The organism is Streptomyces sp. NPDC126499, assembly GCF_040302485.1.
Taxonomy (GTDB): Bacteria; Actinomycetota; Actinomycetes; order Streptomycetales; family Streptomycetaceae; genus Streptomyces.
This window is the reverse complement of sequence record NZ_JBEOUO010000025.1, coordinates 56,790-104,828: the sequence shown is the minus strand read 5'-3', so window position 1 is coordinate 104,828 and position 48,039 is coordinate 56,790. Positions and strand designations below refer to the sequence as shown.

Sequence of the window (48,039 nt, the reverse complement as noted above, 5' to 3'; positions counted from 1 at the left end):
GGGGGGGGCGGGGGGGGGCGGCGCGGGCGGGGCCGCCCCGGGGCCGGGGGGGCGCGGCGCGGCCGGCGCCTCCCGCCCTGCCCGTCGTACCGGCCCCGTCCGTCGCGCCTGCCGTACCCGCCGGGCCGGCGGTGCCTGCCCTGCCTGCTGTACCGGCCGTGCCGGGCGCTCCCGGGACCTTCGGCGGTGCCGGTGCGCGCCGCGTGTGTCCCTCGGCCCCGCTCACTGTCCGCCGGCTCGGATGCTTCTGTGCCATCACGCACCACTTCCCTTCGGCTTGAGGAGGTGCCCTCGGCGGTGCCGCCCGGACACCGAGCGGGCCCGGTCGGGTTCGGTACCGGTCCGGGACCCGGCCGCCGTCAGCTCCTCGAACAGGGGCCGTACGTGAAGCAGGGCCGCCCGCAGCTCCTCGGTGGAGGCGGACGGGGACTGCGCCATGCGGCGGAGGGTGCGCAGGCTCTCCACATGGTGCGGGTGGTGCACCGACAGCGCGGCGAGCTGCTCCTCGCGACCGTCGGGCTCCGGGAAGCCCCGGGTCGCGGCGATCCGGGCGAGGAGCTCGTCGGCGTCGGCGACGGCCTGCCGCGGCGCGTCGACGAAGCGCTCCTGGAGCATGGTCCACTGAGCGGCGTAGTGCTCGCGGACGGCGTGCTCCAGCGGCAGCGGGCGGACTCCGCCGTACCGTTCGAGCCGCTCGCGCAGGTCATGGTGGGCGGACTCGGTGTGGCCGCCGTGCCGTTCGAGGGCCCGGTCGTACTCGGGGCCGAAGCGTCGCTTGAGGGAGCGGGTGCCGCTGCCCGTGCCCGCGCGGGCGCGGAGCAGGACACCGGCCGCCACGAGCGCGACGACGATCGCCCCAAGGATGAGAACTGCGGTCAGGGTCGACATGACTGCCTTCCTGGAGGGTGTCTCCGGCTGGCTGTTCGTCAGAGTGTGCGAGGCGCCTCTCGGTTCGGCTTGCCGCTTCTCGTACGGTCAAACCCCGGCCGCCGGGCGTCGTAGCCTTGGGGGCGTGGTGGTCGGTCGTCGTCGGCGACCGGCTCGGCCGGTCGTCGTCGCGGGGCAGGAGAGCAGCATGGACAACACCCCTACCCTCTGGGTCGTCGTGGCCGCGGTTCTCCTGCTCGCGGTGGCGGCCTGCGCGGCCGTGCTGCTCGTACGGGTCTTCCGGGCTCGCAGGCTGCTGCTGGACGCCGGTGTCCCGCTGCGGTCCAAGGCCCTGTTCTGGGCGGCGGTGGCGTACACGGTCTCGCCGGTCGACCTGATCCCGGACCCGGTCTATCTGGACGACGTCGGCGTGCTCCTGATCGCCCTGCGGGCGCTGCACGCCGCTGCCGCCCGGAGCGGGGCGGCCACCAAGACCTCGCGCACGGGATCCGAAGCCTCGGCCGGCGGTCCGGCCGGGGTGTCACCGCCGCGGTGACGGTAGGGCCCGGTGACGGCGGGCCCGGTGACGGCCGGCGCGCGGGCGTGGGTCAGCCGCGCAGCCGTACGGCGAGCGCGGCGAGCCAGGCGCCGGCGGTGTAGGGCGCCGGGGGTTCGACCTCCGCGCCGAGGGTCACCAGGGCGAGGGCCAGGCCGTCGTCGTCGAGGCCGAGGGCGAGGAGGTCGTGGAGCTCCCCCGTCAGCTGGGCGACCAGGCCGGGGTCGGTGCCCCGCAGATAGTCGGCGAGCGCGGACTCGTGATCGCCGAACTCCTCCGGCATGTCCTGCGTGAACCAGCCGCCGAGCAGTTGCGCCAGCTCGGGGAAGCGGGCCCGCCACTCCCAGGGTGTCACCGGCGGGCCGGGGGGCGGCGCCTGGCCGTTCGCCAGGCTCGCGTCGAGCCGGTCGGCGAGGCCGGTGAGCCAGTCCCGGATCTCCTCGGGCGGCAGCCCCACGTCGGGCAGCCGGTAGTACTCCCCCAGCCGGAGCCGGAGCCGCCCGGGCGGGTTGTCCGCGAACGTACGCAGCTGCTCGGCGGCGACGGCGATCGCCCAGGGCCGGGTGCGCCAGGTCTGCCGCAGATAGCCGTCGACCGCCTCGGGAGCGTGCGGACCGAGGCCCAGGTGGGCGCGGACGACCTGGTCGAGCTCGCCGTACTTGCGGTCGTGCTCGGCGGGGTTCAGGGACACGGGGGCGCCTCTACAGCTCGACGGGCAGGGAGGAGTGCACGGTGAAGGGGTACGCGCCGGGCTCGCCCGGTCCGTTGCGGCGGAGCACGACCCGGACGGCGCGCACCGGGATCGGGTCCTGGTCGGCCAGTGCCATCCCGGTGGTCATCAGCGTCCCCACGGGATCGGGCCGTGAGGGCCAGGCGGCCTCGATGACGAGCCGCTCCCGGGTGGACTGGGCGAGCCAGCGGTGGATGACCTGCTCGTTCAGGGCGATCACCTGCTGGGTGGCCCACTGGGCGGTCGCCCGGTCGGGAAAGGTCGAGGCGCGGTCGGCCCGCGCGGCGACGGGAGAGGCGGGTGAAGAAGGAGGGGTGGGAGTGGTCGTCATGTCAGGCACCGCCCCAGCCGCGCAGGGTGGCCCTGTGGGCGGCGGAGTAGTTGGCGTGGCCGGTGGTGACGATGGCGTGCAGCCACTTCTGCGCGGCCTGGAGGTCCTCCACCTGCCGGTCCCAGCGGTCGAGTTCGTCGACGAAGGCCTCTCGGGCCTCGCCTTGCCAGGCGAGGACGACCGGCACCGTACGGTCGTACAGCGCGGCCAGGCGCTCGTTGAGCTTGGCCAGGATGTCCTCCAGGTCGCCGGCGATCTCGCGCAGAGCGACCAGGTCGACGGAGATCGAGCCGTCGTCGTTCACGTTTCCCCCTGCCTTACGGACGTGCGGATGTGCGTTCCCACCGTACGTTCAGATGTCGTTGATCCTGCTGGTCGGCGCCGGACCGCCGCTCGGGCCGGCGCCGGCCGGTCGCTCGCCGGACAGTTCGCGTACCTCCGCGTCGATGTCGACCTTCTTCATCTCGGCCCGGAACTGCCGCAGGATGTCCAGCTCCTGGCGTGTGAACCCGTCCCGGCTCATCCTGACCGCCTTGGCCAGAACCCCCAGGATCTCGCGTATGCGTACGGCGTCCGCGCCGACCTCCCGGTGCAGCTTCCGGTACGCCGTCGCCGCCTCGCTGCGCCACCGCGCCTCGGCCCGGTCGACGATCGCGTCCATCCGGCGCACCTGGCCGTCGATGTGGGCCCGCATGGCGTCCAGGTCGTCCGCGAGGCGCTTCAGGTCCTCGTCCGTCACGTCGAGGTTCGGTTCTGTGGACACGGCGGCGGCTCCTTCCGGTGTGACGGGGTGGGGTGTCAGTGCTGCTCGGCGAAGTGGGCGTGGACGGCGTCGAGCAGGAGACGGACCCGGGCGTGGGTGACGTAGGGCGCGGCCTCGGCGAAGGCCGCGTCGAGTTCGGCGGGCGTGCGGAACAGGTAAAGGAGCCGCTGCAACTCGCCGGCGAGGTTCCCGAGTCTCTCGTGGCAATCGGGATGCTCGCTGGTCAGGATCTCGTCCAGGGCCTCGTCCACGCTGTCGTACTCGCCCGAGATCATCGAGGAGATGAAGGCCGAGGTCAGCGAGAAGCGTCTCGTCGCCTCCCAGTCGGAGAGCGGCAGCTCCGTCATGTCCGGATAGGAACGGAAGTGGCGATCCCGGATGAGCGCGGCCAGGGCGCGCAGGAAGTCCGCCGGCGGATCGTCGCCGGCCGCCCGGGCGAGTGCCCGGCGGTACTCGGCTGGCCTGGATTCGAACGCCGCCGTGCCGATCTCGTCGGCCAGGAGGTCGATCAGCGAAGCGAGCGCCACATGCGGCATCACCCCGGATGTCGTCCTGGAATCGTGCAGAACGCGCGACAACCGCTGGAGTTCGTCCTCCAGCGGTGCGGCCCCTGGGTTGCGGGACGCGACGGCGACACTCAGGAGGAGTCCCACCGCGCCTTGGGTGACGAATTCATGGTGTTTCGTGGTCACGTGGCGCATGTTACGGCGGTGTCGGGAAGGCAGTGCGGACATAGAACGTCCCGGACTCCGGCGAGTAGCCGAGGACGAGCTTCACGCTGTGGACCTGTTGCGGCTGTGCGCCGAAGCCTTGGGCGGCGAAGTCGGACTGCGTGACGGAGGAGCCGGTCGCGACCCGGTTGCCGTTCGCGTCTCTCACGGTGACGATCTGCAGGTCCGGAGAAGAGCCGGGCTTGAACGTACCGTTGGCCACTTTCTGCTTCTGCTTGTCCATCCAGTCCTCGATCGTCCGGATGTTGTCAGGGTCGTTCAGCGCGGCCTGGACGGACTTCTGCGCGACGGGCAAGTCCGGGAAGGCCGACGCGTCCACGCCCTGGTCCCGGACGCGCATCCGCAGTTGGTCCGCGGTGAGCCCGACGTGCCGGTCGATCGTGTGCGCGTCCTTGCCGGGCCTCAGCGGCTCGGGGGGCGGCGGCTGGAACGGGTTGGTCTCCCACTCCATCGAGGCGAGGTCGATGCCGAACCGGTTGTTCGGGTCCCGCGACTGCTCGTTGAGCGGGACGATCGACCGGTCGAACTCGAAGAGCGAGCGCGCGCCGAACGCCTCGGCCCTCGCCGACTGCGCCTGGAAGGTCGGGACCGCGCGCGAGGCCTCCCGCAGGGGCTCCAGGAGCTTCTTCACCAGCTCCGTCTGCTCGCGCAGCGCGGTCTCGTAGGTGGCGACGGCCTTGTTGACGGCCTCCGTGTCGATGCTGAGGAGCACCGCGGCGCCCAGCCCCTTCCACAGCTTCTTCAGGCGCTCGGCGAAGTTCCCCAGGAAGTCCTTCAAGTCGGTGGCCTCCAGGAGCGCCAAGGCGTCCTTGATGGCCTTGTAGAGGATCCCGCGCAGCTCAGTGCGGACCTTCTCGGCGGCCTCCGCGTACGAGCGGAGGGCCTGGGCCAGCATCTGGGCCGTCGTGCTGAGGACGGCGAAGACCGGAAGGCTGGTACCCGCTCCGGTCGACGGCTTGTGCGCCCACTCGTAGCCGGCCGTGTTCTTGCCCCACGCCTTGGTGCCCCACAGTGACGACACGAACTCCAGCATCGCCCCGTGCCAGTCGCCGTTGGCGTTGTCCGTGACGGCGTCGACGGTACCGGTGAGCTGTCCCTGGATGGTGCCGATGCCGGTCTGGTACGGCAGCCACGCCTGGGAGAGTTCGTTGACCCTGAGGTAGTTCGGGAGCGGCAGGATCTCCAGCGCGCGGCCGGCGCCCAGGGCTTCTTCGACGACCGTGCGCATGACGGAGCCGGGGACGTCGCCGTCGAAGACGTCGAGGAAGTCGTCGACGGCGTTGGCGTCGCGGACACCGAACGCCGGCGGCGGCGCGTAGGCCGGCGGGGCGGTGATGACCTGCGGCGGCGGCTGTGGCGCGAAGGGCGGGTTGAGCGGGTGGGTGGCCGCGTCCGCCTGCCGGAAGTTGTTGGCCGTGGTGGTGAAACCGACCGCCGCGCCGCCGATGGCGACCACGGCCTTGCCGTGCACCTCCAGGAGCAGGGCGATGACCGCGGCGTACTGGGTGGCGAACTCGGCCGTGGCGGTGCCGGCGCCGCCGACCCGCGAGTAGTAGCCGTGGACGTCGAGGAACTGCGTGAGCGCCTTGTGGAACGACTGCTGCTCGACGGCGAGGGCGGCCGACACCTGGTACAGGTGGAGCGGCTGGATGTCGAAGCCGCCCGGGCCCGTCCAGGGGTTGGACACCGCGGGCGGGGTGGCGGGGGGAAGCTGGGGCGGCGGCCCGGAAGGCTTCGGCGGCGCGTTGGGGCTCGGCGACGGTGTCGGCTCAGCGCTGGGTGTGCCGGACGGCTGTCCCTGGGACGGCGGTTGGGTGGTGCCGGGCGTCGGCGTCGGGCCGGGCTGCGGAGTCGAACTCTGGCTGGGGCTCGGGCTCGGGCCGGCACTCGGGCCGGAGCTCGGGGACGGGGACGCCGTGCTGGTGGGGCCGGGTGTGGGCGTGGTCACCGGCTCGGCCCGTTCGTCGCGCGACGGTGCGGGCACGTGGCTGTGCGTCGTCCCATTGAGATCCCCCCGGCTCCTTCGGACTGCTGGCGACGCTAGCAGGAGAACCCGTCATATTCCGGCCTTGATCGCACAGTTGGCCGAAAGTGCTCTGTTGCGGGCCGAGGGGCACCGGGACGCCGGTGTCCGGAAGCCGTGGCCGCGCCCCTCGGATCGCGAGGGGCCGGCGGCACGGCTCGGCAGCGGCTGGCTCGGCTCGGCGGTGGCACGGCTCGGCAGCCGCTCGAGGTGATCAGGCCGGAGGGTGCGCCCGGGGTGGTTTCTTGGCCGGGGGCTGCGGGGGCGGCCCGGGTGGGGCCAGGTGGGGCCGGACCGGGTCGAAGCGGCCGAGGAGGGCGGTGAGGAGGACCGCCGTCAGGGTGCCGGCGACGACGCCGCTGCCCAGGACCGTACGGGCCCAGGCGGGGAAGCCCGCGTACAGGCCGGGACTGAGCAGCGGCAGCAGTCCCGCGGTGAGGGCGAGCGCGGCCGTCAGGGTGCCGGTGCCCGTGCCGGACAGGTCGGCCCGGCGGAGCATCCCGACGCCCATCACGGCGATGACGGCGTAGACGACGAGGGAGGAACCGCCCACGACGGCCTCGGGTATCCGGGCCAGCGCCCGGGGCACGGGCGTGGCCAGGCCGAGGGCGACGAGGAGCGCTCCGGCGCCGGCGGTCACGAAGCGGCTGCGGACACCGGTGAGCCGGCCGATGCCGATGTTCTCGGCGCTGGTGACCATGAGGGACGTGCCGAACAGTCCGCCGGCCAGGGACACGAGGGCGTCGGCGCGGGCGACGCGCGGAACGTCCCTCGCGGGCGCGGGAGTCCGGCCGACGGTCTCGCTGTTGAGCACGGTCTGTCCGGTGATCTCGGCCAGTGTCGTGAGGCTGAACAGCAGCAGCGGCAGGGCGGCCACAAGGTCGAACCGTGGCGCCCCGAAGGGCAGCGGCGCGGGCAGCGCGAATCCGTCGCCGGTGACCGGGGTCAGGGAACCCAGGCCGGTCGCCATCGCGATGACCGTGCCCGCCGCCATCCCGATGAGGACGGCGCTCTGGCGCCAGACTCCGCGCAGGAGCACGTACGCGGCGACGGTCACCGCGACCGTGAGCGCCGCGAGGACGACCGCCCGCGGTTCGCCGGTGCCGTCCGGCCCGGTGACGAGCCGGGCGGCGACCCGGATCATCGCGACCCCGATGAGCAGCACGGTCACGCCCATGACCAGGGGCGGGAAGAGCCGTACGACACGGGCGTACAGCGGCAGCACGGAGAGCAGCAGCAGCGCTGCCATGAGCACGGCACCGGTGGCGGTCGGTGCCCCGTGGTCCTGGGCGATCTGGAGGAACAGCGCGGTCGCCGCACCGCCCGGCAGCATGACGAACGGCAGCCGCCCGCCGATCCGCCACACGCCCAGGGACTGGAGCAGGGCGCCCGCGCCGCACAGCAGCAGCACGGCGCTGAGCAGCGAGGCGGCCGCGTCGGGCGGCATCCTCAGGGTGCCGGCGACGAGGAAGACGGTGGAGACGGGGGCCGCGATCATGGCCAGCACGTGCTGGACCGCCAGCGGTATCAGCCGGCGGACCGGCACCGGGGCGTCCACGGGTTCGGGCGGGCGACCGACGGTGAAGACAGCGGAGGCGGACGCGGAAGCTGCGGGGACCCCGGCGGGGGCGGCGGGGACGTCGGCGGAGGCGGCGGATTCGTGCCCGCCGCCGTCGTTCTCGCCGGGGACGCGGGGCGGTGGAGAGGCCGGCCGGGGGCCCGGGGTGGTCGTCATGACGTCGCCGCCCGGAGCCAGGGGATGTCGGCCGCGGCGTAGCGGTAGGCGCGGAAGACGGCGTTGGGTTCGGACGGGAACAGGCCCCGGACCTCGCTCTCGCCGTATCCGGCGAAGTACGGGACGACGTACTCCCAGCAGAGGTAGCCGTCCTTCGTCACCTCGAAGAGCCGCCCGGACGGGGAGTCGGTGACGAGGGTGTTGCCGTTCGGCAGGCGCTGTGCGGAGCCCATGAAGGGGGCGAAGAAGAACTCGCGGGCCGGGTCGTGGTACTCCCACACGATGTCACCGCCGGCCCGGTCGATCTCGATGACGCGGGAGTAGGGGACGTCGTGGCCGGGCCGGAAGACGCCGTTGTCGAAGACGAGCAGGCGGCCGTCGTCGAGTTCGGTGGGCGCGTGCTGCTGGCTGACCGTGCCGGGGCGGCTGCGCCAGAGGATCTCGCCGGTGTCGCGGCTGATGACGACGACCGCCGAGACACTGCGCAGGCTGGCGAGGACGTTGCCGTCGCGCAGGGGCGTGACGCTGTTGATCAGGGGCCAGTGTTCGCGGGCGTACGCCTCGTGCAGGGCGAAGGTCTCGCGGTCGAGGTGCTCGGCGGCGCGCCAGGACCACAGGAGTTCACCGTCCGGGCCGACCTCCCTGATGGTGTCGGCCCAGACGACGCCGCCCGAGGCTTCGGAGCCGGGTACTCCGCCCCGGACGCCTGCGGCTTCCGCCCCCGTCAGGGGTTCGAGGGCGGTGTAGAGGATGCGGCCGTCGTCGAGGTGGTGGGCGTCGTGGTGCTGGAGCGGGTCGCGGTGCTCCCGGAGCACGGTCCCGTCGGGGGCGGCGTGGAGCATGACGCCGCCGCGGTACTTGTGCCACATCGGGAAGAGCGCCTTCTCCCCCGGCAGTACGCCGTTGTAGGCGAGGGTTCCGTCGGCGAGCAGCCGGGCGTGGCGGCCGGGGCGGTAGGGGAGGTTCCACTGGTGGACGGTGCGGCCGTGGAGATCGACGAGATAGACCTCCCCGGTGCCGGTGAGCGGTGCGTAGAGGGTGTGGCCGTCGAACGCGGCGGTCTCGTCGACGGCGATGAGGCCGGTGGGGCGTCGACGGCGTGAGTTCTGATCGATCGCGGGCATGCCGGTACTCCTCGCTTCAAACTTTCTTTGATGAGAACAACCGACTTTGACGGTAGGGGCGTGGTGTGACGGGCGTGTGTCGGCCGTACGAAACCGTCTCCGGGGCCTGGCCACGGGCCGCGTAAGGTGCCGTCAGGTGCCGTCAGGTGCGGGTGAGCCGCGGGTGAGCGCGCGGACCGTAAGGCGGGGCAGGGCAGGGCAGCGCAGGGGAAGGGCGGGGACTCATGGAGGATGCGGACACACCGCGGGTGGGCGCTGCCGTACGCCGCCGACGCCGGGCGCTCGGCCTGACGCTCGCCGAGGTGGCCCGGCGCAGCGGGCTCTCCTCTCCGTTCCTCAGCCAGATCGAGAACGACCGGGCGCGCCCCAGCATGCGTTCCCTCCAGCGGATCGCGGACGCCCTCGGCACGACGGCGGTGCAGTTGCTCGCGGCCTCCGCCGAGGCCCGCACGATCGACGTGGTGCGCGCCGACGACGACGGGGGTCTCGACCGTGCGGCCCGCGTGCGCCCGGTGGTGCGCGGCCGCCACCAGTTGCACGCGCTGGAGTTCACCGGCGCACACGAGGCGGACCGCGAGTTCCGGCACCGTCACGACGAGCTGATGTACGTGGCGGACGGCTCGGTGGAGGTGGAGGCCGACGGCCGGGTCCACCGGCTGGGTCGCGGCGACACCCTCCTCCTGTCCGGCGGAGTCCGCCACCGCTGGCGCACGACGGAAGTGGGATCGCGGGTGCTGGTGGTCGCGATCGGGGACCACGTGGAGGTTCTGGAGACGTGACGGGGCGGCCGGCCGGGCGGTCACCGCCGATGCGCCGCCTGCCGGGGACGCCGCCTGCCGGGGGCGCCTGCCGAGGGCGCCGCCTCCCGTGGCCGAAGACCGCCGCTACCCGTGCCGGGCGGTGCGGCCGACGGTCACCCGCGGTGACGGCGCCGACCGGATCCGTACCGGCCCCTCCCCCACGTCCGCCGCAAGCGGGCGCTGACCCCGGCCCGGTGCCGGACGCCCGGCCCGTACACGGGCCGCGCCGTCCGCTCCCTCGGGCGAGAAGATCCTTGAGGGCAGGAGGCGCGGCAGCCGTTTCCAGTGCACACTGGGCACCAAGTGGCGTCGAGTCCTGTTGGGGGCCGGAAGAGTGAACGGCGACAGCGGCAGGCGGCGCCTGCACAGCCGGGGCTCGGCCGGCCAGAACCCCGCGCTGCGCCGCTCGGCCGGGGGGAACGTGCGGTTCCGCCGCAGCAGGGGTCTGCTGCCGCCGGACCGGTTCACCACCCGCAGCCGGCTCGCCTGGCTGAATTCCGCCACCTCCAGGATCGGCACGACCCTGGACCTGCAGCGGACCGCGCAGGAGCTCGCCGAGTTCACCGTGCCGCGGTTCGCCGACGGGGCGGCCGTGGACATCCTGGAGAGCGTCCTGCGCGGTGACGAGGGCGCCCGATGGACGGAGCCGGGGATTCCGCCCATGCGGGCCACGGCGCTGTGTGCCATCGAGGAGCTCTCCTCCCTGGAGCCGACCCCGGTGGGCGAGACCTTCGTCCACGCCGAGCAGCCGCACGAGACCCTGCTCCACCGGTACTGCCTGCGGCAGGGCAAACCGGTTCTGCTGAGCCGCATGCGGGACGACGACTTCATCCGGGTGGCGCCCACCGCGAGCGCGGCGGAGAAGATGCGGGCCGCCGGCGTGCACAGCTATCTCGCGGTGCCCCTGATCGCCCGGGGGCTGCTCCTCGGCAGCGCCGACTTCGTCCGCGGCCCCGGGACGCCGCCGTTCTCCTCCACCGACCTGGCCCTGGCCGAACAGCTCGCCTCCAAGGCGGCCGTCTTCATCGACAACGCCCGCCTGTACGGACGCGAGCGCGAGCATGTCGTCTCGTTGCAGCGCAGCCTGCTGCCGCGGGTGACCCCGGCGACGCCGGGCCTGCTGGTGCACTCCGAGTACGCGCCCTCGGTGGCCCGTCACGGGGTGGGCGGAGACTGGTACGACGTGATGGGCCTGCCCGGCGGGCGGACGGCCCTGATGGTGGGCGACGTGATGGGGCACGGGCTGCCCGCCGCCGCGACCATGGGCCGCCTGCGCACCGTCGCCCGCACCCTGATGACGCTGGACATGGCTCCCGAGCGGATCCTGGCGCGGCTCGACCTGGCCACCCGCGACCTGGAGGACGAGCAGGTCGCCACCGCCCTCTGCGCGGTCTACGACCCCGCCGACTCCACCTACACGCTGGCGAGCGCCGGGCACCTGCCGCCCCTGCTCGTCGATGGGCAGGGCGGCGCCGAGTTCGTGCCCGTGCCGACCGGCGCGCCGCTGGGGGCCGGGGTCATCCCGTACGACCCGCTGCGGGTCCACGTGCCGGACGGCGCCCATCTGGTCATGTACACCGATGGCCTGGTCAAGACCCGGGACGAGGACGTGGACGCCCAGTTGGCCCGGCTGCGGTCGGCGGCGCTGGACCTCGCTCCCGGGGCGCTGGAGCAGGGCGGTCTGGTGGACTGCGCTCCGGCGGCCGCCGCCCGTTTCGACGAGGCCGTGCTCCTCGTCACCACGAGCGCCTCGCTCCCGGCCGGAGACCTGCGGGTGTGGGAGCTGCCGCAGGACGGACGGGCCGCCTCCGTCGCCCGGGGCCTCGTCACCGAGCAGCTCGCCGCCTGGGGCCTCGCGGACCTCGCCGACGTCTGCGAACTCGTCGTCTCCGAGCTGGTCGGCAACGCGCTGCGCTACGGCAACGGCCCCGGCGGGCTGCGGCTGCTGCGCGGGGAACGCCTCGTCGTGGAGGTGTCGGACACGGGCCCCGACCTGCCCCAGATCCAGCACGCGGACCTCAGCGACGAGGGCGGCCGCGGGCTTCAGCTCATCAACATGCTGTGCCGGCGGTGGGGTTCGTGCCGGACGGTCACCGGCAAGGTGGTGTGGGCGGAACAGAACATGCCGTCCTGAGGCGGACGGGACGGGGGACGGAGCGGGAGGCTCCCGTGCGTCCCCCTCCGCCAGGGCGGCGGCGCCCGAAGCGGGCGCGGGGAACCACGCCGCGGGCCGCCCGGGCGGAACCGGGCGGCCGGCCGGCGTGTGTCAGGGAGCCATCTCGTACGTGCCGGAGAGGGCCTCGACCCGCTGCCAGACGCGCTGCGAGCGGGCCTCGTCGACGACGGGGCGCCGGACCGCGCCGAGTGCCCAGAGCTGCTGCTGCTCGGTCGCGGAGTCCTTGCCGTGCAGTTCGACGGCGTGCGCGGAGAAGTCGCGGACGAGCACGGCGAACAGCTCGTCGAGGACGTCCTCGTCGAGTCCGGTCAGCGCCGCCTGCTCCAGGACCAGCTGCCCGTGGACGACGAGCGCGAAGAGCTGGCCGACGGCGAGGAGGAGGTCGAGGTCACGACTCTGCTCCTCGTCCGGGGCCGCCTTGAGCACGAACTCGCAGAGCGCGTCCGCCTGCTCGCGGAAACGGGCGACGTTCGCCACGTGGCCGTACGCGTCGTAGGCCGCCCGCCAGTCGTGGAAGCGCACCGAGCCGAGGCCGCGGGCGGGACCCTGGCGGAAGAGGAAGGTGTCGTCGGCCGCGTCGAGGCGGGTCGGGACGGGCTCGTACGCGACCGGGTCGAGGAGGTGGTTGCGCATGAACTTGAGGATCAGCGCCAGGTTGACGTGGACCGTGCCCTCCAGCTTCGGCAGACCGCGGATCTCGACGGCCGCCTGCGCGAAGTAGTTGTCCTTCTCGAAGCCCTTGGCGGCGATGACGTCCCACATCAGGTCGATGACCTTCTCGCCCTCCGTGGTCACCTTCATCTTCGTCATCGGGTTGAAGAGAAGGTACCGGCGGTCGTCGGGGCCGGCGGTGCGGAAGTAGTCGACGGCGCGGTCGCTGAACAGCTTCATGCCGACGAGCCGGACGTAGGCGTCGGTCAGTTCGCGCCGCACGTGCGGGAAGGCGGTGACGGGCCGGCCGTAGAGGATGCGGTTCTGCGCGTGGGTGACGGCCTCGTACATCGCGTGCTCGCAGATGCCGATCGAGGCGGTGCAGAGGTTGAACTTGCCGACGTTGACGGTGTTGAGGGCGGCGTCGAAGGCGGCGCGGCCGGTGTGCAGGACGTCCTCGGCGGCGACGGGGTAGTCCTCCAGCCGGAACTCGCTGACGTACTTGGAGGAGTCGACGACGTTCTTGACCAGGTGGTAGGCCGGGTGGCGGCTGTCGGCGGCGAAGAAGACGTAGCCGTCGGGACCCTCGACGTCGGTGCGGCGGCCGAAGACGGAGACGAGCCCGGCCGCGTTGCCGTTGCCGATGTAGTACTTGGAGCCGGTGGCGCGGAAGCCGCCCTCGCCGTCCGGCTCCAGGAGCATGTCGGTGGAGTAGATGTCGGCACCGTGCGACTTCTCGGACAGGCCGAAGGCGAACACCTCGCCCCGCGCGAGGAGTTCGGCGGCGCGGGCACGGGCGGCGGCGTTGTCGCTCTGCCAGACCGGGCCGAGGCCGAGGATGGTGACCTGCCAGGCGTACCAGTAGTCGAGGCCGTAGAAGCCGAGTATCTCGTTGAGGGCGGCGATGCGCGCGGTGTCCCAGCGCTTGTCGCCCTCGTGCTCGCCGGCGGCGGAGGACGGCGTCAGGAAGGTGGCGAAGAGTCCTTCCTCGGCGGCGAAGGCGAGGAAGTCGCCGAGCCAGGCACGGGTCCGGTAGTCCTCGATGATCCGGCGCTTTCCGCGCGCCTCGAACCAGTCGACGGTGGCGCGCAGCAGCCGGCGCGTCTCCGGGTCGAAGTGCGCCGGGTCGTAGGTGTGCGGGTTGAACAGCAGCGGGTCGGCCATGAGGTCCGCCTTTCCGGCTCGGGATGAGGGGTGGTGGTGCGCGGGAGTGATGCGCGAGAAGTGGTACGAGGTGGGGTGCCGCGGCGGGTGTCAGTGCCCGGTGTCGAAGCGGGCCAGCGTGGCGAGGACGTCGTCGAGCCAGGCGATCATCATCCGCTCGTACGCGATGCCGCCGCGCAGCACGACGTGCTGGAGCTCCCGTTCGGCGTCGAGCGGGGCGGCGGCGGGGGGCGGAGCGGCGGCCTGGGCCTCCACGGGCGGGGCGGCGACGGGCGGGGCGTCCACACACGAGGCGTCGGCGGCCTGGGCCTCCACGGGCGGCGGCGGGCCGAAGTCGCGCGCCTCGCCCGCGAGGTAGTGGGCCAGCCGGTCGGTGTGGGCCTGCCGGTGGCGTTCGACCTCGCCGATCAGGGCGGCGGGATCGTCGAAGGCGGCGCCCCGGATCTTGACGGCGAGGTCGTGCCGTACGCTCTCGGGCTCGATCGGCGCGGCCAGCCAGGCGGAGAGCGCGGCCCGTCCGGCGGCGGCGACGGAGTACTCCTTCTTGTCCGGGCGCCCGTGCTGCGGCACCTCGCGGACGTCGACCCAGCCGTCGCCCTCCATGCGCTTGAGCACCCGGTAGATCTGCTGGTGGGTGGCGGTCCAGAAGTATCCGATGGACCGCTCGAAGCGCCGGGCCAGCTCGTATCCGGACCCGGGCTTCTCGAGCAGGGAGACGAGGATCGCGTGGTCGAGCGCCATGCGCCCGATCTTGCTATGCAACGAAGTGCATAGCAAGGCCGACCGAATGAGACGCCGCTCACCTCATGCGGAAAGACCGGTCCCGCGCCCGCAGGGGGGGCGCCGGACCGGTCTTCCCGCGTTCAGCTCCGGTCGACGGGGGTGAGCAGCACGAAGTCCGCCTTCGACGGGTCGAGGCAGACGGCCAGCCGGCCGACGTCCTGCGCGTCCTCGGGGCCCATCAGGACACTGCCGCCGTTCCGGGTGACCCTGGCGACGGCGGCGTCGCAGTCGTCGACGCCGAAAACCGGATGCCAGTACGGCCGCCCGTTCGCCAGGGCGAGGACGTCCTCGCCGACCTGCATGATGCCGCCGTGCATCCGCTCCTCGGGGAGCCCGGCGGGCGTGATGAGGGAGTACGTGCCGCCGCCGCCCGGCAGCTCCATGTCGCTGAACCGCCAGCCGAGGACGCCGCCGTAGAACTCCTTCGCGGCCGCGGCGTCGCTCGTGTACAGCTCCGTCCACGACAGGGAACCGGGCTGGTCCACGAGGTCGACGCCCTTGTTGCTTCCGGGCTGCCAGACGGCGAACTGGCCGCCGAGCGGGTCGCTGTACTGGGCCATCCGGCCCCAGTCGTCGAGGTCCCGCGGTGCCACCCGCACCGTTCCGCCCGCGCGCTCCACGGCCCGGGTCGTCTCGTCCGCGTCCGTGACGGTGTAGTAGATCATCCAGGCCGAGCGGGCCCCCTGTTCGGTGAGCTTGCCGAGTCCGGCGACGGTCTTGCCGTCCTTCCGGAACATCCCGCCCTCCATGTCCTCCCCCGCGTCCCCCATGGACTCGTACTCCCATCCGAGGACGGCACCGTAGAAGGCCGCGGCGGCCGGGACGTCGGGGGCTCCGAGGTCCAGCCAGCAGGGGGAGCCGGCGACGAAGTCAGTGGTGATCACGGCGATGCCCTTTCTCAGGTCACAGGTCATCCCAGAGTGACACCGGGCACCGGCACGCGCCCGCCGGCACGTGCGTCGGTGGAGGTCCGCGCGATCAGGCAGCGAGCCGGCGGTGCCGGTGGACGGGACGCTGCCCCCGGGGGACAGCCGGCTCAGCGGGGCGTGAGGCTGGAGCGGCGGACGACCAGTTCCGGCTGGAGGACGAGGTGCTCGTGGCGGTGGTGTGCCGCCTGGTCGCCGGTCTCCTCCAGGAGCAGTTCGGCGGCGCGGGCGCCGAGGGTGACGGCCGGCTGGCGCACGGAGGTCAGGGGCACGGTGGCCGCCGCCGCGAACTCGATGTCGTCGTAGCCGACGATCGCCATGTCCTCCGGCACGCGCACTCCGGCCGCGTAGAGGGCCTGGAGCACACCGAGGGCGAGCAGGTCGTTGGCGCAGAAGACGGCGGTCGGCCGGGTGGGCAGCCCGAGGAGCCGGGCGCCCGCGTCGCGCCCGGAGGCGACGTCGAGGCGTTCCACGGACACCTCCTGGAGGGCGGTGGCCGGCAGGCCGGCCCCGGCGAGGGCCAGCAGGGCGCCTTCGCGCCGGTCGCGGACCTGCTGGAGGTGGGAGGGGCCGCTGACGTACGCGAAGGTGCGGTGGCCGGTGGCGGTGAGGTGACGGATCGCCAGGGAGCCGCCGACGACGTCGTCCACGGAGACCGAGCAGCCCGAGCCCGAGCCGGGGTCCGGGCCCCTGACGTCTCCGCGGGCCTCGCCGCGGGCCTCGGCGTGACCCGAGCCCTGGTCCTCGCCGTGACCCGAGCCCTGGTCCTCGCCGGGGCGCTCCTCGGGAGCGCCGTCCTCGCCGTCCCCGGCGACGCGGTCCACGAGGACGTACGGGATGCCGTGGCGCCGGAACTCGCGCAGGTTGGCCCCGCTCGGGTCGGCGGGGGTGACCAGGACGCCGCGGACCCGCTGCTCGGCGAAGAGCGCGAGGTAGTCGGCCTCGTCGGCGGCGTTCTGGTCGCTGTTGCAGACCATGACGCCCAGGCCGGCCGCCCGCGCGGTGCGCTCGGCTCCGCGGGCGATGTCCACGAAGAAGGGGTTGCCCATGTCGAGGACGAGCAGGGCCATGATCCGGCTGCGGCCCGCCCGGAGCTGGCGGGCGGATTCGCTGCGCACATAGCCGAGGCGCGCGATGACGCCCCGCACGTGCTGGAGGGTCGCGGGAGAGACCCGGTCCGGCTGGTTGATCACGTTGGAGACGGTGCCGACGGAGACGCCCGCCTCGCGTGCCACGTCCTTGATGCCGACCGTCCGCGCGGTGCCCGCCATCCGTCCCACCTGGTCCGCTCTGCCCGTCCGGCCCGTCCGTACGGGGTCTCCCGCCTCGTGCTTCATCCTATGCGGCCCGCCCGGGGCGCCCGTTCGCCGCCGTCAGGGGAGGTGGAAGACCTCGGTCAGCGGGCGCATGGCGGCGTCCGGGGCCCGGCCGTCCAGTTCCTCGAAGAACCCGGCCATCTCGGCCTGCCAGCGTGCGTTGACCTCGGTGGCCTCCATGGCGGCGCGTGCCCGGTCGAAGTCGTCGGTCTCCAGGTAGCCGACGAGGAGGCCGTCCTCCCGCAGGAAGAGGGAGTAGTTGCGCCAGCCGGCCCGCGCGAGGGCGGTCAGCATGTCGGCCCAGACGTCCCGGTGGCGTTCCCGGTACTCCTCGATCCGTTCGGCCCGCACCTTCAGCAGGAAGCACACCCGCCGCACGTTCTCCATCGCACCCCTTTGGCTGAAATGTTTCACGTCCTCGGTCACCCGAGGCTCTGGACGCTAGGTCTTGGCCGTTTCCATGGTCAAGAGCCTTGACGCACTTCGGGCTCCTGACTAGCTTTCGACCTCGGAAGTGAATCGATTCATTACGAGTGCCGAGGTGGACATGCCCGATATCGCCGCGGTGAAGACCGCGCTCGCCGCCCAGCGGATCGAAACGCCCTCCTGGGGCTACGGCAACTCCGGCACGCGTTTCAAGGTGTTCGCCCAGCCGGGCGTGCCGCGCGATCCGTACGAGAAGCTGGACGACGCGGCGGAGGTCCACGCGTACACGGGCGTCGCGCCCCGGGTGGCGCTGCACATCCCGTGGGACCGGGTCGACGACTACGCCGCCCTCGCCGCGTACGCGAAGGACCGCGGCCTGGAGCTCGGCGCGATCAACTCCAACACCTTCCAGGACGACGCCTACAAACTGGGCAGCGTCTGCCATCCCGACCCGGCCGTGCGGCGCCGGGCCGTGGACCATCTCCTCGACTGCGTCGACATCATGGACGCCACCGGCTCGACGGATCTGAAGCTGTGGTTCGCCGACGGCACCAACTACCCCGGGCAGGACGACGTCGTGGCCCGCCAGGAGCGGCTCGCCGCGTGCCTGGCCGAGGTGTACGGCCGGCTCGGCGAGGGGCAGCGGATGCTGCTCGAGTACAAGCTGTTCGAGCCGTCCTTCTACACCACCGACGTGCCGGACTGGGGCACCGCGTACGCGCACTGCCTCGCGCTCGGGCCGAAGGCGCGGGTCGTCGTGGACACGGGCCACCACGCGCCGGGCACCAACATCGAGTTCATCGTCGCCCTGCTGCTGCGGGAGCGGCGGCTCGGCGGATTCGACTTCAACTCGCGCTTCTACGCGGACGACGACCTGATGGCGGGCGCCGCCGACCCGTTCCAGCTCTTCCGGATCATGTACGAGGTCGTCCGGGGCGGCGGTCTCGCGCCCGAGGCCGGTGTCGCCTTCATGCTCGACCAGTGCCACAACATCGAGGCGAAGGTCCCGGCCGTCATCCGCTCGGTGATGAACGTGCAGGAGGCGACCGCCAAGGCGCTGCTCGTCGACCGTGCCGCGCTCGCCGCCGCCCAGCGCGAGGAGGACGTGCTCGCCGCCCACGCCGTGCTGATGGACGCCTTCGCCACCGACGTACGGCCGCTGTTGGGCGAACTGCGGGAGGAGCAGGGCCTCGACCCCGACCCGGTCGCCGCCTACCTCCGCTCCGGACGGCAGGAGCGGATCGCCGCCGAGCGGGCCGTCGGCGCGCAGGCCGGCTGGGGCGCGTAGCCCCGCCGCCTCGCCGCCCCTCCCCCGTCTCCGTCCTCCCTTTTCTTTCCTCTCCGTAAGGAACACCATGGCCTCCTCCGCCACCCCTCCCGAGGTCGCCGCGCTCCTGGAGCGCGCCCACCGCCTCGGCTCCGATCCGCGCACCACCAACTACGCGGGCGGCAACGCCTCCGCCAAGGGCTGTGTCACCGACCCCGTCACCGGCCGCGAGACGCCCCTGATGTGGGTGAAGGGCTCCGGCGGTGATCTCGGCACGCTCACCGAGGAAGGGCTCGCGGTGCTGCGCCTCGACCGGCTGCGCGCGCTCGCCGAGGCCTATCCGGGGGTGGAGCGCGAGGACGAGATGGTCGCCGCCTTCGACCACTGCCTGTACGGCAAGGGCGGCGCCGCCCCCTCCATCGACACCGCCATGCACGGCCTGGTCGACGCGGCGCACGTCGACCACCTCCACCCGGACGCGGGGATCGCGCTCGCCTGCGCGGCCGACGGGGAGAAGCTGACCGCCGACTGCTTCGGCGGCAGCGTCGTGTGGGTGCCGTGGCGCCGTCCGGGCTTCCAGCTCGGCCTCGACATCGCCGCCGTGCGAACCGCGCACCCGGAGGCGATCGGCTGTGTCCTCGGCGGCCACGGCATCACCGCCTGGGGCGAGACCTCCGAGGACTGCGAGCGCAACGCGCTGCGCATCATCCGCACCGCCGAGACCTTCCTCGCCGAGCGCGGCCGGCCCGAGCCCTTCGGGCCGGTCGTCGAGGGGTACGAGCCGCTGCCCCCGGCCGCGCGCCGGGAGCGGGCCGCCGCCCTCGTCCCGTACCTGCGCGCCCTCGCCTCCCAGGACCATCCGCAGGTCGGCCACTTCACCGACGGCGACGTCGTCCTCGACTTCCTCTCCCGCGCCGGACACCCGAGGCTCGCCGCGCTCGGCACCTCCTGCCCCGACCACTTCCTGCGCACCAAGGTGCGTCCCCTGCTCCTCGACCTGCCCGCCGACGCGCCCCTGGACGCGGCCGTCGCCCGGCTCCGGGAGCTGCACGCCGCCTACCGCGAGGAGTACGCGGCCTACTACGCGCGCCACGCGACGCCCGGCTGCCCCGCGATGCGGGGCGCGGATCCGGCGATCGTGCTGGTCCCGGGTGTGGGCATGTTCTCCTTCGGCCGGGACAAGCAGACCGCCCGGGTCGCCGGCGAGTTCTACGTCAACGCGATCAACGTCATGCGCGGCGCGGAGGCGGTCTCCTCGTACACGCCGATCGAGGAGTCGGAGAAGTTCCGGATCGAGTACTGGGACCTGGAGGAGGCCAAGCTGCGGCGGATGCCGAAGCCGAAGCCCCTCGCGACCCGCGTCGCGCTGGTGACGGGCGCGGGCGGCGGCATCGGCCGGGCGATCGCGCACCGGCTGGCCACCGAGGGCGCCTGCGTGGTCGTCGCGGACCTGGACGGCGGGAAGGCGGCGGCGGTCGCCGAGGAACTGGGCGGGCCGGACCGGGCGGTGGCGGTGGCCGTGGACGTCACCTCGGAGGAGGGGATCGCCGCCGCGTTCCGGGAGGCGCTGCTCGCCTTCGGCGGCGTGGACCTGGTCGTCAACAACGCGGGGCTCTCACTCTCCAGGCCACTGCTCGACACCACCGCCGAGGACTGGGACCTCCAGCACGCCGTGATGGCCCGCGGCTCCTTCCTCGTCTCGCGGGAGGCGGCCCGCGTGATGACCGAGCAGGGGCTCGGCGGTGACATCGTGTACGTGGTGTCGAAGAACGCGGTCTTCGCCGGCCCGGCCAACATCGCCTACTCCGCGGCCAAGGCCGACCAGGCGCACCAGGTCCGGTTGCTCGCGGCCGAGCTGGGCGAGCACGGGATCCGGGTCAACGGGGTCAACCCGGACGGTGTGGTGCGCGGCTCGGGCATCTTCGCGGGCGGCTGGGGCGCCCAGCGGGCCGCGACGTACGGGGTCGCGGAGGAGGACCTGGGCGCGTTCTACGCGCAGCGGACCCTGCTCAAGCGGGAGGTGCTGCCGGAGCACGTGGCCAACGCGGTCTTCGCGCTGACCGGCGGGGACCTCTCGCACACCACCGGTCTGCTCGTTCCGGTGGACGCGGGCGTCGCCGCGGCGTTCCTGCGATGACCGGGCCGGCGGTTGGGCGGGGCGGTGAGCCGGTGAGCGGACCGACGGGCGGGCCGGTGGGCGGACTGCCGGACGGGCCGGTGGGCGGGCCGGTGAGTCGACCGACGGACGGGCCGGTGGGTGGACCGGTGGGCGGGCCGGTGAGTGGACCGGCGGACGAGCCGGTGGGCACCTTCGTCGCCGTCGATCTCGGCGCCACCAGTGGGCGGGTGATGCGGGGCCGGGTGGGGGCCGACCTGCTCGACCTCGTCGAGGTGCACCGCTTCCCCAACACCCCGGTCCGGCTGCCGGACGGGCTGCGCTGGGACGTCCTCGCCCTCTTCCAGGGCATCCTCGACGGGCTGCGGGCGGCGGCCCGCCTGGGGCCGGTGGACTCGGTCGGCGTGGACGGCTGGGCGGTGGACTACGGGCTCCTGGACCGGGACGGGGCGCTGCTCGGCGCCCCGTACCACTACCGCGACGCGCGGACCGACGGCGTGGCGCCGGGGGTGTGGGAGCGGGTCGGCGGTCCGGCGGAGCTGTACCGGACCACGGGCCTGCAGTACCTGCCCTTCAACACCGTCTTCCAGCTCGCCTCCGCCGCAGGTTCCGTCCAACTCGCCACGGCATCACGACTGTTGCTGATCCCGGATCTGATGGTGCACTGGCTGACCGGAGCGCTCGGCGCAGAGGAGACCAACGCCTCGACGACCGGTCTCTTCGACGCCCGGACGGGAGCGTGGTCGGCCACACTCCTCCGGCGGCTCGGGATGGACCCGGGGCTGCTGCCCCCGCTGCGCGCACCCGGTGACCCGGCGGGCCGGCTCCTGCCGCACGTGTCCGCGTCCACCGGTCTCGCCCCGGCGACCCGGGTGACGACGGTCGCCTCGCACGACACGGCGTCGGCCGTGGTGGCCGTGCCCGCGACGGCGCCCGACTTCGCGTACATCTCCTGCGGCACCTGGTCCCTGGCCGGCCTGGAACTGTCCGCCCCGGTCCTCGGCGAGGAGGCCAGGGCCGCGAACTTCACCAACGAGCGGGGGATCGACGGCACCGTCCGCTTCCTGCGGAACACCATGGGGCTGTGGCTGTGGGAGGAGTGCCGCAGGACGTGGGCGGCCGAGGGCGGGCCGGCCGGGCACGAGGAGCTGGTCGCGGAGGCCGAGCGGGCCGAGCCGTTCGTCTCGGTCGTGGACCCGGACGCGCCGGAGTTCCTGGCGCCCGGGGACATGCCGGAGCGGATCCGGGAGTACTGCCGGCGCACGGGGCAGCCGGTGCCCGCCGAGCGGGGGGCGGTGCTCCGCTGCGTCCTGGAGAGCCTGGCGCTCGCGCACCGGCGCACGCTGCGCCGGGCGGCCGAGCTGGCGGGCCGGCGCGTCGGCACGGTCCATCTGGTCGGCGGCGGGGCGCGCAACGCTCTGCTGTGCCGGCTGACGGCGGACGCGACCGGTCTGCCCGTCGTCGCGGGGCCCGTCGAGGCCACCGCCCTCGGTAATGTCCTCGTCCAGGCCCGGGCGGCGGGTCTGGTCGGCGGGCTGCCGTCGATGCGGGCTCTCGCCGCACGGACGCAGCCGTTGCGCCACTACGCCCCGCGGGGCGACGACTCGGCCTGGGACCGGGCGGCCGCCCGGCTCGAACCGTCTGCGAGGATCCGTTGATGCGTGTCGCGCTCTTCGTCACCTGTCTGAACGACGCCCTCTACCCGGCGACGGGAGTGGCCACCGTCCGGCTGCTCGAACGCCTGGGGGTGACCGTCGACTTCCCCTCGGCGCAGACCTGTTGCGGGCAGCCGCAGTTCAACACGGGCTACCGGCGCGAGACGGAGCCGCTGGTACGGCGGACGGTGCGCGCCTTCGAGGGGTACGAGTACGTCGTCACCCCGTCCGGCTCGTGCGCGGCCATGGTGCGGCACCACTACGGGCGGTTCGGCACGGAGGCGGCGGAGCTCGGCCCGCGGACGTACGAGCTGTCGGAGTTCCTGGTGGACGTGCTGGGGGTGACGGACGTCGGCGCCTCCTTCCCGCACCGGGTCACCTACCACCCCTCGTGCCACGGTCTGCGGCTGCTGGGTCTCGGGGAGCGGCCGCGGCGGCTGCTGGAGGCGGTGAGGGGCCTGGAGCTGGTGGAGCTGCCCGGGGCGGAGGAGTGCTGCGGCTTCGGCGGCACCTTCGCGGTGAAGAACCCGGACGTGTCGGCGGCGATGGGCGCCGACAAGGTGCGCCACGCGGTGTCGACGGGCGCCGGAGTGCTGTGCGGGGGCGACAACTCCTGCCTGATGCACCTGGGCGGGATGCTGAGCAGACAGGAGGAGCCGCTGCGGGCCCTGCATCTGGCGGAGATCCTGGCGAGCACGGAAGAAGAGCCCTGGCGAGAGGAGTCGGGACGATGAGCGGGGTCTTCGTCGGGATGCCGGCCTTTCCCGAGGCGGCACGGTCGGCCGTGGGCGACCCGACGCTGCGGGCGAACCTGCGGCACGCCACCCGCACCATCCGCGACAAGCGGGCCCGGGCGGTGGCGGAGCTGGCCGACTGGGCGGAGCTGCGGGAGGCGGGCAAGCGGATCAAGGACCACACGCTCCGTCATCTGGACCGGTATCTGGTGCGGTTGGAGGAGGCGGTGACGGCGGCGGGCGGCACGGTCCACTGGGCGGCGGACGCCGACGAGGCCAACCGGATCGTCGCCGGCCTGGTGAGGGCGACCGGCGAGAGCGAGGTCGTCAAGGTCAAGTCGATGGCCACCCAGGAGATCGGGCTCAACGAGCACCTGGAGGCCGAGGGCATCCGTGCCTACGAGACGGACCTCGCCGAGCTGATCGTCCAGTTGGGCGAGGACCGGCCCTCGCACATCCTGGTGCCGGCCATCCACCGCAACCGGGGCGAGATCCGCGACATCTTCCGCTCGGAGATGAACAAATGGGGCCGCCCGGCGCCCGACGACCTCACCGACACCCCGGCCGAACTCGCCGAGGCGGCCCGGCTGCACCTGCGGGAGAAGTTCCTGCGCGCCAAGGTGGGCATCTCCGGCGCCAATTTCATGGTCGCCGAGACCGGCACCCTGGTGGTCGTCGAGTCCGAGGGCAACGGGCGGATGTGCCTCACCCTGCCCGAGACGCTGATCTCCGTCGTCGGCATCGAGAAGGTCGTGCCGACCTGGCGGGACCTGGAGGTCTTCCTCCAGACCCTGCCGCGTTCCTCGACGGCCGAGCGGATGAACCCGTACACCAGCATGTGGACCGGCACCACCGACGGCGACGGGCCGCGAACCTTCCATCTGGTGCTCCTCGACAACGGCCGCACCGACGTCCTCGCCGACGAGGTCGGCCGGCAGGCGCTGCGCTGCATCCGCTGCTCGGCCTGCCTCAACGTCTGCCCCGTCTACGAGCGGGCCGGCGGCCACGCCTACGGCTCCGTCTACCCGGGGCCCATCGGCGCCATCCTCACCCCGCAGCTCCGCGGCACGGGCAGCGCGGTCGACGCCTCCCTGCCCTACGCGTCCTCCCTGTGCGGCGCCTGCTACGAGGTCTGCCCGGTCGCCATCGACATCCCCGAGGTCCTCGTCCACCTGCGGGAGAAGGTCACGGAGCGGGGCGGTCCCGGACACCGCCTGGAGAAGGCCGCCGTCAAGGCGGCCGGCTGGGTCCTCGACCACCCCGGTGTGCTCGCCGCCGGTGAACGCCTCGCCGCCCGCACCCGCGCCCTGCACCCGAGGAACCCGCCGGGCGCCGGGGCCTGGACCGCGAGCCGCGACCTGCCCGAGGTGCCCGCGGAGTCCTTCCGCGACTGGTGGAAGAAGAACCGCACATGACGAAGACCTCGCCCAGCTCCCGGGACCGCATCCTCGCCCGCGTCCGCGCCGCCGTCGCCGACGCCCCCGAAGCACCCGCGCCGCAACCGGACCGCCGCCACCTCGAACAGCACGTCGACGGCGACCCGGCCGCCCTGACCGACCTCCTCCACGAGAACCTCGCCGACTACCGCGCCCAGGTGCACCGCACCGGGCCCGACGGCCTTGCCGGGCTCATCGCCGGACTGCTCGACCGCCACGGCGCCCGCAGCGTCGCCGTACCGCCCGGACTGCCCGACGCGTGGCTGGCCGCCACCCCGTGCGAGCGGCGCACCGACGAGCCCCGGCTCACCCCGTACGAGCTGGACGCCACCGACGCCGTCGTCACCGGCTGCGCCCTGGCGATCGCCGAGACCGGCACGATCGTCCTGGACGGCGGCCCGGGGCAGGGGCGCCGCGCCCTCACCCTCGTACCGGATCTGCACGTGTGCGTCGTCCGCGTCCCCGACCAGGTCGTCGCCTCCGTGCCCCTCGCCCTGCCCCGCCTCGACCCGGCCCGCCCGCTCACCTGGATCTCCGGCCCCTCCGCCACCAGCGACATCGAACTCGACCGCGTGGAGGGCGTCCACGGGCCGCGCACCCTCGACGTGGTCCTCGTGACCTCGTGATCTCGGACCTCGTCACCTCGTGATCTGGGACCTCGTGACCGTGGGACCTCGTGACCTCGTCACCTCAGGACCTCGTCACCTCAGGGCCCCCTGACCTGCCGACCTCCTGACGAGCGGCTGACGACAACGGAAGGAAGGGATGCGCCCCATGCGTCCGATACGTGCGCCGGAACCGCTGCCCGTGGTCCTCGCCGGCGCCCGCGGCCACGGCCGCAGCCACCTGCTCAACGTCCACCGGCTCGAAGAGCGCGGGCTCGTCCGGCTCGCCGGAATCTGCGAGCTGCGTCCGCTGGACGCCGCCGAGCTGGAGGGTCTGGGAAACCCCCGGCAGTCCGACGACTTCGAGGCGCTGCTCGCCGCCACGGGCGCCCGGATCGCGGTCCTCAGCACCCCGATCCAGACCCATGCCGACATGACGCTGGCCGCCGCCCGGCACGGCGCCCATGTCCTCCTGGAGAAGCCGCCCGCCCCGTCGTACGCCGAGTTCCGCCGGATGACCGCCGGTGTGGCGACCGCCGGTGTCGCCTGTCAGATCGGCTTCCAGTCGCTCGGCTCGCACGCCGTGCCCGCGATCCGCCGGCTGGTCGAGGACGGCGCGGTCGGCGAGCTCGTCGGGGTCGGCGCCGCCGGGGCCTGGGTCCGCGACGAGGCGTACTTCCGGCGCGCCCCCTGGGCGGGGCACCGCCGCCTCGACGGCGCCGACGTCGTCGACGGCGTGCTCACCAACCCCCTCGCCCACGCGGTGGCGACCGCGCTCGCCCTCGCCGGCGCCCCCCGCGGCGAGGACGTCGTCCGCGTCGAGACGGAACTGCTGCGCGCGCACGCCGTCGAGTGCGACGACACCTCCGCCGTACGGGTCACGACCGCCGCCGGGTGCCCGGTCACGGTGGCGGCGACGCTCTGCGCCGAGAAACCGGCGGAACCCTACGTCGTCGTCCACGGCACCCGTGGCCGGATCACCTTCCCCTACCTCACGGACCGGGTCGTGGTCCACCGGGACGGCCCCGGCGGCCCGGTGGAGACCACGACCGACCACGGCCGCACCGACCTCCTGGAGAACCTGGTCGCCCACGTCACCGCGGGCGAGCCGCTGTGGGTGCCGCCGGAGGCGACCGGCGCCTTCATGCGGGTGGTCGAGGCGGTACGGACCGCACCCGAGCCCCGCGAACTGTCCCGGACGCACTGGCGCACGGAGCCCGGTGAGAGCGCCCCGCGCCGGGTCGTCGACGGCATCGACGCCCTGGTCGACGCGAGCGCCGCGTCCCTGCGGCTGTTCTCCGAGCTCGGCGCTCCCTGGGCGGCGGCCCGATGACCTCTCCGGACGACACCACCGTGGTCCTGCGGTGCGCCGGCCGGCCGGTGGCCCGCCACACCACGCGCCCCACGGTGGCCCGGGACCTCGCGCCGCGGCCGTATCTGCACCCCGTCACCACCCTGGCCGGGCGGACCGTGACCGAGACGGCGCCCCCGGACCACCCGCACCACCTCGGCGCCGGGGTCGCCGTGGCCGACGTCGACGGGCACAACTTCTGGGGCGGGCCGACCCATGTGCCCGGGCGCGGCTACGTCCGGCTCGACGACCACGGGGTCCAGCGGCACGACGGCTTCGCGCACCGTGCCCCGGACGGCTTCACCGAGGAGCTGAGCTGGACGGCGGGCGGCGAGGTGCTGTTCCGCGAGCACCGGACGGTCAGGGTCACCGCGCTCACCGGTCTCGCCTCTCTCACCGGTCTCACCGGCCCGGCGTGGGCCCTCGACCTCGGCTTCTCGCTCACCAACGTCTCCGGCCGCACGCTGTCGATCGGCAGCCCGGCCACCGGCGGCCGCCCGGACGCCGGCTACGGCGGCTTCTTCTGGCGAGCGCCCAAGGAGGCCGCCGCGCCCGTGGTCTTCGGCCCGTCGGGCGACGGCGAGGAAGCGGTACGGGGCCGCCGCGCCGACTGGGTGGCCCTCGCGGGCGAGGACTGGACCCTGGTTTTCGCGGGGGCGACGGAGGCAACCCGGCGCGACCCGTGGTTCGTGCGCGCCGCCGAGTACCCGGGGGTCGGCTCCTCCCTCGCTCCCGCGCACCGGCTGCCGGTCGCCGCCGGCGGGACCGTGGTCCGCCGGGTCGTCACCGTCGTCGCCGACGGCCGCCCAGGCCGGGACGGGGCCGCCGCCCTGGTCCGCGCGGCCTTGCCGCACTGACGTCCCGTCAATTCCCCTCCCGCTTCCCGGCCTTTCCCGTCCAACCGAGAGAAGAGAGTGACGATGTCCGTCCGTGACACCGCGGGGCCCCGCCCCCGCACCCTGTTCATCGCCGGTGACTCCACGGCGGCCCAGAAGTACGCCGACGCCGCCCCGGAGACGGGGTGGGGCATGGCGCTCCCGTTCTTCCTGGACGGCACGACGCAGGTCGCCAATCACGCGGTCAACGGGCGCAGCACCCGGACCTTCCTCGAAGAGGGCCGGCTCGACGCGATCCTGGCGGCGGTCCGTCCCGGTGATCTGCTCCTGGTGCAGTTCGGCCACAACGACCAGTCGGACGACCCGACGCGCCACACGGACCCGTGGAGCGCGTATCAGGACAACCTGCGGGTGTACGTCGAGGGGGCGAGGTCCCGTGGCGCGCTGCCGGTCCTCGCGACCTCCGTGGAGCGGCGGCAGTTCGACGGTTCCGGCGACGCCCTGCGCACGCTGGGAGCGTACCCGGAGGCGATGCGCGCGGTGGCGAAGGAGACGGACGTGCCGCTGCTCGACATCGAGGCCGCGTCGCTGGAGCTGTGGCGGGAACTCGGGCCCGAGGTGACGAAGTCGTACTTTCACTGGACGGCCACCGCGCGGGACAACACGCACTTCGGCCCGCGGGGCGCGATCGCCGTGGCGCGGCTGGTGGCGAAGGCCCTGGTGGGCGCCGGGCTCCTCGCCCCCGCCGAGACGCGCCGCCTGGACGCCGAGATCCCCGTGGACAGCGTCACCTGGCCCGGTCCCGTGGAGGCATGACGTACCGACGGCGCCGCCGCCCCCGGCCCCTCCCTCCGTCCCCCGTCCCTCCACCCCTCCATCCCTCCGCCCCTCCATCCCTCCGCCCCTCGTCCCTCCGTCCCACTCCCTCTCCCTCTCTCGCAGGAGGACCATGTCCACCCCCTGGTACGAAGACGTCTCGCCCGGCCGCGGCACCCTCCCGCCCCGCGCCTGGTACCGCTCCGACGCCGCCTCCCTCTCCCTCAACGGCGACTGGGCCTTCCGCCTCTCCCCCACGGCCGACGGCGCGGACGCGTCGTTCGCCGCGCCCGACGTCGACACGAGCGGCTGGGACACGATCAGCGTGCCGGGCCACTGGGTCCTCCAGGGCAAGGACGGATCGTACGGAGGCCCGGCGTACACGAACGTCGCCTATCCCTTCCCCGTCGATCCGCCGCACGTCCCGTCGGAGAATCCCACCGGCGACCACGTGCGCCGCTTCGACCTGCCCGGCGACTGGCCGGCGTCCGGCGGGGCCGTGCTCCGCTTCGACGGGGTGGAGTCCTGTGCCCGGGTGTGGCTCAACGGCACGGAGCTCGGCGAGTTCAAGGGCTCGCGGCTGGCCCATGAGTTCGCCGTCGGCGAGCTGCTGCGCGCCCGGGACAACGTGCTCGCGGTCCGGGTCCACCAGTGGTCCTCCGGTTCCTATCTGGAGGACCAGGACCAGTGGTGGCTGCCGGGTATCTTCCGGGACGTCACGCTGCTGCACCGGCCGGACGGCGCGCCCGGCGACTTCTTCGTCCACGCCTCGTACGACCGCGGCGACGGCACGGGCAGCCTGCGCGTCGACTGTGACGTGCCCGGCCGGGTGACCGTGCCCGAGCTGGGCCTCGACCTCGCGACGGGGGAGACGGCCGTGCTGCCGGTCGAGCCGTGGAGCGCCGAGGTGCCCCGCCTCTACGAGGGCGAGCTGGCGGCCGGCGGGGAGCGGATCGCGCTCGCGATCGGCTTCCGCTCGGTGTACGTGGAGGACGGGATCCTCAAGGCGAACGGGCGCCGGATCCTCTTCCGGGGCGTGAACCGGCACGAGTTCCACCCGGAGCGCGGCCGTGCCCTGGACCTCGCGACCATGCGCGCGGACGTCGAGCTGATGAAACGTCACAACGTCAACGCCGTCCGCACCTCCCACTATCCGCCGCACCCGGCCTTCCTCGACCTGTGCGACGCCTACGGGCTGTGGGTGATCGCCGAGGGCGACCTGGAGACCCACGGTTTCGAGGACCTCGGCTGGCGGGGCAACCCGGTGGACGACGAGCGCTGGACCCCGGCCCTGCTCGACCGGGCGGCCCGGCTGGTCGAGCGGGACAAGAACCACCCGTCGGTGATCATGTGGTCGCTGGGCAACGAGTGCGGCACGGGCGTCGGACTGACCGCCATGGCCGAGTGGATCCGCGCGCGGGATCCGGCCCGGCCGGTGCACTACGAGGGCGACCGCTCCTGCCGGGACACCGACGTCTACTCACGGATGTACGCGCCGCACGCCGAGGTGGAGGAAATCGGCCGACGCGCCGACGACGGCCCCGCGCAGCGCCGTGCGCTGCCGTTCATCCTCTGCGAGTACGCGCACGCCATGGGCAACGGGCCGGGTGGGCTCTCGGCCTACCAGCGGCTCTTCGAGACGTACGAGCGCTGCCAGGGCGGCTTCGTCTGGGAGTGGATCGACCACGGCCTGGCGCACCCCGTCCACGGGTACGGCTACGGCGGCGACTTCGGCGAGGAGCTGCACGACGGCAACTTCGTCTGCGACGGGCTGCTGTTCCCGGACCGGACGCCGTCGCCGGGTCTGCTGGAGTACAAGAAGGTGATCGAGCCGGTGCGGATCAGCGCCGGCGAGCGGCCGGGCACGGCCGCGATCACCAACGGGCACGACGTCGCCGGTCTCGGCCATCTCGCCTTCCGCTGGTCGCTCCTGGCGGACGGCGAGAGCATCGCCGAAGGGGACCTTCAGGTGCCGGCGCTCGCCCCCGGGCAGAGCGCGGAGGTCCGGCTGCCACGGCCACAGGCGGCTCCGGCCGGGGCGGAGACGGTGTGGACCGTACGGGCGGTCCTCGCCGACGCCACCGCGTGGGCACCGGCCGGGCACGAGGTGGCCTGGGGCCAGTTCCCGGCCTCGGCACCGGCCACGGCCCCTGCCACCGCACCGGCCCCGGCACCGGCCACGACACCTGCCTCCACACCGGCCACGACACCTGCCACCGCACCGGCCGCCGCGCCCCGTCCTGCGACCGGCACCCGGCCGGCCGTGACGGCGGACCGGATCACCCTCGGCCCCGGCGTCTTCGACGGCCGCACGGGCGAACCTCTCTCCTTCGGCGCCCTTCCCGTCACGGGACTGCGGCTCGACGTGTGGCGGGCGCCGACGGACAACGACGAGGGCGCGCCCTGGCAGCCCGACGTGCGGTACGGGCCGCTGTGGCGCACGCTCGGCCTGCGCCGGATGCGGCACCGCACCGACGGGGTGCGTGCCGAGGGGGACGGTCTCATGGTGCGGTCGAGGGTGGCGCCCGCCGCGCGGGACTTCGGCCTGCGGACCACGTACCGCTGGACGTCGGACGGCACGGCGCTGCGCCTGCACGTCGAGGTGGAGCCCGAGGGCCCCTGGACGGTGCCGCTCCCCCGCCTCGGCGTCCGGCTCGGCCTGCCGGCCGCCCTCGACCGGGTGGTCTGGTACGGGGGCGGACCCGGCGAGGCGTACCCGGACACGCGGGCCGCCGCCCGGCTGGGCCGCTGGGAGTCGACGGTGGCGGGCTTGCAGACCCCGTACGTGCGTCCGCAGGAGAACGGGGCGAGGATCGACACCCGCTGGCTCACCCTGTCCGGCGCCACCACCGGACTCCGGGTCGAGGGCTCCCCGGCGTTCTGGTTCACGGCCCGTCGCTGGACGAGCGAACAGCTGGACGCGGCCGCCCACCGCACCGACCTGGTGCCCGGCGACACGCTCTGGCTCCAGCTGGACCACGCCCAGCACGGCATCGGCTCGCAGTCCTGCGGTCCAGGGGTGCTGCCGGAGCACCGCCTGGACGCCGCCCCGGCCGCGTTCTCCTTCACCTTCTCGGGCTTCGACCACCCGTCGGGCATGCGGGACGCCCGGTGACCGTCACGGTCCCGCCCCGTGGCCGGCCGGCTGTCCGGCCGGCCCGCCACGGCGGCCTCGGCGCGGCCTCCGCCGGCCTGGCGGTGACCGTACGGCTCGCCCGCCAGGCCCGGACGGGAGCTGGGGTCAGCGGATGAGGCTGCCCGGGAGGATGCCCTGGGTCCGCAGCTCGGCGGCGACGAGAGCCGCGTACTCCGCGGCGCCCCGGACCGAGGTGTGGGTGTTGTCCCGCTTCTCCGCCGTGAGGTAGAGCGCCTTGGACGCCTCGGGGCCCCACTGCTCGACGAGCGCCTTGGTGAGGGCGGTGAGGTCGATCAGCGGGGTGCCGAGCCGGGCCGCGAGGGCGCGGATCTCGGCCGGGTGGTCGACGCCGAGGCCGTTGACGAGCAGGGCGGTGCCGTTGTCCAGGGTGCCGTCGGCGTTGAACCAGCGGCGGACGACGGGCGTGACGAGCACGGGCTCGCCGCCCTTGGCCCGTACCCGCTCGACCAGGGTGGTGAGGTTGGCGCGGTAGGTGGGCGCGTCCGTCTGCTTGTCGTTGTGGGCGAGCTGGATCAGGACGGGGTCCCCGGGCCGGATCCGCTGTTCGACGCGGTCGAAGAGGGCGGGGTGGGCCAGGAAGCTGACGGTGCTCTCGCCGGAGTCGGCGTGGTTGGCGACCGCGACGCCCCGCATGAGGTGCGCGGGGAGCAGCTGGCCCCAGCCCACGTACGGCTCGCCCGGCTGGTCGCACACGGTCGAGTCGCCGACGAGGAACAGCCGGCGGGCGGCGGGGGCGGGCGTGATCCGCAGGGAGGTGACGCGCGGGGCGGTGCCGCCGATGACGAGGTCGAGTCCGGGCGTGCCCGTGGGCCCGGTGGGCTCGCCTTCGGGGTCGCGGACGTCGACGGTGAACGAGCGCCGCAGCCGCTCCCCCGCCTCGGTCGGCGTCTCGGCGAGCAGGGTGCGCCGGGTCTCGCCGCTGATGGCGGTGGCGCCGGCGGTCTCGCCGCCGAGGGTCACGGTGACGTCGTACGTTCCGGGGGCGACGTCGACGTGGCAGGCGAGCGTGCCGGTGCCGGTGGAGGCGCAGTGGCCGAGGCCCTGGCCGTAGGGGCCGTGGGGGCCGTCGGCGTGGGCGGCCGGGGCGGTGGCGAGGCTCCCGAGGAGGGTCGCCGCGACGGCGAGCAGCGCGGTCCTTCGCATGGGTGCTCCTTACCGGGGGAGGTGGTCGCCGACGAGGGCGAGGTTCTGGATGGCGGCGAGCCCGTAGAGGGCGGTGGTGTTGGTGCTGATCCACAGGTGCTCATACCCGGGTTCGAGGGCGTCGGGGCCCTGGACGGGCGTCTTGTCCCAGACCATGGCACTGGTGTAACCGTCGCTCCGCTCGAACTTGGCCCAGGCGCGCTGGGCGAGCCTGGTGTCGTTCAGCTGGGCGGCGGCGTAGGCGTCCTGCCGGGAGTGGCCCTGGAAGAGCAGCAGGGTGCCGAAGTTCTGACCGTAGCGGGCGGCCTGTTCGGTCTTGGTGGCGTTGAAGTAGCGGCAGTAGTCGAGCCAGGCCTCCTTGAACGCCGGCATGTCGACGAGGTCGATGAGCTCGGCGCACATCTCGACGAGGCCGAACATGGCGGACAGGTGGGAGACGCCGACCGCGGGCTTCTCGGCGATGGCGAAGCGGCCGGTGTCCAGGTCGTAGAGGCCGGTGCCCTGGACGAAGCCGTTGGGCTGGGCGGCGATGGTCTCCATGGTGGAGCGCAGCCGGGCCTCGGCCTTGGCCGCCTTGGGTCCGCCGCGTTCCCATTCGGTGAGCCAGGCCGCGGCGAGGCCGCTCCAGTCGGTGCCGAAGCCGATGGAGAGGGCGTGCCGGTCGGGGGTGTAGGGCTCGGTGCGGATCTTGCGGATGGGGTCGAGGACGAGGAAGGTCTCGTCGGAGTCGACGAGGTCGTGCATGAGGTCGCCGACGCGTTCGTCGGCGGTGAGGAAGTAGTAGGGCCGGCGGTAGACGGCGGTGGAGATCCGCTGCTGCTTGGCGCTGTCGGCGAAGTGCTGGACGCCGTGCCGGGTGCCCAGTCCGGCCCACTTCCCGAGGTGGTAGACGTCGACCTCGCCGGTGTGCCGGGTCATGGCCTCGGCGAAGCGGAAGACGTCCGCGCGACCGGACCTCAGGTAGGCGTACCAGAGCCACAGATCAGGGGAGAGCTCGGAGTTGTCCCAGGCGTAGCCGCCGACGTCGTAGCGCCACTGGTGCCGGTCCTCGTCGTAGGTGTGCATGATGTCGCCGTAGTCCCAGAAGCCGTACCAGCGGCGCTGTTCGGCCTGGTCCTTGTAGTAGGCGAAGAGGTAGTCGAGGCGGTCCTCGATCTTCGCCCTGGCGGGCGTCGAGCGGTCGACGGGCGAGAAGAGTCCGCCGAACACGCGGGCGTGGACGAGGTCTTCGGGGGCGACGGCGAGCTGCGGCGGGGTGCGGACGGCGGCGGCCTGGGAGACGAGGGTCCCGGCGTCCGGAGTGGCGGCGTTGGCCCAGAACATCAGCTCGCTGGTGCGCGCGATGCCGTACGGCGTGCCGAAACCGGGCTCGTGGTCCTCGTAGGTGATGTTGAGGCCTTCGAGCTGCTCCGGGTACGTGTCCTGGCCCATGCCGTCGTGGTAGAAGCGCAGGTCCATGGGCTGGGCCTCGGGAGACCACAGCCACAGGGTCACCTCGGCCTCGTCGCCCGCGGCACCGCGGATGTCGAGCTGGGCGGGGTGCTTCTGCCAGAAGTCCCGCAGCCCGAAGGAGAGCCCGCCGCTCACGCCGCCGACGTATCCGAATCCGCTCGCCCGCCGCCCTCCGCCGGCCGGGATCCATCCGTGCCCCGCCTTGGTGCGCTTCCGGATCGCGAAGCCGTCCGCGGTGAGCTGGGAGAGCGTGTAGTCGCCCCAGGTGGGGATGTACGGCAGGCGGGTGGTGACGCGCTGGTCCCAGGTGGCGGGGTCGGGCAGCCTCTCGCCCCTGACCTGTGCCCTGCGGACGGCGGCGCCGGGGTCGCGGCGCAGTCCCGTGATGCCCTTGACGGCCTCGGTCAGGAAGCCCGCGCCCTCGCCCGCGAGCCGGATGTGCCGGTCGTGGGCGGCGTCGCGCATCGGTACGGTGAAGCGGACGCCGAGGCCGCGGACGAAGTCCTCGTTCTGGTCGCCGTCGTACGTGATGGTGTGCACCATCCGCAACGACTCGGAGCCGGCGTAGAAGTAGAGCCGTACGGAGAACGGCAGCCAACTCCTGTTTCCCTTCCGGTGCTTGCCGTCGACCCTGACCACGGCCCGGACGGGTCCGGTCTGTTCGACGACGGCGCCGGAGATCTCGCCGTCGAACCGCTCCCACGTGGCGTTGCCCTGGTCGCCGTCGTCGAGGTCGCCCTGACGGAGCAGTACGAGCCGCCCGTCGGTGGCGATCTTCACGCCGTCGCGTTCCATGGCCTCGACGAGCTTCCGCCCGCCCCTGCGCACCGTCACCCGGATGGCTCCGGTGTCCACCGTGATCTTCGCCTCCGTCTCGGCGACGGTGACGGCCTTCGCCGCGGTGGCGGGCGTTCCGGGGGCGAGCGTGAACCGTTCGGCGGCGGCCTCCGCCCCGACGGCGTGGGCGGTCCACTTGAGGGAGCCGTCGGGCCAGCGGGCGGTGACCCAGGTCTGCACGGGAACGGCGGTGCCGTCGTCGGCGGTGAGGGCGAACTCCCGGTTTCCCGGGTGGACGCCCTTGGGCCAGGCGGCGCCGAAGGTGGACCCGCCGGCGGCCCCGAGTCCGCCGTCCTCCAGCCAGCGCACGGTGGCGGGCCGGCCGGGATCCGGTGCCGCGGGCGTGGCGGCCCGGGCGCCGTCGCGCCCGAGCGCCCAGCTGAACTGCGCGGCGGCACCGGCGACGGCGGCCGCCTTGAGAAGGGAGCGGCGGGGTATCGCGGACATGAACGGTCCTTTCGACGGGAGAGGGGACGGGAGCGGGAGCGGGGACGCGCCGGGGGGCCGCGTCCGGGACGTGCGGCGTGACGCGGGGCTGGGGACAAGGGCGTTCAGCCGTCCCGATGCCCGTCGGATCAGGCGGCGGCCGGCGCCCGTCAGACGGTCGCGACCGCGCCACCGCGGTGCTCCACCGCGAGCGTCGCGGCCACCACCACACCGAGGGCGGGGGCGGCCAGCGGGGCCGCGAGCCACCATGAGGCGGCGACGACGGCGAAGCCGCAGACGACGAGGAGGGTTCCGGCCGGGTCCCGCAGGGTCCTGCGGGCGGCTGCCGCGAGCAGCCCGCCCCAGCGGGCGCCGGGCCGCCAGGCGGTGCAGGCCCGGAGCAGGCCGACGGCGAGGCAGAGGGCCGTCACGATGCCGACGGCGCCGACGAGCCGGCCGCCGGGTACGGCTCCCGCCCGTACGAGCACGAGGTCGGCCCACAGCAGGACCAGCAGCGCCCAGAACCCGAGCCCGACCGCCCAGCCCCCGCGCAGCGCGGCCCGCAGATCGGCGGTGAAGGACCGCCGTCCGGTCTCCTCGTCCGCCGTCCAGCGCCGCAGGTGCCCCGCGCCGGCGGCGAGCGCCGCCGGCAGGGTGACGAGCGGGAGCGCGGCGAGGGCGATCCACACCCCGACGAGGAGGCACTCGGCGAAGACCCCGAACCGGGCCGCGAACCGCGCCCTGGCGGGAGCCGCGTCCCGGGCCCTCATCCCTTGAGCCCCGACGTCGCCATGCCGTCGATGAGGTACCGCTGGAAGGCCAGGAAGAACGCGAGGACCGGCAGCAGGGCCACGAGCGACATGGCGATCATGCCGCCGTAGTTGGCGATGCCGTCCTGGTCGACGAACATCTTCAGGCCGAGCGAGACCGTGTACTTCTCGGGTTCGTTCAGGTAGATGAGCGGGCCGAGGAAGTCGTTCCACGCGTTGATGAAGGTGAAGATGGCGCTGGTGATGAGGGCCGGCCGGCACAGCGGAAGGACGATCGACCAGTAGATCCGCAGGTGTCCGCAGCCGTCCAGGCGCGCCGCCTCGTCGAGTTCCCTCGGCAGTCCGCGCATGAACTGGAGCATGAGGAAGACGAAGAAGGCGTCCGTGGCGAGGTACTTGCCGAGGAGCAACGGCGTGTAGGTGTTGACGAGTTCGAGCTTCTGGAACAGCACGTACTGCGGGATGAGCAGCACGTGGTAGGGCAGCAGGAGGGTGCCGATCATCAGAGTGAAGAGCAGACCCCGCCCGGCGAAACCGATCTTGGCGAAGGCGTAGGCGGCGAGCGAGCTGGAGAGCAGGACGCCGATGACGGAACCGGCCGCCAGGAACAGCGAGTTGCCGAAGAAGGTGGAGATGGGGATGTCGGCGATGCCGTCGGCGAGGCGCCGGTAGTTGTCGGAGAGGGGGTCGGCGGGGAAGAGTTCCAGGCTGCCGACGATCTCGTCGTTCGGCTTGAAGGAGCCGCCGACGACCCAGAGAACCGGGTAGAGGACGACGGCGAGGACGGCGAGCGCCCCGAGGTGCCAGGCGAGGGACCCGGCCCGGTGCGTGGGCCCCGGCGACCGCGTGGGCCCCGGCCGCCGGGTGGGCCCGGTCGGGCGCGGGAGGCGGGCGCGTTCGCCGTTCGGCGCCCCGGTTCGTACGAGGCTCATCGGCCTCCCTCCTCGTAGTGCACCCAGCGCCGCTGGGACCAGAACAGGACGGCCGTGACGAGGCCGACGGCGAGCAGCAGCATCCAGGCCATGGCCGAGGCGAGGCCCATGCGGCTGTTCTCGAAGCCCTGGATGTAGAGGTAGCAGGTGTAGACGAGGGTGCCGTCGGCGGGGCCGCAGGCGTTGCCCTGGCTGCCGATGATGTAGGCGGAGCCGAAGATCTGGAAGGAGTGGATGGTCTCCAGGAGGACGTTGAAGAAGAGCACGGGCGAGATCATGGGCAGGGTGATGCTCCAGAACCGGCGGAGCGGTCCGGCGCCGTCGACCTGGGCCGCCTCGTACAGTTCGCGCGGCACCTGCTTGAGTCCGGCGAGGAAGATGACCATGGGGGCGCCGAACTGCCAGACGGTGAGGGCGACGAGCGCGTAGAGGATCTTGTCGGGGTCGCCGATCCAGCCACCGGGCTCGAAGCCGAGTGCCTGCTGGGCGCGGTCGACGGGTGCGCCGTCGGCGAAGAGGGCGCGCCAGACGATGGCGATGGAGACGCTGGCGCCGATGAGGGAGGGTGCGTAGAACGCGGCCCGGTAGAAGCCCTGGGCGCGGCGGCTCTGGTTGAGCAGCAGGGCGACGCCGAGGGCGGCGGCCAGTTTCAGCGGGGTTCCGATGATCACGTACCAGCTCGTGACCTCGACGGAGGTGCGCCAGCGGGGGTCGCCGAACATCTCGGTGAAGTTGTCGAGGCCGATCCACCGGGGGGCGTCGAAGAGGTTGTAGTCGGTGAAGGAGAAGTAGAGCGAGGCGGCCATGGGGCCGGCGGTGAGCAGGAGGAAGCCGGCGATCCACGGGGACATGAAGAGGTAGCCGGCGAGGTTCTCGCGGCGGGCGGCGCGGTTCCGGCCGGGCCGGTGGCCGCCGCCCGGAGGGTCCGCGGGCCCGGACCGCGGGGTGGCGGTCCGCGGAGAGCGGGATGGCGCGGCGGCGGACGGCGCGGGCGTCGGTGCGGGGGTCACGGCGGCGTCCATCAGGCCGTGAGGGCGGTCTTCGCCTCGGTGAAGAACTGCTTCACCGCGTCGGCGACGGGCCGGGTGCCGAGGGACATCTCCTCGGCGAGCCGCATGAAGGCCATCTCGCAGACGTCGGCGCCGGCCGGGTGCGGGGTGATGGGTTCGAGGACGCGGGTCTCGACGAGCTGCTTCTCGTAGGCGGCGATCTGCCTGCCGACGGGGTCGGTGGGCACGTAGGCCCGGTACTGGGCCTCGGTGGCGGGGACGCCTCGGTCGTAGCCCATGATCTTCCCGACTTCGGGGTCGTGGACCATGAAGTCGATGAACCGGGCGACTTCCCTCGGGTGCCTGGTGCGCCGGGAGGCGCTGAGCATGAGGGAACCGAGGTACTGGCCGGTCTTGCGGCCGTCGGTGGTGGGGATGGGGGCGAGGCCGTACCGGCTCTTGCCTTCGGAGGTGTAGCGGACGGTGAAGTTGTCCCAGGTGAACTCGCAGGCGGCGAGTTCGGCGGCGACGGCCGACTTGGGCTTGGCCTGGATGGTCTTCTTGGGGTCGGCGTAGACGCCGGACTTCACGCGGGCGGCCGCCTTGTTCCACCAGTCGGTCAGGTCGGCCTCGGTGAAGCCGAGTCCGCCGGTGGTGAAGAAGGCCTTGCCGTGCTGGCGGAGGTAGAGGTCGTACAGGTACATGATCCCGTACGGGCCGGCGTCTCCGGCCCGGCCCTGGCTCTCCTTGATCCTGGCCAGCGCGTCGTGGTACTCGTCCCAGGTCCAGCCGGGCTTCGGGGTGACCCTGGCCCTGGTGAAGACGGCCTGGTCGACGACGAGGGCCATGGAGTTGCTGCCGACGGGGACGCCGAGCAGCTTGCCGTCGACCTCGCCGAAGGTCTCCAGGCCGGCGCGGAATCCGTCGAGGCGGAGGTTTCCCGCCTGGACCTGCGCTCGCAGGTCCAGGAGCACGTTCTTCTTGTCGTACTTGCGCAGGAAGCCGATGGCGTTCTGGAAGACGTCCGGCGGATTGCCGCCGGAGGCCTGGGTGTTGAACTTCTTCCAGAAGTCGGCGTAGGGCTGGAAGTCCGTCTTGATCTTGATCTTCGGGTACTTCTTCTCGAAGAGGGCGATCGACTGGTTGATCCGCTTGGCCCGGTCGTCGGATCCCCACCAGGCGTACCGGAGGGTGACGGTGCCGCCCCCGGAGCCCGAGCCGCCTCCGCAGCCCGCCGCGGTCAGGCCGAGGGCCGCCACCGAGCCGCCCGTGACCTTCAGCAGACTCCGACGCCCAACAGTGCCATGAGTACGCACAGTTCGTCCTCCCGCGCGTGATTAGAACGTTTCAGGAAAGCGCTTGCTGGGACAAAGTAGGGTCGCCCGCCGGTCACGTCAACGCTTCGGACCGATCTTTCGCGGTACGGGACGGCTCCGGTGCCGCTTTCTAGTGAAAGGATTCAAAAGGCGAGTGCGCGCAGCCGGAGCGCAGGGCGCTCAGGCGAGCCGGAGGACGTTCCAGGACATCGGCTCCAGGACCGCGCGCAGCCGGCCGTCCTCGACGGTGGCGCCGGGGACGGCGTGCGGTACGACCCGCTCCGGCGCGTCGAGGGTGTTGCGGGCCTCGGGGTCGGCGTCGGCGAGCGCGGTGTGTTCCACCACCCGGCCGAGGTCGAGCCCGCGCAGCGCCACTTCCAGCGGCAGCGGCGCGTGGCGGTCGCGGTTCACCGCGAAGACCGTGACTCCGCCGTCCTCGCCGCGCACGGCGGTGGCGTACAGCAGCGGCACGTCCCCGTAGCGCGCGGTGGCCCGCGTGGGCGCGTCCACGCGCACGTCGAGCACCGTGCCGCGCCCGTGGCGCGAGGCCTGGGCGAAGGGGAAGAAGGTGGTCTGGCGCCAGGCCGGGCCGCCGGGTTCGGTCATGATCGGGGCGATCACGTTGACGAGCTGGGCGAGACAGGCCACCGCGATCCGGTCGGCGTGGCGGAGCAGGGCGATCAGGAGGCTGCCGAAGACGACGGCGTCGGTGACGGTGTAGACGTCCTCCAGGAGCCGCGGGGCCTCCTGCCAGTCCTGGACGGGGTGCGGGTTGGGGCGGCGCTGGTACCAGACGTTCCACTCGTCGAAGGCGAGCGTGAGCTTCTTCGGCGACTTGAGCCTCGCGCCGACGTGGTCGCACGTGGCGATCACCTCCTGGATGAACGCCTCCATGTGGACGGCGGAGGCCAGGAAGGAGTCGCGGTCGCCGTCGAGTTCCTCGTAGTAGGCGTGCAGCGACACGTGGTCGACGACCTCGTACGTCTCCTGCAGGACGGTCGCCTCCCAGGCGGCGAAGGTGGGCAGGTCGCGGGCGGAGCTGCCGCAGACGACGAGTTCGAGACCGGGGTCGATCCGCCGCAGCGCGCGGGCGGTCCGGGCGGCGAGCCGGCCGTACTCGGACGCCGTCCGGTGGCCGGTCTGCCAGGTGCCGTCCATCTCGTTGCCGAGGCACCAGAGGCGGATGCCGAAGGGGTCGGTGTCGCCGTGGGCGATCCGGCGGTCGGAGAGCGTGGTGCCGCCGGGGTGGTTGGCGTACTCGACGAGGTCCATGGCCTCCGTGAGGCCGCGGGTGCCGAGGTTGAGCGCCATCATCGGCTGGGCCTCCGGGCCGGCCTTGCGCAGGAAGGACATGAACTCGCTCAGGCCGAACCGGTTGCTCTCGGTCGACCGCCAGGCGACGTCGAGGCGGCGCGGCCGCTGTTCGACCGGGCCGACGCCGTCCTCCCAGCGGTAGCCGGAGACGAAGTTGCCGCCGGGGTAGCGCACGACGGTGACGCCGAGTTCGCGGACGAGCTCCAGGACGTCGGTGCGCAGTCCGTCCTCGTCGGCGGCGGGGTGACCGGGCTCGTGGAGGCCGGTGTGGACGCAGCGTCCGAGGTGCTCCACGAAGGAGCCGAAGAGGCGGGGGTCGACGGGGCCGACGGTGAAGTCGGCATCGAGGGTGAAACGAGCGGTACGAGTGGCGTGTTCGAGGTGTGCGGGACGCCGGGGGTGCTCGGGGCGCTCAGTGCGGGGCACGCGATTCCCTCTCGTTCGATATTTCGACCAACGGCCGTATGTCCGAACGAAAACGTAGGAGCGGAGTGTGCTTCCGTCAATGGATCAGCGGGAGTTCGGCGGCATGCCCGGTGGCATGCCGCCGCCCGGCTCCTGGAGTGCCGGGGCCGGGCGGCGGCGCATCCGAGGAAGGGTCAGTCGACCGTGAGGACGATCTTCCCCGTGGTCCGGCCCCGCTCGCCGATCGTGTGGGCCTTCGCCGCCTCGGCGAGCGGCAGCACCGTGTCGACCACCGGCCTCAGCCGCCCGCTCTCCACCAGCGCCGCGAGTTCGCGCAGACCGAGGTGGTCGGGCTCGACCATGACCCAGGCCGCGCTCACGCCCTCCGGCGCGGCGGGGACGTCGTCCGGGCCGGGCAGGGTGATCAGCCGGCCGCCGGGGCGGAGCACCTTCATCGAGCGCTCGGCCGTCTCGCCGCCGAGACCGTCCAGGACGACGTCCACGTCGGCGACGGCCTCCTCGAAGCGGGCCGCGCGGTAGTCGATCATCTCGTCCGCGCCGAGCTCCCGCACCAGCTCGTGCTTGGCCGCGCTGGCCGTGCCGATGACGTACGCGCCGAGGGCCTTGGCGATCTGCACGGCGAGGTGCCCCACTCCCCCGGCGGCGGCGTGCACGAGCACCCGGTCCCCGGGCCGTACGCCGGCCGTGTCGACGAGGGCCTGCCAGGCGGTCAGGCCGGCGAGCGGCAGCGCCGCGGCCTCCACGTGCGTCAGGGAGGCGGGCTTCGGGGCGAGGTGGCGGGCCGGGGCCACCACGTACTCGGCGTACGCGCCCGCCTGGCGCGGGAAGTGCGGCATGCCGAAGACCTCGTCGCCGGGGCGGAAGATCCCGACGCCGGGCCCCACGGCTTCCACCGTGCCGGACACGTCCCAGCCGACGACGGGCACGTCGCCCCAGGCGATCAGGGCGCCGCTGGCGCGGGTCTTCCAGTCCACCGGGTTCACTCCGGCGGCGTGGACCCGGACCAGGACCTCGTTCAGACCCGGCTCGGGGCGCTCCACCTCACGCTCGACCAGCTTCTCGGGTCCGCCCCACTGCTCCACGACCACGGCGCGCATGCCGTCCGCCTCTCTTCGTCCCACGACGTCTCATGTCGTGTCTCGTCGTCTCTCGTCGTCTGTCGACGACCGCCGCCGGAGTCCTTCCGGCGGCGACCGCTCCACGATCGGGCACCCGGCACCGGCGCGGTATTGGCCGCCTGGCCACTATGTGACAGGATCTGGCCATGAGTGCTCCGACGGAAACGGCCACCGTCCATGACGACGAGCGGGACGAACGAAACGTCAGGCCGGCGCCGCCCCACCGCGTCGCGGTGCTCGCCCTGCCCGGCGTGCCGGCCTTCGAACTCGGCATCCCCTCCCGCGTCTTCGGCAGCGTGGCGGACGCCGAGGGCCGCCCGCTCTACGAGGTCACCGTCTGTACGGCCGACAGCGGGCCGGTGCTCAGCGACGCCGGCCTCACCGTGCACCCGGTGGCCGGGCCGGAGGCGCTCGCCACCGCCGACACGGTGGTGATCCCGCCCACCCACGCCATGCCCAAGCTGGGCCGGGGCGGTCCGCTGCCGCCCGAGGTCAAGGCCGCCATCGCGGGGATCCGGCCGGGCACCCGGCTCGTGTCGATCTGCTCCGGGTCGTACGTGCTCGCCGCCGCCGGACTGCTCGACGGGCGGCCGGCCACCACCCACTGGCACCTGGCCCCGGAGTTCCGCGAGGCCTACCCCGCGGTCAAGCTCGACGAGGAGGTGCTCTTCGTCGACGACGGCGACGTGCTGACCTCGGCGGGCGCGGCGGCGGGTGTCGACCTGTGCCTGCACATGATCCGCCGCGACCACGGAGCGGCGGTCGCCAACCGCGCCGCCCGCATATGCGTCGTACCGCCCTGGCGGGACGGCGGGCAGGCCCAGTTCATCGACCGGCCCGTCCCGGAGCCGACCCTGGCCGGCACCACCGCCACCCGCGCCTGGGCCCTCGAACACCTCGCGGAACCGCTCACCCTCGCCCGGCTCGCCGAGCACGCCCGGATGAGCCTGCGGTCCTTCAGCCGGCGGTTCCGCGACGAGGTCGGCATGACGCCCGTGCAGTGGCTCACGGCGCAGCGCCTCGAACTCGCCAAGCAGCTCCTAGAGACGACCGATCTGCCGATCGACCTGGTGGCGCACCGGGCCGGGCTCGGATCCGGGAACTCGCTGCGGGCCCACATGAGGACCGCGTTCGGCGTCTCGCCCGCCGCCTACCGCCGCGCCTTCGCCACCGGCGCGCCCGCGGGGCGGGAGCCGTCCGCAAGGTGAGGGCCGTCCGCGCCGTCCGCGAGGCGGAGGCGGCCGCCCCCGGAGCGGGGCTCGGAGCGGGCTCGGAGCGGGGCCCAGGGCGGGGCTCGGAGCGGGGCCCGGGGCGAGGGCGGGCCATCCCTCGGGTCACGGCAGGGGCGTGCCGCCCGTCGCGTTGACGATCTCTCCCGTGATGTAGCCGGCGGCGGAGGACGCCAGGAAGACGTACGCGGGCGCCATCTCGGCCGGCTGGGCCGCGCGCCCCAGCGGTGACTGCTTCCCGAACTCCGCCACCTCCGGCATGGTGGCGGGGATCAGCGGTGTCCACACGGGTCCGGGCGCGACCGCGTTCACGCGGATGCCCCGCTCGGCCACCATCTGGGCCAGGCCGTGGGTGAAGGAGATGATGGCCGCCTTGGTCATCGCGTAGTCGAGCAGGTGCGGACTGGGCTGGTAGCCCTGGACCGAGGTGGTGTTGATGACGCTGCCGCCGCGCGGCATGTGGCGCAGCGCCGCGCGGGTGAGCCAGAACATGCCGTAGAGGTTCGTCCTCATCACCCGGTCGAACTGTTCCGTGGTGATGGCCTCGATGCCCTCGGGCTGCGCCATCTGGTAGGCGGCGTTGTTCACGAGGAGGTCGATGCGGCCGAAGCGGTCGACCGCCGTCCCGATCAGCTCCTCGCACTGCCGCTCGTCACGGATGTCGCAGGCGACGGGCACGGCCGTGCGGCCCGCCTCGCGGATCAGCCGGGCCGTCTCCTCGGCGTCCTCGCGCTCCTCGGGCAGGTGGGTGAACACCACGTCCGCGCCCTCGCGCGCGAACGCCAGGCAGACGGCCCGGCCGATCCCGGAGTCCCCGCCCGTGACGACGGCGGCGCGGTCCGCGAGCAGCCCGTGTCCGCGATAGGACTCCTCCCCGTGGTCGGGCCGGGGCTCCATGGCCTCGGTGGCGCCGGGGTGGGACTGGCTCTGCTCGGGCTGCGGCGGCTGGGGGTGGCGCGTCTGCGGGTCGGGGACGCGGGACTCTTCGGGTGAGGACATCCGGTGCTCCTTCGGGTGGGGTCGCTTGCCGTCGGCGGGGTCCGGGGCGGCGGCCGGGGTGGGAGGGCCGGCCCGGGCCTGGGGGTCGACTACCCGAGACCCGGCAGAGCATCCACCCCTTTTGGCCTGTTTCGCCCGACCGGCGGGGGCCTCGCGCGTACGGCCCGCCGACGCGGGTAGCCGCTCCTGCATGGTCGATCGGAAGCCTCCTCATGAAGATCGCTCGCCGGACGACGGCACGGCGCGGGAAGCCGCCGCCGCGGACCGCACGGCACGGGAACGGGGCCCGGACGGGCCCGCCGCGTCCGACGGGGACGCCGACCCGCCCCGTACGCCACCGGATCCGCGGGACGTCGGACCCGGCCCCGCCGTCGACGCGCGGGCGCCGGAGTCACCGACCGGGCTCTCGCGGCACTCCTGGATGGCGGTGCTCAAGGGATCGCTGCGGGAGTTCACCTCCGACGAACTCACCGACCGGGCCGCCGCCCTCACGTACTACGGCGTGCTGTCCCTCTTCCCCGGGCTGCTCGTGCTCGTCTCGCTCATCGGCCTCAGCGGCCGGTCGACGACGGACCGGGTCCTGGACAGCCTGCGGGAGCTGGCGCCCGGACCGGCCCGTGACGTGCTCGGCCGGGCCGTGGAGAACCTCCAGGGCGGTACCGGCACGGGAGCCGTCATGGCGGTGGTCGGTCTGGCGCTCGCGCTGTGGTCGGCCTCCGCCTACGTGGGGGCGTTCATGCGCGCCGCCAACCAGGTCTTCGACCTGCCGGAGGGCCGCCCGGTCTGGAAGGTGCTGCCGATCCGCCTCGGCCTGACCGCGGCGCTCATGCTCATGGCCGCGGCGAGCGCCCTGATCGTCGTCCTGTCGGGTGACGTGGCGCGCCGCGCCGGTGACGTGCTGGGGGTCGGCGACACGGCGCTGACGGTGTGGTCGATCGCCAAGTGGCCGGTTCTGCTGGTGCTGGTGACCGTGATGATCGCGCTGCTGTACTGGGCGGGGCCGAACGCGAAGGTGAGGGGCTGGCGCTGGATCACCCCGGGCAGCGCCCTCGCCCTGCTGATCTGGATGGCCGCCTCCGCCGGGTTCGCCCTCTACGTCGCCGAGTTCGCCTCGTACAACAAGACGTACGGCACGATGGCAGGCGTCATCGTCTTCCTGATCTGGCTGTGGATCACCAACCTGGCGGTGCTGCTCGGCCTGGAGTTCGACGCCGAGGCGCTGCGCCAGCGGGCCGTCGCGGGCGGCATGCCGCCGGACGAGGAGCCGTACGTGGAGCCGCGGGACACCCGCTCGTGGAGCGAGGAGGACCTGCGGACGCTGCGGACGCGCGAGACGCGCCCGGCGGACCCGGATCGCGGGCGGACGGGGAAGGACCGGGGTCGCGGGCCGACGGGGAAGGACCGGGGACATGAGCGGTGACGGGCATGGCGGAGGTGCCTACGAGCGCGACCGGAGCTATCTGACGACGCGGATCACGGCGGACGGGCGGGACGGCTACCCCGTGGAGCCCGGTCGTTACCGGCTGATCATCGCCCGCGCCTGCCCCTGGGCGAACCGGGCCGCGATCGTCCGGCGCCTCATGGGCCTGGAGGACGTGCTGTCGCTGGGGATCGCCGGGCCCGTGCACGACGAGCGCAGCTGGTGCTTCCATCTCGACCCGGGCGGCCGTGACCCGGTGCTCGGCATCGAGTGGCTGCGGGAGGCGTTCCTGCGGCGCGACCCCGGCTATCCGCACGGCGTCACCGTGCCCGCGATCGTCGACGTCCCGACCGGCGAGGTGGTGACCAACGACTTCGAACGGATCACCCTCGACCTCGGCGGCCAGTGGTCGGCCCATCAGCGGGACGGGGCGCCCGACCTCTATCCGGAGCGGTGGCGCGACGAGATCGACGACGTGGCCGAGAAGGTGTACCGGGACGTCAACAACGGGGTGTACCAGTGCGGTTTCGCCGGCACCCAGGCGGCGTACGACGAGGCCCACCGGCGCCTGTGGGAGCGGCTCGACTGGCTGGAGGAGCGGCTCAGCGGCCGGCGCTATCTGGTCGGCGACACCCTCACGGAGGCCGATGTCCGTCTCTTCCCGACCCTCGCCCGCTTCGACGCCGTCTACCACGGTCACTTCAAGTGCAACCGGCAGAAGCTGACGGAGTTCCCGGCCCTGTGGGCGTACGCGCGGGACCTGTTCCAGACGCCCGGATTCGGCGACACCATCGACTTCGCGCAGATCAAGGCGCATTACTACGTCGTCCATCACGACATCAACCCGACCGGGATCGTGCCCGCCGGCCCCGACACCCGCGGCTGGCTCTCGCCGCACGGACGGGAGGAGCTCGGCGGACGGCCGTTCGGCGACGGCACCCCGCCCGGCCCGCCTCCACCGGCCGAACGGGTGCCCCCGCCCGGCTGAGCCGGGCCCGCCGTCCCTGGAGGGGACGACCACAGGAGCGGACCGACCCTGGAGCGGATCACGCCCGGAGCGGACCACGCCCGGAGCGGACCACGCCTGGAGCAGGCCCCGATCACCTCGGCGTGTCGTATCCCTTGTCAGCCGCCCGCGTCGGCCCTATCGTCGGCGCGCAGCGCAGAAAGCGCTTTCTACATGCGGCGGGGCGGCCGGCATCGACGACACACCGGGAGACGACGATGAGACGACCAGTGGCAGTACGGCTCTCCGCGGGCCTGGCCACCATGGCCCTGGCGGCCGTGGCCGGCGTGGTGGTGGCCATGCCCCACGCCTCCGCCACGGGCACGGCCCCCGCCGCGGGCGCGGCCTCCGCCGCGGCCACGGCAGCCGGTGGCGCCACCGGCTACGCGACCCAGAACGGCGGCACGACCGGCGGGGCGGGCGGCCGGATCGTACGGGCCACCACCGGGACCGCGATCCACGCGGCCCTCTGCGGCCGGGCGAGCAGCAGCACCCCGATCGTCATCGAGGTCGAGGGCACCATCAACCACGCCAACACCGCGAAGGTCTCGGGCACCAGCTGCAACACCGCCGACGGCGTGATCGAGCTGAAGCAGATCAGCAACGTCACCCTCGTCGGCGTCGGCAGCGGGGCCGTCTTCGACCAGCTCGGCATCCACATCCGCGAGGCCCGCAACATCATCGTGCAGAACGTGACCGTCCGGAACGTCAAGAAGTCCGGCTCGCCCGTCTCCAACGGCGGCGACGCCATCGGCATGGAGAGCGACGTCCGCAACGTCTGGGTCGACCACGTCACCCTGGAGGCGTCGGGCGGCGAGTCCGAGGGCTACGACGGCCTCTTCGACATGAAGGACAACACCCAGTACGTGACCCTGTCCTACAGCGTCCTGCGCAACTCCGGCCGCGGCGGCCTCGTCGGCTCCAGCGAGACCGAGCTGTCCAACGGCTTCATCACGTACCACCACAATCTGTACGAGAACATCGACTCCCGCGCTCCCCTGCTGCGCGGCGGCATCGCGCACATGTACAACAACCACTACGTGCGGCTCAACGAGTCCGGCATCAACTCCCGTGCCGGGGCGCGCGCCAAGGTGGACCACAACTACTTCGAGGACTCCAAGGACGTCCTGGGCACCTTCTACACCGACGCGACCGGCTACTGGCAGGTGAGCGGCAACACCTTCGACAACGTCACCTGGTCGGCGCCGGGAACGGACTACCGGCCGGCCGGACCGGACGTCCGCTCGACCACCACGGTGAGCATCCCGTACGCGTACGCCCTGGACGCGGCCTCCTGCGTGCCGGGGGTCGTGAGCCGGACGGCGGGCGCCGGAAAGGGGCTGCTCGTGTCGGACGGTTCCTGCACGCCGCAGACGCCGGCACCGACGGCGACCGTCACCACCCCCGCGCCCACGCCCACTCCGACGCAGACGAGCCCGACGCCGGCCCCGACCTCGACGGCGACGCCGCCGACCGGCACCAACCTGAGCATCGGCGCCGGCTCCGACGGTTCCAGCAAGGCGGACGGGACGAGTTACGGCAACGTCCGGGACGGCAACCTGAACACCTACTGGTCGCCGGCCGGTT

40 protein-coding genes (1 of these 40 cut by a window edge) are annotated in these 48,039 nt (G+C 73.2%); 17 read left to right on the top strand and 23 right to left on the bottom strand.

Going from position 1 to position 48,039, the window contains the following annotated elements:
* Positions 1 to 255: 255 nt before the first annotated feature.
* Entirely contained in the window at positions 256 to 888 is a 633-nt protein-coding gene (locus tag ABTZ91_RS28855) for a hypothetical protein (RefSeq protein WP_352080143.1), read from the bottom strand.
* A 187-nt stretch (positions 889 to 1,075) separates the two neighbouring features.
* Here ABTZ91_RS28855 and ABTZ91_RS28850 point away from each other — a divergent pair, with 187 nt between their 5' ends.
* Positions 1,076 to 1,423: a YkvA family protein gene (locus ABTZ91_RS28850; RefSeq protein WP_352080142.1), complete on the top strand. Its 348-nt coding sequence runs from the start codon at positions 1,076 to 1,078 to the stop codon at positions 1,421 to 1,423.
* Between the two features lie 52 nt (positions 1,424 to 1,475).
* On the opposite strand, the gene ABTZ91_RS28845 is transcribed toward ABTZ91_RS28850, so the two are convergent.
* The 8 genes from ABTZ91_RS28845 to ABTZ91_RS28810 form a co-directional block, all read right to left on the bottom strand.
* Positions 1,476 to 2,114, bottom strand: coding sequence for a contact-dependent growth inhibition system immunity protein (locus ABTZ91_RS28845; protein ID WP_352080141.1), 639 nt, complete (start codon positions 2,112 to 2,114; stop codon positions 1,476 to 1,478).
* 10 nt (positions 2,115 to 2,124) lie between these two features.
* Positions 2,125 to 2,484, bottom strand: a complete 360-nt coding sequence (locus ABTZ91_RS28840; protein ID WP_352080140.1) for an RNase A-like domain-containing protein — start codon at positions 2,482 to 2,484, stop codon at positions 2,125 to 2,127.
* A 1-nt stretch (position 2,485) separates the two neighbouring features.
* Positions 2,486 to 2,788: a WXG100 family type VII secretion target gene (locus ABTZ91_RS28835; RefSeq protein ID WP_352080139.1), complete on the bottom strand. Its 303-nt coding sequence runs from the start codon at positions 2,786 to 2,788 to the stop codon at positions 2,486 to 2,488.
* 48 nt (positions 2,789 to 2,836) lie between these two features.
* The gene (locus tag ABTZ91_RS28830) at positions 2,837 to 3,247 is read right to left on the bottom strand and encodes a WXG100 family type VII secretion target (protein ID WP_352080138.1); all 411 of its coding nucleotides are present in this window, start codon (positions 3,245 to 3,247) and stop codon (positions 2,837 to 2,839) included.
* Positions 3,248 to 3,282: 35 nt separating this feature from the next.
* Entirely contained in the window at positions 3,283 to 3,948 is a 666-nt protein-coding gene (locus tag ABTZ91_RS28825) for a hypothetical protein (RefSeq protein WP_352080137.1), read from the bottom strand.
* A gap of 1 nt (position 3,949) precedes the next feature.
* Positions 3,950 to 5,665: an RNase A-like domain-containing protein gene (locus tag ABTZ91_RS28820; protein WP_352080136.1), complete on the bottom strand. Its 1,716-nt coding sequence runs from the start codon at positions 5,663 to 5,665 to the stop codon at positions 3,950 to 3,952.
* 550 nt (positions 5,666 to 6,215) lie between these two features.
* The gene (locus ABTZ91_RS28815; protein WP_352080135.1) at positions 6,216 to 7,736 is read right to left on the bottom strand and encodes a solute carrier family 23 protein; all 1,521 of its coding nucleotides are present in this window, start codon (positions 7,734 to 7,736) and stop codon (positions 6,216 to 6,218) included.
* Positions 7,733 to 8,860: an arylsulfotransferase family protein gene (locus ABTZ91_RS28810; protein ID WP_352080134.1), complete on the bottom strand. Its 1,128-nt coding sequence runs from the start codon at positions 8,858 to 8,860 to the stop codon at positions 7,733 to 7,735. The genes ABTZ91_RS28815 and ABTZ91_RS28810 overlap by 4 nt, the downstream gene beginning before the upstream one ends.
* Positions 8,861 to 9,084: 224 nt before the next feature.
* Here ABTZ91_RS28810 and ABTZ91_RS28805 point away from each other — a divergent pair, with 224 nt between their 5' ends.
* Together ABTZ91_RS28805 and ABTZ91_RS28800 are read left to right on the top strand one after the other, a co-directional pair.
* A complete protein-coding gene (locus tag ABTZ91_RS28805) occupies positions 9,085 to 9,639 on the top strand; it encodes an XRE family transcriptional regulator (RefSeq protein WP_352080133.1) in 555 nt (184 codons plus the stop codon).
* 355 nt (positions 9,640 to 9,994) lie between these two features.
* Positions 9,995 to 11,794 (top strand): SpoIIE family protein phosphatase, encoded by a 1,800-nt coding sequence (locus ABTZ91_RS28800; protein WP_352080132.1) that lies wholly within the window; start codon positions 9,995 to 9,997, stop codon positions 11,792 to 11,794.
* 132 nt (positions 11,795 to 11,926) lie between these two features.
* Here ABTZ91_RS28800 and ABTZ91_RS28795 read toward each other — a convergent pair whose 3' ends face one another.
* The 5 genes from ABTZ91_RS28795 to ABTZ91_RS28775 form a co-directional block, all read right to left on the bottom strand.
* Complete coding sequence (locus ABTZ91_RS28795) at positions 11,927 to 13,651, bottom strand: acyl-CoA dehydrogenase family protein (protein ID WP_352080131.1); 1,725 nt, start codon at positions 13,649 to 13,651, stop codon at positions 11,927 to 11,929.
* A gap of 90 nt (positions 13,652 to 13,741) precedes the next feature.
* Positions 13,742 to 14,392, bottom strand: coding sequence for a PadR family transcriptional regulator (locus ABTZ91_RS28790; protein WP_352080130.1), 651 nt, complete (start codon positions 14,390 to 14,392; stop codon positions 13,742 to 13,744).
* Between the two features lie 122 nt (positions 14,393 to 14,514).
* Positions 14,515 to 15,318 carry a VOC family protein gene (locus ABTZ91_RS28785; RefSeq protein WP_352080129.1) on the bottom strand — a complete coding sequence of 268 codons (804 nt, stop codon included), beginning with the start codon at positions 15,316 to 15,318 and terminating at the stop codon, positions 14,515 to 14,517.
* A 152-nt stretch (positions 15,319 to 15,470) separates the two neighbouring features.
* Positions 15,471 to 16,631 (bottom strand): LacI family DNA-binding transcriptional regulator, encoded by a 1,161-nt coding sequence (locus tag ABTZ91_RS28780; protein ID WP_352080128.1) that lies wholly within the window; start codon positions 16,629 to 16,631, stop codon positions 15,471 to 15,473.
* Between the two features lie 102 nt (positions 16,632 to 16,733).
* Entirely contained in the window at positions 16,734 to 17,054 is a 321-nt protein-coding gene (locus ABTZ91_RS28775) for an L-rhamnose mutarotase (RefSeq protein WP_352080151.1), read from the bottom strand.
* A gap of 169 nt (positions 17,055 to 17,223) precedes the next feature.
* On the opposite strand from ABTZ91_RS28775, the gene rhaI reads away from it, so the two are divergent.
* The 10 genes from rhaI (at position 17,224) to ABTZ91_RS28725 (ending at position 31,033) form a co-directional block, all read left to right on the top strand.
* Positions 17,224 to 18,390 (top strand): L-rhamnose isomerase, encoded by a 1,167-nt coding sequence (gene rhaI, locus ABTZ91_RS28770; RefSeq protein ID WP_352080127.1) that lies wholly within the window; start codon positions 17,224 to 17,226, stop codon positions 18,388 to 18,390.
* A 67-nt stretch (positions 18,391 to 18,457) separates the two neighbouring features.
* Positions 18,458 to 20,506, top strand: a complete 2,049-nt coding sequence (locus ABTZ91_RS28765; RefSeq protein WP_352080126.1) for a bifunctional aldolase/short-chain dehydrogenase — start codon at positions 18,458 to 18,460, stop codon at positions 20,504 to 20,506.
* A gap of 212 nt (positions 20,507 to 20,718) precedes the next feature.
* Positions 20,719 to 22,143, top strand: coding sequence for a rhamnulokinase family protein (locus ABTZ91_RS28760; RefSeq protein WP_352080150.1), 1,425 nt, complete (start codon positions 20,719 to 20,721; stop codon positions 22,141 to 22,143).
* Positions 22,143 to 22,874: a (Fe-S)-binding protein gene (locus ABTZ91_RS28755; protein ID WP_352080125.1), complete on the top strand. Its 732-nt coding sequence runs from the start codon at positions 22,143 to 22,145 to the stop codon at positions 22,872 to 22,874. Before ABTZ91_RS28760 ends, ABTZ91_RS28755 begins: the two co-directional genes overlap by 1 nt.
* Entirely contained in the window at positions 22,871 to 24,289 is a 1,419-nt protein-coding gene (locus tag ABTZ91_RS28750; RefSeq protein ID WP_352080124.1) for a LutB/LldF family L-lactate oxidation iron-sulfur protein, read from the top strand. Before ABTZ91_RS28755 ends, ABTZ91_RS28750 begins: the two co-directional genes overlap by 4 nt.
* A complete protein-coding gene (locus ABTZ91_RS28745) occupies positions 24,286 to 24,936 on the top strand; it encodes an LUD domain-containing protein (RefSeq protein WP_352080123.1) in 651 nt (216 codons plus the stop codon). The genes ABTZ91_RS28750 and ABTZ91_RS28745 overlap by 4 nt, the downstream gene beginning before the upstream one ends.
* Positions 24,937 to 25,084: 148 nt before the next feature.
* On the top strand, positions 25,085 to 26,248 hold the full coding sequence (locus ABTZ91_RS28740; RefSeq protein ID WP_352080122.1) for a Gfo/Idh/MocA family oxidoreductase: 1,164 nt from the start codon (positions 25,085 to 25,087) through the stop codon (positions 26,246 to 26,248).
* A complete protein-coding gene (locus ABTZ91_RS28735; protein ID WP_352080121.1) occupies positions 26,245 to 27,123 on the top strand; it encodes a PmoA family protein in 879 nt (292 codons plus the stop codon). Before ABTZ91_RS28740 ends, ABTZ91_RS28735 begins: the two co-directional genes overlap by 4 nt.
* Positions 27,124 to 27,186: 63 nt before the next feature.
* On the top strand, positions 27,187 to 27,918 hold the full coding sequence (locus ABTZ91_RS28730; RefSeq protein WP_352080120.1) for a rhamnogalacturonan acetylesterase: 732 nt from the start codon (positions 27,187 to 27,189) through the stop codon (positions 27,916 to 27,918).
* A 133-nt stretch (positions 27,919 to 28,051) separates the two neighbouring features.
* Positions 28,052 to 31,033, top strand: coding sequence for a glycoside hydrolase family 2 TIM barrel-domain containing protein (locus ABTZ91_RS28725; protein ID WP_352080119.1), 2,982 nt, complete (start codon positions 28,052 to 28,054; stop codon positions 31,031 to 31,033).
* 126 nt (positions 31,034 to 31,159) lie between these two features.
* Here the strand turns inward: ABTZ91_RS28725 and ABTZ91_RS28720 are convergent, their stop codons facing one another.
* The 8 genes from ABTZ91_RS28720 to ABTZ91_RS28685 all read right to left on the bottom strand — a co-directional run bounded on the left by ABTZ91_RS28720 (position 31,160) and on the right by ABTZ91_RS28685 (position 41,777).
* Positions 31,160 to 32,218: a rhamnogalacturonan acetylesterase gene (locus ABTZ91_RS28720; RefSeq protein ID WP_352080118.1), complete on the bottom strand. Its 1,059-nt coding sequence runs from the start codon at positions 32,216 to 32,218 to the stop codon at positions 31,160 to 31,162.
* A gap of 9 nt (positions 32,219 to 32,227) precedes the next feature.
* Complete coding sequence (locus tag ABTZ91_RS28715) at positions 32,228 to 34,954, bottom strand: Tat pathway signal sequence domain protein (protein ID WP_352080117.1); 2,727 nt, start codon at positions 34,952 to 34,954, stop codon at positions 32,228 to 32,230.
* Between the two features lie 149 nt (positions 34,955 to 35,103).
* Positions 35,104 to 35,703: a hypothetical protein gene (locus ABTZ91_RS28710; RefSeq protein WP_352080116.1), complete on the bottom strand. Its 600-nt coding sequence runs from the start codon at positions 35,701 to 35,703 to the stop codon at positions 35,104 to 35,106.
* A complete protein-coding gene (locus ABTZ91_RS28705; RefSeq protein ID WP_407078048.1) occupies positions 35,700 to 36,635 on the bottom strand; it encodes a carbohydrate ABC transporter permease in 936 nt (311 codons plus the stop codon). Before ABTZ91_RS28705 ends, ABTZ91_RS28710 begins: the two co-directional genes overlap by 4 nt.
* Entirely contained in the window at positions 36,632 to 37,645 is a 1,014-nt protein-coding gene (locus tag ABTZ91_RS28700; RefSeq protein WP_352080115.1) for a sugar ABC transporter permease, read from the bottom strand. The genes ABTZ91_RS28705 and ABTZ91_RS28700 overlap by 4 nt, the downstream gene beginning before the upstream one ends.
* A gap of 11 nt (positions 37,646 to 37,656) precedes the next feature.
* Positions 37,657 to 38,940 carry an extracellular solute-binding protein gene (locus ABTZ91_RS28695; protein ID WP_352080114.1) on the bottom strand — a complete coding sequence of 428 codons (1,284 nt, stop codon included), beginning with the start codon at positions 38,938 to 38,940 and terminating at the stop codon, positions 37,657 to 37,659.
* 180 nt (positions 38,941 to 39,120) lie between these two features.
* Positions 39,121 to 40,680, bottom strand: a complete 1,560-nt coding sequence (locus ABTZ91_RS28690) for an alpha-N-arabinofuranosidase (RefSeq protein WP_352080113.1) — start codon at positions 40,678 to 40,680, stop codon at positions 39,121 to 39,123.
* 173 nt (positions 40,681 to 40,853) lie between these two features.
* Positions 40,854 to 41,777 (bottom strand): NADP-dependent oxidoreductase, encoded by a 924-nt coding sequence (locus ABTZ91_RS28685; RefSeq protein WP_352080148.1) that lies wholly within the window; start codon positions 41,775 to 41,777, stop codon positions 40,854 to 40,856.
* A 167-nt stretch (positions 41,778 to 41,944) separates the two neighbouring features.
* On the opposite strand from ABTZ91_RS28685, the gene ABTZ91_RS28680 reads away from it, so the two are divergent.
* Positions 41,945 to 43,006 (top strand): helix-turn-helix domain-containing protein, encoded by a 1,062-nt coding sequence (locus ABTZ91_RS28680; protein ID WP_352080112.1) that lies wholly within the window; start codon positions 41,945 to 41,947, stop codon positions 43,004 to 43,006.
* Between the two features lie 126 nt (positions 43,007 to 43,132).
* Here ABTZ91_RS28680 and ABTZ91_RS28675 read toward each other — a convergent pair whose 3' ends face one another.
* Positions 43,133 to 44,026: a glucose 1-dehydrogenase gene (locus ABTZ91_RS28675; protein WP_352080111.1), complete on the bottom strand. Its 894-nt coding sequence runs from the start codon at positions 44,024 to 44,026 to the stop codon at positions 43,133 to 43,135.
* Between the two features lie 190 nt (positions 44,027 to 44,216).
* Between ABTZ91_RS28675 and ABTZ91_RS28670 the strand changes: the two genes are divergently transcribed.
* The 3 genes from ABTZ91_RS28670 to ABTZ91_RS28660 form a co-directional block, all read left to right on the top strand.
* Entirely contained in the window at positions 44,217 to 45,446 is a 1,230-nt protein-coding gene (locus ABTZ91_RS28670; protein ID WP_352080110.1) for a YihY/virulence factor BrkB family protein, read from the top strand.
* Entirely contained in the window at positions 45,436 to 46,434 is a 999-nt protein-coding gene (locus ABTZ91_RS28665; RefSeq protein WP_352080109.1) for a glutathione S-transferase C-terminal domain-containing protein, read from the top strand. Before ABTZ91_RS28670 ends, ABTZ91_RS28665 begins: the two co-directional genes overlap by 11 nt.
* A gap of 236 nt (positions 46,435 to 46,670) precedes the next feature.
* On the top strand, positions 46,671 to 48,039 hold the 5' portion of the coding sequence (locus ABTZ91_RS28660; RefSeq protein WP_352080108.1) for a pectate lyase. It continues 254 nt past the right edge of the window; the window shows 1,369 of its 1,623 coding nt (coding positions 1-1,369); the start codon lies at positions 46,671 to 46,673; its stop codon lies beyond the right edge, outside the window.

Bases quoted from the DNA above. Each gene is read 5' to 3' on its own strand.
- ABTZ91_RS28805 (WP_352080133.1), top strand. From the start codon at position 9,085: ATGGAGGATGCGGACACACCGCGGGTGGGCGCTGCCGTACGCCGCCGA.
- ABTZ91_RS28665 (WP_352080109.1), top strand. From the start codon at position 45,436: ATGAGCGGTGACGGGCATGGCGGAGGTGCCTACGAGCGCGACCGGAGC.
- ABTZ91_RS28760 (WP_352080150.1), top strand. From the start codon at position 20,719: ATGCGGGGCCGGGTGGGGGCCGACCTGCTCGACCTCGTCGAGGTGCAC.
- ABTZ91_RS28810 (WP_352080134.1), bottom strand. From the start codon at position 8,860: ATGCCCGCGATCGATCAGAACTCACGCCGTCGACGCCCCACCGGCCTC.
- ABTZ91_RS28680 (WP_352080112.1), top strand. From the start codon at position 41,945: ATGAGTGCTCCGACGGAAACGGCCACCGTCCATGACGACGAGCGGGAC.
- ABTZ91_RS28710 (WP_352080116.1), bottom strand. From the start codon at position 35,703: ATGAGGGCCCGGGACGCGGCTCCCGCCAGGGCGCGGTTCGCGGCCCGG.
- ABTZ91_RS28755 (WP_352080125.1), top strand. From the start codon at position 22,143: ATGCGTGTCGCGCTCTTCGTCACCTGTCTGAACGACGCCCTCTACCCG.
- ABTZ91_RS28745 (WP_352080123.1), top strand. From the start codon at position 24,286: ATGACGAAGACCTCGCCCAGCTCCCGGGACCGCATCCTCGCCCGCGTC.
- ABTZ91_RS28795 (WP_352080131.1), bottom strand. From the start codon at position 13,651: ATGGCCGACCCGCTGCTGTTCAACCCGCACACCTACGACCCGGCGCAC.
- ABTZ91_RS28715 (WP_352080117.1), bottom strand. From the start codon at position 34,954: ATGTCCGCGATACCCCGCCGCTCCCTTCTCAAGGCGGCCGCCGTCGCC.
- ABTZ91_RS28670 (WP_352080110.1), top strand. From the start codon at position 44,217: ATGGTCGATCGGAAGCCTCCTCATGAAGATCGCTCGCCGGACGACGGC.
- ABTZ91_RS28720 (WP_352080118.1), bottom strand. From the start codon at position 32,218: ATGCGAAGGACCGCGCTGCTCGCCGTCGCGGCGACCCTCCTCGGGAGC.
- ABTZ91_RS28740 (WP_352080122.1), top strand. From the start codon at position 25,085: ATGCGTCCGATACGTGCGCCGGAACCGCTGCCCGTGGTCCTCGCCGGC.
- ABTZ91_RS28840 (WP_352080140.1), bottom strand. From the start codon at position 2,484: ATGACGACCACTCCCACCCCTCCTTCTTCACCCGCCTCTCCCGTCGCC.
- ABTZ91_RS28850 (WP_352080142.1), top strand. From the start codon at position 1,076: ATGGACAACACCCCTACCCTCTGGGTCGTCGTGGCCGCGGTTCTCCTG.
- ABTZ91_RS28815 (WP_352080135.1), bottom strand. From the start codon at position 7,736: ATGACGACCACCCCGGGCCCCCGGCCGGCCTCTCCACCGCCCCGCGTC.
- ABTZ91_RS28675 (WP_352080111.1), bottom strand. From the start codon at position 44,026: ATGTCCTCACCCGAAGAGTCCCGCGTCCCCGACCCGCAGACGCGCCAC.
- ABTZ91_RS28855 (WP_352080143.1), bottom strand. From the start codon at position 888: ATGTCGACCCTGACCGCAGTTCTCATCCTTGGGGCGATCGTCGTCGCG.
- rhaI (WP_352080127.1), top strand. From the start codon at position 17,224: ATGCCCGATATCGCCGCGGTGAAGACCGCGCTCGCCGCCCAGCGGATC.
- ABTZ91_RS28780 (WP_352080128.1), bottom strand. From the start codon at position 16,631: ATGGCGGGCACCGCGCGGACGGTCGGCATCAAGGACGTGGCACGCGAG.
- ABTZ91_RS28705 (WP_407078048.1), bottom strand. From the start codon at position 36,635: ATGAGCCTCGTACGAACCGGGGCGCCGAACGGCGAACGCGCCCGCCTC.
- ABTZ91_RS28725 (WP_352080119.1), top strand. From the start codon at position 28,052: ATGTCCACCCCCTGGTACGAAGACGTCTCGCCCGGCCGCGGCACCCTC.
- ABTZ91_RS28765 (WP_352080126.1), top strand. From the start codon at position 18,458: ATGGCCTCCTCCGCCACCCCTCCCGAGGTCGCCGCGCTCCTGGAGCGC.
- ABTZ91_RS28735 (WP_352080121.1), top strand. From the start codon at position 26,245: ATGACCTCTCCGGACGACACCACCGTGGTCCTGCGGTGCGCCGGCCGG.
- ABTZ91_RS28730 (WP_352080120.1), top strand. From the start codon at position 27,187: ATGTCCGTCCGTGACACCGCGGGGCCCCGCCCCCGCACCCTGTTCATC.
- ABTZ91_RS28790 (WP_352080130.1), bottom strand. From the start codon at position 14,392: ATGGCGCTCGACCACGCGATCCTCGTCTCCCTGCTCGAGAAGCCCGGG.
- ABTZ91_RS28750 (WP_352080124.1), top strand. From the start codon at position 22,871: ATGAGCGGGGTCTTCGTCGGGATGCCGGCCTTTCCCGAGGCGGCACGG.
- ABTZ91_RS28825 (WP_352080137.1), bottom strand. From the start codon at position 3,948: ATGCGCCACGTGACCACGAAACACCATGAATTCGTCACCCAAGGCGCG.
- ABTZ91_RS28685 (WP_352080148.1), bottom strand. From the start codon at position 41,777: ATGCGCGCCGTGGTCGTGGAGCAGTGGGGCGGACCCGAGAAGCTGGTC.